Annotated in this window: 50 protein-coding genes and 3 pseudogenes (1 of these 53 only partly in view); 15 read left to right on the top strand and 38 right to left on the bottom strand. The window is 40.0% G+C overall.

Annotated features, from left to right (window positions below; genetic code table 11):
• The 7 genes from ACFX4L_RS02650 to ACFX4L_RS02680 form a co-directional block, all read right to left on the bottom strand.
• Positions 1-62, bottom strand: the 5' portion of a protein-coding gene (locus ACFX4L_RS02650; protein ID WP_284149540.1) for a hypothetical protein. It extends 61 nt beyond the left edge of the window; only the first 62 of its 123 coding nucleotides appear in the window; the start codon lies at positions 60-62; its stop codon lies beyond the left edge, outside the window.
• 772 nt (positions 63-834) lie between these two features.
• The gene (locus ACFX4L_RS02655; RefSeq protein WP_377381378.1) at positions 835-1,842 is read right to left on the bottom strand and encodes an NERD domain-containing protein; all 1,008 of its coding nucleotides are present in this window, start codon (positions 1,840-1,842) and stop codon (positions 835-837) included.
• A 21-nt stretch (positions 1,843-1,863) separates the two neighbouring features.
• Positions 1,864-2,421 carry an RNA 2',3'-cyclic phosphodiesterase gene (thpR, locus tag ACFX4L_RS02660; RefSeq protein WP_377381410.1) on the bottom strand — a complete coding sequence of 186 codons (558 nt, stop codon included), beginning with the start codon at positions 2,419-2,421 and terminating at the stop codon, positions 1,864-1,866.
• Between the two features lie 295 nt (positions 2,422-2,716).
• Positions 2,717-3,955, bottom strand: coding sequence for an Nramp family divalent metal transporter (locus tag ACFX4L_RS02665; RefSeq protein ID WP_377403812.1), 1,239 nt, complete (start codon positions 3,953-3,955; stop codon positions 2,717-2,719).
• Between the two features lie 291 nt (positions 3,956-4,246).
• Positions 4,247-5,101, bottom strand: coding sequence for a D-amino-acid transaminase (dat, locus tag ACFX4L_RS02670; RefSeq protein ID WP_284469999.1), 855 nt, complete (start codon positions 5,099-5,101; stop codon positions 4,247-4,249).
• A gap of 21 nt (positions 5,102-5,122) precedes the next feature.
• Entirely contained in the window at positions 5,123-6,535 is a 1,413-nt protein-coding gene (pepV, locus tag ACFX4L_RS02675) for a dipeptidase PepV (RefSeq protein ID WP_377381382.1), read from the bottom strand.
• A gap of 152 nt (positions 6,536-6,687) precedes the next feature.
• A complete protein-coding gene (locus ACFX4L_RS02680; RefSeq protein ID WP_377381385.1) occupies positions 6,688-8,025 on the bottom strand; it encodes an MATE family efflux transporter in 1,338 nt (445 codons plus the stop codon).
• 529 nt (positions 8,026-8,554) lie between these two features.
• Between ACFX4L_RS02680 and ACFX4L_RS02685 the strand changes: the two are divergent.
• A pseudogene (locus ACFX4L_RS02685) lies at positions 8,555-8,722 on the top strand (SDR family oxidoreductase); the annotation flags it as partial.
• A gap of 90 nt (positions 8,723-8,812) precedes the next feature.
• Here ACFX4L_RS02685 and ACFX4L_RS02690 read toward each other — a convergent pair.
• The 9 genes from ACFX4L_RS02690 to ACFX4L_RS02730 all read right to left on the bottom strand — a co-directional run bounded on the left by ACFX4L_RS02690 (position 8,813) and on the right by ACFX4L_RS02730 (position 16,688).
• Positions 8,813-9,298, bottom strand: coding sequence for a DedA family protein (locus ACFX4L_RS02690; RefSeq protein WP_377403815.1), 486 nt, complete (start codon positions 9,296-9,298; stop codon positions 8,813-8,815).
• A gap of 257 nt (positions 9,299-9,555) precedes the next feature.
• Entirely contained in the window at positions 9,556-10,104 is a 549-nt protein-coding gene (gene lepB, locus ACFX4L_RS02695) for a signal peptidase I (protein ID WP_061464437.1), read from the bottom strand.
• Between the two features lie 129 nt (positions 10,105-10,233).
• The gene (locus tag ACFX4L_RS02700) at positions 10,234-10,386 is read right to left on the bottom strand and encodes a hypothetical protein (RefSeq protein ID WP_284469996.1); all 153 of its coding nucleotides are present in this window, start codon (positions 10,384-10,386) and stop codon (positions 10,234-10,236) included.
• A gap of 333 nt (positions 10,387-10,719) precedes the next feature.
• Entirely contained in the window at positions 10,720-12,378 is a 1,659-nt protein-coding gene (locus tag ACFX4L_RS02705; protein ID WP_377381390.1) for an immunoglobulin-like domain-containing protein, read from the bottom strand.
• Between the two features lie 190 nt (positions 12,379-12,568).
• Positions 12,569-12,979 carry a DUF4064 domain-containing protein gene (locus ACFX4L_RS02710; RefSeq protein WP_061464438.1) on the bottom strand — a complete coding sequence of 137 codons (411 nt, stop codon included), beginning with the start codon at positions 12,977-12,979 and terminating at the stop codon, positions 12,569-12,571.
• Positions 12,980-13,289: 310 nt separating this feature from the next.
• A complete protein-coding gene (cobA, locus tag ACFX4L_RS02715) occupies positions 13,290-14,738 on the bottom strand; it encodes a uroporphyrinogen-III C-methyltransferase (RefSeq protein ID WP_377387479.1) in 1,449 nt (482 codons plus the stop codon).
• 13 nt (positions 14,739-14,751) lie between these two features.
• Entirely contained in the window at positions 14,752-15,567 is an 816-nt protein-coding gene (locus ACFX4L_RS02720; RefSeq protein ID WP_284469993.1) for a uroporphyrinogen-III synthase, read from the bottom strand.
• Between the two features lie 180 nt (positions 15,568-15,747).
• Complete coding sequence (locus ACFX4L_RS02725) at positions 15,748-16,281, bottom strand: hypothetical protein (protein WP_377403818.1); 534 nt, start codon at positions 16,279-16,281, stop codon at positions 15,748-15,750.
• A gap of 125 nt (positions 16,282-16,406) precedes the next feature.
• The gene (locus tag ACFX4L_RS02730) at positions 16,407-16,688 is read right to left on the bottom strand and encodes a hypothetical protein (protein WP_061464443.1); all 282 of its coding nucleotides are present in this window, start codon (positions 16,686-16,688) and stop codon (positions 16,407-16,409) included.
• Positions 16,689-17,065: 377 nt separating this feature from the next.
• On the opposite strand from ACFX4L_RS02730, the gene ACFX4L_RS02735 reads away from it, so the two are divergent.
• Together ACFX4L_RS02735 and ACFX4L_RS02740 are read left to right on the top strand one after the other, a co-directional pair.
• Positions 17,066-17,998: an L-lactate dehydrogenase gene (locus ACFX4L_RS02735; RefSeq protein ID WP_284469990.1), complete on the top strand. Its 933-nt coding sequence runs from the start codon at positions 17,066-17,068 to the stop codon at positions 17,996-17,998.
• Positions 17,999-18,022: 24 nt separating this feature from the next.
• A complete protein-coding gene (locus ACFX4L_RS02740; protein ID WP_377403821.1) occupies positions 18,023-19,597 on the top strand; it encodes an L-lactate permease in 1,575 nt (524 codons plus the stop codon).
• Between the two features lie 338 nt (positions 19,598-19,935).
• On the opposite strand, the gene ACFX4L_RS02745 is transcribed toward ACFX4L_RS02740, so the two are convergent.
• The 6 genes from ACFX4L_RS02745 to ACFX4L_RS02770 form a co-directional block, all read right to left on the bottom strand.
• Positions 19,936-20,646 (bottom strand): DsbA family oxidoreductase, encoded by a 711-nt coding sequence (locus ACFX4L_RS02745; protein ID WP_377403824.1) that lies wholly within the window; start codon positions 20,644-20,646, stop codon positions 19,936-19,938.
• Positions 20,647-20,720: 74 nt separating this feature from the next.
• Entirely contained in the window at positions 20,721-21,176 is a 456-nt protein-coding gene (locus tag ACFX4L_RS02750) for an RrF2 family transcriptional regulator (RefSeq protein WP_089363590.1), read from the bottom strand.
• A 725-nt stretch (positions 21,177-21,901) separates the two neighbouring features.
• Positions 21,902-23,068: an MFS transporter gene (locus ACFX4L_RS02755; RefSeq protein WP_377403826.1), complete on the bottom strand. Its 1,167-nt coding sequence runs from the start codon at positions 23,066-23,068 to the stop codon at positions 21,902-21,904.
• Between the two features lie 136 nt (positions 23,069-23,204).
• The gene (locus tag ACFX4L_RS02760; RefSeq protein ID WP_377403829.1) at positions 23,205-23,762 is read right to left on the bottom strand and encodes a cyclophilin-like fold protein; all 558 of its coding nucleotides are present in this window, start codon (positions 23,760-23,762) and stop codon (positions 23,205-23,207) included.
• A 146-nt stretch (positions 23,763-23,908) separates the two neighbouring features.
• Positions 23,909-24,655, bottom strand: coding sequence for an SDR family oxidoreductase (locus tag ACFX4L_RS02765; RefSeq protein ID WP_377403832.1), 747 nt, complete (start codon positions 24,653-24,655; stop codon positions 23,909-23,911).
• Positions 24,656-25,064: 409 nt separating this feature from the next.
• Positions 25,065-26,168: an alpha/beta hydrolase gene (locus ACFX4L_RS02770; protein WP_377403835.1), complete on the bottom strand. Its 1,104-nt coding sequence runs from the start codon at positions 26,166-26,168 to the stop codon at positions 25,065-25,067.
• A 233-nt stretch (positions 26,169-26,401) separates the two neighbouring features.
• Between ACFX4L_RS02770 and ACFX4L_RS02775 the strand changes: the two genes are divergently transcribed.
• Complete coding sequence (locus ACFX4L_RS02775; protein ID WP_377403838.1) at positions 26,402-26,947, top strand: TetR/AcrR family transcriptional regulator; 546 nt, start codon at positions 26,402-26,404, stop codon at positions 26,945-26,947.
• A gap of 329 nt (positions 26,948-27,276) precedes the next feature.
• Here the strand turns inward: ACFX4L_RS02775 and ACFX4L_RS02780 are convergent, their stop codons facing one another.
• From ACFX4L_RS02780 to ACFX4L_RS02790, 3 genes are all read right to left on the bottom strand, one after another.
• Complete coding sequence (locus ACFX4L_RS02780) at positions 27,277-28,041, bottom strand: TIGR03943 family putative permease subunit (RefSeq protein WP_284469987.1); 765 nt, start codon at positions 28,039-28,041, stop codon at positions 27,277-27,279.
• Positions 28,041-29,051 (bottom strand): permease, encoded by a 1,011-nt coding sequence (locus ACFX4L_RS02785; protein WP_377403841.1) that lies wholly within the window; start codon positions 29,049-29,051, stop codon positions 28,041-28,043. Before ACFX4L_RS02785 ends, ACFX4L_RS02780 begins: the two co-directional genes overlap by 1 nt.
• A gap of 119 nt (positions 29,052-29,170) precedes the next feature.
• On the bottom strand, positions 29,171-29,839 hold the full coding sequence (locus ACFX4L_RS02790) for a YdeI/OmpD-associated family protein (protein ID WP_377403844.1): 669 nt from the start codon (positions 29,837-29,839) through the stop codon (positions 29,171-29,173).
• 816 nt (positions 29,840-30,655) lie between these two features.
• Here ACFX4L_RS02790 and ACFX4L_RS02795 point away from each other — a divergent pair.
• Positions 30,656-31,156: a DinB family protein gene (locus tag ACFX4L_RS02795; RefSeq protein ID WP_061464455.1), complete on the top strand. Its 501-nt coding sequence runs from the start codon at positions 30,656-30,658 to the stop codon at positions 31,154-31,156.
• Positions 31,157-31,715: 559 nt separating this feature from the next.
• Positions 31,716-32,699 (top strand): GMP reductase, encoded by a 984-nt coding sequence (guaC, locus tag ACFX4L_RS02800; protein ID WP_061464456.1) that lies wholly within the window; start codon positions 31,716-31,718, stop codon positions 32,697-32,699.
• A gap of 432 nt (positions 32,700-33,131) precedes the next feature.
• On the opposite strand, the gene ACFX4L_RS02805 is transcribed toward guaC, so the two are convergent.
• Together ACFX4L_RS02805 and ACFX4L_RS02810 are read right to left on the bottom strand one after the other, a co-directional pair.
• Entirely contained in the window at positions 33,132-33,692 is a 561-nt protein-coding gene (locus ACFX4L_RS02805) for an HPP family protein (RefSeq protein ID WP_377382382.1), read from the bottom strand.
• Positions 33,693-34,249: 557 nt separating this feature from the next.
• Entirely contained in the window at positions 34,250-34,588 is a 339-nt protein-coding gene (locus tag ACFX4L_RS02810; RefSeq protein WP_125160225.1) for a zinc ribbon domain-containing protein YjdM, read from the bottom strand.
• 151 nt (positions 34,589-34,739) lie between these two features.
• Here ACFX4L_RS02810 and ACFX4L_RS02815 point away from each other — a divergent pair, with 151 nt between their 5' ends.
• The 4 genes from ACFX4L_RS02815 to ACFX4L_RS02830 all read left to right on the top strand — a co-directional run bounded on the left by ACFX4L_RS02815 (position 34,740) and on the right by ACFX4L_RS02830 (position 39,228).
• Positions 34,740-35,429, top strand: coding sequence for a response regulator transcription factor (locus ACFX4L_RS02815; RefSeq protein ID WP_377382379.1), 690 nt, complete (start codon positions 34,740-34,742; stop codon positions 35,427-35,429).
• Positions 35,426-36,430: a sensor histidine kinase gene (locus ACFX4L_RS02820; RefSeq protein ID WP_377382377.1), complete on the top strand. Its 1,005-nt coding sequence runs from the start codon at positions 35,426-35,428 to the stop codon at positions 36,428-36,430. Before ACFX4L_RS02815 ends, ACFX4L_RS02820 begins: the two co-directional genes overlap by 4 nt.
• A gap of 100 nt (positions 36,431-36,530) precedes the next feature.
• A complete protein-coding gene (locus ACFX4L_RS02825; RefSeq protein WP_284469979.1) occupies positions 36,531-37,292 on the top strand; it encodes an ABC transporter ATP-binding protein in 762 nt (253 codons plus the stop codon).
• Positions 37,282-39,228, top strand: a complete 1,947-nt coding sequence (locus ACFX4L_RS02830; protein ID WP_377403847.1) for an FtsX-like permease family protein — start codon at positions 37,282-37,284, stop codon at positions 39,226-39,228. The genes ACFX4L_RS02825 and ACFX4L_RS02830 overlap by 11 nt, the downstream gene beginning before the upstream one ends.
• Positions 39,229-39,360: 132 nt before the next feature.
• Here the strand turns inward: ACFX4L_RS02830 and ACFX4L_RS02835 are convergent.
• The 3 genes and pseudogenes from ACFX4L_RS02835 to ACFX4L_RS02845 all read right to left on the bottom strand — a co-directional run.
• Positions 39,361-39,513: pseudogene (locus ACFX4L_RS02835) on the bottom strand (thioredoxin reductase); the annotation flags it as partial.
• Between the two features lie 179 nt (positions 39,514-39,692).
• Positions 39,693-39,863 (bottom strand): hypothetical protein, encoded by a 171-nt coding sequence (locus tag ACFX4L_RS02840; protein ID WP_377403864.1) that lies wholly within the window; start codon positions 39,861-39,863, stop codon positions 39,693-39,695.
• A gap of 175 nt (positions 39,864-40,038) precedes the next feature.
• Positions 40,039-41,679 (bottom strand): PucR family transcriptional regulator, encoded by a 1,641-nt coding sequence (locus tag ACFX4L_RS02845; protein ID WP_377382371.1) that lies wholly within the window; start codon positions 41,677-41,679, stop codon positions 40,039-40,041.
• A gap of 473 nt (positions 41,680-42,152) precedes the next feature.
• On the opposite strand from ACFX4L_RS02845, the gene ACFX4L_RS02850 reads away from it, so the two are divergent.
• The 3 genes and pseudogenes from ACFX4L_RS02850 to ACFX4L_RS02860 form a co-directional block, all read left to right on the top strand.
• Positions 42,153-43,274, top strand: coding sequence for an alanine dehydrogenase (locus ACFX4L_RS02850; protein ID WP_201250540.1), 1,122 nt, complete (start codon positions 42,153-42,155; stop codon positions 43,272-43,274).
• A gap of 381 nt (positions 43,275-43,655) precedes the next feature.
• Positions 43,656-44,999: an APC family permease gene (locus ACFX4L_RS02855; protein WP_377382365.1), complete on the top strand. Its 1,344-nt coding sequence runs from the start codon at positions 43,656-43,658 to the stop codon at positions 44,997-44,999.
• 45 nt (positions 45,000-45,044) lie between these two features.
• Positions 45,045-45,228, top strand: a pseudogene (locus ACFX4L_RS02860) (IS110 family transposase); the annotation flags it as partial.
• A gap of 629 nt (positions 45,229-45,857) precedes the next feature.
• Here the strand turns inward: ACFX4L_RS02860 and ACFX4L_RS02865 are convergent.
• Positions 45,858-46,247, bottom strand: coding sequence for a hypothetical protein (locus tag ACFX4L_RS02865; RefSeq protein WP_377382364.1), 390 nt, complete (start codon positions 46,245-46,247; stop codon positions 45,858-45,860).
• Between the two features lie 157 nt (positions 46,248-46,404).
• Positions 46,405-46,755 carry a hypothetical protein gene (locus ACFX4L_RS02870; RefSeq protein ID WP_061464463.1) on the bottom strand — a complete coding sequence of 117 codons (351 nt, stop codon included), beginning with the start codon at positions 46,753-46,755 and terminating at the stop codon, positions 46,405-46,407.
• 536 nt (positions 46,756-47,291) lie between these two features.
• Between ACFX4L_RS02870 and ACFX4L_RS02875 the strand changes: the two genes are divergently transcribed.
• Positions 47,292-47,513: a DeoR family transcriptional regulator gene (locus tag ACFX4L_RS02875; RefSeq protein ID WP_034309346.1), complete on the top strand. Its 222-nt coding sequence runs from the start codon at positions 47,292-47,294 to the stop codon at positions 47,511-47,513.
• A gap of 90 nt (positions 47,514-47,603) precedes the next feature.
• On the opposite strand, the gene ACFX4L_RS02880 is transcribed toward ACFX4L_RS02875, so the two are convergent.
• Positions 47,604-48,326 (bottom strand): pseudouridine synthase, encoded by a 723-nt coding sequence (locus ACFX4L_RS02880; protein WP_061464464.1) that lies wholly within the window; start codon positions 48,324-48,326, stop codon positions 47,604-47,606.
• A 122-nt stretch (positions 48,327-48,448) separates the two neighbouring features.
• On the bottom strand, positions 48,449-50,050 hold the full coding sequence (locus ACFX4L_RS02885; RefSeq protein ID WP_377403850.1) for a putative polysaccharide biosynthesis protein: 1,602 nt from the start codon (positions 50,048-50,050) through the stop codon (positions 48,449-48,451).
• A 204-nt stretch (positions 50,051-50,254) separates the two neighbouring features.
• Between ACFX4L_RS02885 and ACFX4L_RS02890 the strand changes: the two genes are divergently transcribed.
• On the top strand, positions 50,255-51,520 hold the full coding sequence (locus ACFX4L_RS02890; RefSeq protein ID WP_377382358.1) for a BaiN/RdsA family NAD(P)/FAD-dependent oxidoreductase: 1,266 nt from the start codon (positions 50,255-50,257) through the stop codon (positions 51,518-51,520).
• Positions 51,521-51,735: 215 nt separating this feature from the next.
• Here ACFX4L_RS02890 and ACFX4L_RS02895 read toward each other — a convergent pair whose 3' ends face one another.
• From ACFX4L_RS02895 to ACFX4L_RS02910, 4 genes are all read right to left on the bottom strand, one after another.
• Positions 51,736-52,065, bottom strand: coding sequence for an MGMT family protein (locus ACFX4L_RS02895; protein ID WP_377403853.1), 330 nt, complete (start codon positions 52,063-52,065; stop codon positions 51,736-51,738).
• Between the two features lie 565 nt (positions 52,066-52,630).
• Positions 52,631-52,801, bottom strand: a complete 171-nt coding sequence (locus tag ACFX4L_RS02900) for a hypothetical protein (protein WP_167555996.1) — start codon at positions 52,799-52,801, stop codon at positions 52,631-52,633.
• Between the two features lie 207 nt (positions 52,802-53,008).
• Positions 53,009-53,194, bottom strand: a complete 186-nt coding sequence (locus ACFX4L_RS02905; protein WP_057913195.1) for a sporulation protein Cse60 — start codon at positions 53,192-53,194, stop codon at positions 53,009-53,011.
• 65 nt (positions 53,195-53,259) lie between these two features.
• Positions 53,260-54,282, bottom strand: a complete 1,023-nt coding sequence (locus tag ACFX4L_RS02910) for an isocitrate/isopropylmalate dehydrogenase family protein (RefSeq protein WP_377403856.1) — start codon at positions 54,280-54,282, stop codon at positions 53,260-53,262.
• Between the last annotated feature and the right edge of the window lie 61 nt (positions 54,283-54,343).

Genomic DNA, 54,343 nt, shown 5'->3' on the forward strand with positions numbered 1-54,343 from the left:
ACCACTGCAGCTGCTTCATCCATTCCAACAATTTCCCCATCAGACTGGATTTTTACCGACACGTGATTCCTCATTGTTATCATTTTACCAGAAAAAGAATCAACATTTTTAATATTTAGGTGAAATGAATACGGTCAATAATATCAACCATGTAATATCATGGACCGCAATCACATTCAACCTGACATCATCCAGCTTTGACATGTTGAAATTTTCATTCTACCGCCAAAGTATGGCTGGTACGCAATGACAATGAACCATACTGTTTCAAAAGCTGCCGATTTTCATCAATGAGCAACTCCATACCGCTGGGCTGATAAGAAAATAACTTTTTTATAAAAATGAGCAGATAAATTAATTTACCCGCTCTGACAAAATTAAACCATTTTTTCAGAAGGGAACGGCCCCTTCAGCGGAAACTTCAGCATCAATTCCCATGCCAAGGCTATTCATAAAATAACCAACCTTATCATTCGACTCGAACTGTCTATTGGCCACTGCACTAAATCGTTATCCTAAAATAAAGGAAGGCCTTCTTCCACACTCTCAGTTTTTTGAATGCCCCTTACATAATCATAGCCAGACTCAGCCGCAAGGGAGCCGATGATCGCAGGAGAAAACCAATTGCGCCATTTATCATTTCATTAATGATTGATCTCCCCCAGCAGCGATCATCCGGGTTTCCTGATTTGTCCCTGATAGTATTTCCTTCGTCAATCTTAGCGTTGCCTCTTTTCCCTTGTAAAAAACACCTCATAGGGAACAGCTTTTGATTTCAGTATTTCCTCGGCTTTCTTCCCAGCCATTGGATTGACAATGAAATACAGCGTGTCATTAAGGGGCGGCATGTTCATTTCCCTCTGTTTGGTTATATTCGGCATCCCATTCAGGTCGCAGGCTGGATGTAGTTTGGCAATATTCCAGCAATGCCTGTGCGCCTTTTAACTGCTGTGCCTTAAGAGGAGATGATATATTCCGCAGCCTATCAAACCAATACGGGAAGGTCCGTTTATCCAATATCGTAATATCATTAGGAGCTTTGGGATAATCCACATATCCATTCCGGGATAGAATCACCTTCTTAATCGGCACGTTCACTTCATAAAGCTCAAATAACTGGGAGACGATGTTCCCCATCCGATTTGCGCCCAGCAAAGGGTTAAGCACTTTTTTATCAGGATGCTTATGATGCCTGCGGACCCAGAACCGATCACTCCCACCGATGAAAGCAGCGTCTTCCTCGGCCTCCAGAAAAGTGATGCACCAAGCGTCAACTGGGGTCAATAAAATGACATCGACTTCAACAGGAGCATTTTTCAATAGAAAAATTGGTTTATATAATACAAGAAACGTATCCGGAAAACGCTGCAGAAAAAAGCGGAGCCTTTCATCCAAAAAGAATGATTGGTCCATAAATGACTTTTCTCGAAGCGTCGAACTTCCCCATTTCATTTGGAAGCGGAGCAATTGATTTAAAAAATTCTGCTTTAATTCATCCAGACTGGCCGGACGGAACGGAAACTTTAATGAAAATACATTCGTATTTTCAACTTGGTTCTGTATTACCAACTCTTCCGCCTCTGCCTCCTGTTTATCTGCCCTGTGGAATATGCCTTTCACCCTTTTAAACAGGCCCTTTGACCCTTCCTGTGAAGTATCAATCTTGACCTGTGTTCCACTTTCAGCATATTCGCTATACAACCGATCTAGCTCACCCGCATTATAAGCAGCCTTCAATGTATCCCATTGCTGTTTTTTCAACCGTACAAATTGTGTTGGATATCGATAAATATCCTGCTCATACCGGGAAATATAATCCTGCATCTTTATGAGCTGTGCCATACAGCCACCACCCCTCTCACTCTATTTTTCAAGGGGTATTGTGAAAATCTTCTCGTATGACGGCGAGGCTCCAAGATGTGTTTGATATAACGCAACCTGGTCAGCTTCAAAATGCTTATCCTCCAAATTCGCCATCCGCCGGACGCTCTCCAACGAAAAGGGACTTTCCCCCTCAAATTTTCTTGCCAGCGTTATATGAGGCTTAAACGGCTTTTTATCAAGTTCAAAACCGGCCTCGATACATGAATTATAAATTTTTCTTTGAATGGTAAAAAGCCTTTCTTGCTGGTTGACACCTGCCCATAGAATCCTTGGACTCTCACTCTTGCCAAAACCGCCGATATCGCCGAGTTTCAAACCAAATGAGGCCTCATTAGCAAGCTTGCTCTCCACACGCTCCAAAGCGTCCTTTTTCAATGGATCGGGGGCATTGCCCAAAAATGCCATCGTAATATGATAATCCGCTGAATGCAGCCATTTCTTAAATGGAAAGTCTGACCTCAGTTGTTCCGTAACAGCATTTAAATAAGACTTAATATCATCAGGTAATACTAAAGCAAAGAAAAAATGAGTATTCATGGTCACAAACATCCCTTCCTGTTTTCCCATTAATTTTACCATAATCCCCATTGCCTATACTTTCATGGACTTCCTTATAAATATGCCCTCCATCAAAAAAAGACTGGAATCCCTGCCTTCCATACTGTGAACGAAGCTATAGAGGAAGTAATCCTTCAGAGGGATTGTTCATAATAGTTTGGGGCGGATTATTGCAAGGAAGGACGGATTAACAAAAAAACTGCACCTCCAATTGTTAGATGTTGTCTAACAATTGGTGTGCAGTCAAAATGTTCCTTATCTGCCTCTTCTCCTTTTAGCTGAACAGCGTTTCGTAAAGAAGGAACAAATTCAGTCCGATGATAAGTACAGCTATGAGCCAAGCAGTGCTTGAGGTGATTTTGTGATTGACCAGGTTGCCCATGATTTTTTTATTGCTTGTGAACATGATCAATGGCACTAAGGCAAACGCGATGCCAAACGAGAGTACAACTTGACTCATCACAAGTGCTTTAGATGGATTCACTCCCCCTAATATTATCAGCAGAGGCGGGACCGTCGATATGGCCCTTCTCAAATAGATCGGTATATGTCTTTTAATGAATCCCTGCATGACTACATCACCTGTCAATACACCAACGGATGAGCTGGATAAACCGGCAAATAATAAGCCTATTCCAAAGAGCATCGCGACAGAGGGTCCAAGCATGGCACCGAATTGTTGATAGGCAACATCCAAGTCCTCTACAGGTATTCCATTCTTATGAAATAGGGCAGCTGAAACAATGACCATTGCGGCATTGATCCCACCTGCAATCAACATGGCGATGATAATATCAATTAGCTCAAAACGAAAAATTCTTTTTCTTTCGAAATCGTTTTTACCGACAATTCTCTTCTGAGTTAAAGAGGAATGAAGGTAAATCGCATGTGGCATAACGGTAGCTCCAAGCATACCTGCCGATAGTAAAATACTGTCCACTCCCTCAAATTTTGGAGTGAAGAGTCCTAAGACAACGGATGAAGTGTCAGGTTTCGCATAAAAAACTTGAGCACCAAAGGCAATCACCACAACAAATATCATGACCGTGATCAAGGCTTCGAATGTCCGATAACCTCTACGCTGGATTTCCAAAATGGCAAAAGAACCAATCGCTGCAATAATGGCCGATGTGATGAGCGGTAAGTCAAATAGCAAATAAATTCCCAGTGCCGCTCCTATGAATTCAGCTAAGTCCGTTGCCATTATGACTGCTTCGGCTTGAATCCATAATAAGAAAGATGTCTTTTTCGAAAATTTCTCCCTGCATAACTCAGGTAGGTTCTTTCCTGTCGCTATCCCCAATTTAGCGGATAGTGATTGAATCAGCACAGCCATTAAATTAGATGCGAAGATAACCCATAATAATGTATAGCCATATTTAGATCCGGCAGTAATATTGGTAGCATAATTCCCTGGATCAATATAGGCCACAGCTGCTATAAAGGCCGGCCCTAGATAAGGAAGCAGTTGTTTGATCCCTCTCGAGGAAGATTGATGCAATACATCAGACATTTCTATTTCAGCTCCTTTTTACACGCAACTTAAATTGTTGCAACGGGTAAACTTTTTAGGTTATTAGCAATTATATTCCTGGATCTTGAAAATGTCAAAAAAATTTTTTTACATGAATTTAACTGCATGAGGTGGATGTTTTTAACGTGAACGAAGGCGTGTAAAAAGAGGTTCGGACACTTCTGACTTGAAGTCAGGCAATTGCACTATAAAAATCTTTCATGTCCGGCTTTAAAGTAGAAGCATTTAAAAAAAATCCCCTTGCCAGTTTCGGCAAAGGGGGGTTTGTATCTATTTAACCGAACCGCATTGCCTCTCGATTTCCTCGGAAAACAGTTTTTGAATTCTTTGGGTTATCGGACCGGGTTCCCCGGCTGCAATCGATTGGCCATCGATATTTATAATTGGTGTCACTTCGACGCTTGTGCTCGTATAAAGGACTTCATCGGCTGCCATCATGTCCTCGACAGTGAAGGTCTCTTCGACATAGGGAATTCCATGCTCAGCGCAAAGTTTCAGCATCACCTGACGGGTAATTCCATTCAGGATCAAGTTGGTGGCCGGATGCGTTTTAAGTAGTCCATCCACCACGATTGAGACATTTGACGAACTTCCCTCCGTAACCGTGCCATCTCGATGCTGGATCGCTTCATCACAGCCAGCTTCAACCGCTTGCTGTTTAGCCATTATATTACCAAGTAGATTTAAACTCTTAATATTACAGCGCAGCCAGCGTATATCGTCGGTGGTAACAGCCTTGACCCCTTGCTTCATTTTTCCTGTATAAGGCGTTTCCTTCGTATAGGCTACAAAGACCGGTTCCACCTCAGCAGTTGGAAATGAGTGTGTTCGCGGAGATACGCCCCTTGTCAGCTGCATATAGACGATACCGTCCTTCAGTTGATCTTCAGCGATCAGCTCTTCCATGCGGGTTTTGATTTCCGCTACAGTAAAGGGAACTTTCATCTGAATCAACTTCGCACTGTCCATCAGCCGGTTTAGATGCATGTCTCCCGCAAATAATTCGCCATTATAAACCCGGATGACTTCATAGACGCCATCACCGAATTGATATCCCCGATCTTCAATGTCAACCTGTACTTCGGACCTGCTTTTAAGGTCGCCGTTAAAAATGATTTTTCCCATGTCTTTCTCCTTCTCAGCCTTTTATTTAGCCAATTCATGAATGGCACGTGCATAAATGGACGTGGCCTTTAGCATATCTTCAATATCAATATATTCATCTTTTTGATGCGCAATATCTTCGCTGCCAGGGAAAAGCGGGCCGAATGCAACACCTTCTTTCAATGAACGGGCGTAGGTGCCGCCGCCAATCGAAAGAAGCTCAGCTTTATCACCTGTCTCCGCTTCATAAACTTGCTGCAACGTCTTAATCAAGAAGCTTTCACTGCTCACATAATGTGGAGTAGAATGCGAATTGGTCTTCACTTTCAAATTATATGCCGCAAGCCTCTCTTCCAATGCCGCCTTTTCCTGTTCCCACTCAAACGTCACTGGATAGCGCATACTGAAACCAATCGAGCTGTCCCTTTGTTTAGAATAATTGAAAACGCCGGCATTAACCGTCAATTCTCCTGTTTGCTCATCCGAATAAGCCACACCTAAATTATTTCCACGGGAATCTTCAAACAAACGATCCTTGATGAAAGTGAAGTAAGCTTTCGCATGCGGATCAAGAGTGAGATCAGCTAAAAAGTCGGCTAAATGCAGACCTGCATTTATTCCATTTTTCGGTTCCATCGCATGTGCCGAGACACCATTCATTTCAAGGAGCACTTGATTTTTTTGCGGAACGGCCTGGCCCTTCAATGAGTATTTTTGCAAATAAGCCTTATAGTTTGCCACTACTTCAACTGGATTAGCCGCTTCCAAAGTCGCCGTAGCAAAATCCGGTACCATATTCGTCCTTCGGCCTGAAGAAAATTCCATAACATTCACGTTTGAGCTCGTACCATTTCCTGCATCGGCAGGTTGGATAACCGAGAAATCCCAAATTCCCTTTTCCGCACTGATGATCGGGAAGTCAGCATCTGGTGCGAAGCCCATCGATGGCATTTCCTCCACTTCAAAGTACCGGTCAACGCAGCGCCAGTTCGATTCTTCATCCGTTCCAATGATCATCCTTACACGTTTGTTCAAAGGTTTTCCTAGCTCCCTGACTAGCTTCATTGCATGATAGGCAGCCATCGTCGGTCCTTTATCATCGATTGCCCCACGAGCATATATGCGGCCATTACGGATTTCAGCGCCAAACGGATCCGAACTCCATCCATCTCCTTCAGGTACCACGTCGACATGGCATAAAATACCGATTAACTCCTCGCCTTCACCCATTTCAATATGGCCAGCGACATTATCGACATTTTTCACAGTAAAACCGTCTTTTTCGCCTAATTTAAGCATGTAATCAAGCGCTTCCTTCACCCCTTTACCGAATGGGGCCTCCTCTGTCGGATGCTCTTCATCCAATACACTTTTTATTTTCAATAAGTTTTGTGTGTCCAGTAATAGGTCCATTTTCCGTTTTTCAACTTCTTCTCGCCAATTCAATTCACTCAAAATACGTCAACTCCTCTTTTATATATATTTTACATTTTATCACTTTTCCTATCTGATTCGCCAAGCGTAGCTATCTTTTCTTCGTATTCCCGTTTTATTGCGAATGTCAAACTACCGATAAATTCCCCTTATTATAAAAAACACCCTCTTTTTTAAAAAGAAGGTGATTTCACTGGACTCTCTTCATCCATTAACTCCGTTACTTTTCGGTTTAGTCTTGGGATATATAACGCTAAAAATAAGGAACGTCCTAAACTGAATGCCAGAAATGCAAGCCATAATCCATGATTGCCATGCTGGGGGACTGCTGAGAATTGGACAAATAGAAAGGCCAATAGTGCAAGGAGCATCGAGTTTCTTATAGGAACCGCTTCAGTCGCACCGGTAAATACCCCATAGAAAATGAGTCCGATAAAGGCAGTGAAAGGGAATAGGACAATCCAAAGTCCGTATTCATGGGCCAGTTCGATGACACCTGGGATATTCGTGAAAAGGAGAATGACCTTATCGCTAAATAGATAGTATGATATAGCAAGTATGAGCGAGGCATACAAGCCCCACTGCGCAGAAAGTGAGAGAGTTTTTTTATAAAGGTGGATATCTCTCGAACCAATGGCCTTTCCAATTAGAAGACTGGACGCATTCGCGAAGCCATCAAAGCAATAGGCCATCAGGTAATGGATTTGTATGAGTACGGCGTTGGCCGCCAATGTCTCTGTCCCGAAAGTGGCTCCTTTAGCCGTAAAAAGATTGAAAGCCGTAATCAGGCAAATGGTCCTGATGAATAAATCCCTGTTGACCACCATCATTTTCTTCAGTGAAGCATGATCGAACCCCTCCCGGAATGAAAAAGCATCCGGTATGATAACCGCTTTCCGAATCACCCACAAGCCCAGGAAAAAAGCGGCAATCTCTGATATCAATGAAGCGGCAGCAACCCCTGATACTGACCATGAAAAGCCATTTACGAAAACCAGGCATAAGATAATATTGATCACGTTCATGAAAACTTGTATGAACAAAGATGTTTTTATCCTGGATTTCCCGATTAACCAGCCTAGGATGACATAGTTCAATAATGCAAAAGGTGCACCCCATATCCGGATGCTGAAGTAATCTGCAGCAAAGGCGGAAACGTCCGATTCCGGACCGATTGCACCTAACGAAACATTCAAAATGGGTTTTTGGATCACGATAAAAAGAAGACCGATAATTGCTGCTATGAAAAAAGGCCGAATCAAAGCCATCAGGCTTTGATTTTCATCCCTTGCTCCCTCCGCTTGTGCTGCAAAGGCAGATGTACTGACACGAAGAAATCCAAAAAGCCAATACATCGTGTTAAAGATAATGGTTCCGACAGCTACCCCGCCTATATAAGCGGGATCACTCAATTTTCCAACAACAGCCGTATCAACCGCACCGAGCAAGGGCGTACTCATCGTCGAAATCGTAAGCGGAATGGCCAAGGAAAGATACATTTTGTTATTCATATTTGAATGACCTCCTTTTTACATAAAAGACTTTTTCAGGTCTGAAAAGTTAAAATTGGAATGACGTTATAAAAAATATATTAAAAGTACAAAAATTGAACATGTTGTGCCCCTACCAAGGTGGCCTGGAAATAGAGGACCCTAATGCATGCGCTGCCTCTACAAGGTTACTTGTGAATAGTTTCGAATAGAATGGTTAAGCCATTTTGGATATTGACAATCTACGGAGTCAAACTTATCAATCTCAAAAGATTAAAAACGATTGCAACCTGTAGGGGTTATGGGAGGCCCATTAAAATATATCAACTTTCCGGCACTATTTAAGATATACAACTACTTTTTATCCAGTAAGAGCTTGAACATATATTCATCGTTATAACAACTAATCCGGAGTGATCATGATGGGAAGATTGACTAATAAAATGGCCATTATCACTGATTGGATAGCGTCTATGGAACTGTACTTGATGGATCTTCAGACGAAAGCTGGAAAAGGATGAAGGATGGCGACACACCCATTACATAAAAATTAGTAGAGTCAAAAGAGTTAGTGAATCAAATGATAAAGGCAACTCCATTACAGCGTTTGGGTCAGCCGGCTGATATTGCAAATGCCGTGCTTTATCTAGCATCCGATGACGCTTCCTACGTTACGGGTGCCGAGCTTGTCATAGACGGCGGATACTCTGCTCAATAATAAAAGGTGAAAATGGAAAATCCCGTTTCTGAAATCCAGAAACGGGATTTTCCGATTCAACATGGAAATTTGACCTATGAGTGTAATAAGTTAAGTTAACACACCAATGAAATAGCCAAAAGTCGTAAATACCAAACACCAGCTGAAAGCCCCTGTACCTGCAAATATAAAGTACTTTCTTTTCCCCATTCCATTCATTCCGGACATGTAACTGGCGAAGTGGCGAACTCCTGGGATGAAATAGGCTATGATGATGGTCCAAGGACCGTATTTATTGAACCAATTCTCTAGTTTTTCCAACCTCGCGGGAGTCATTTTGATCCATTTGCCATGTTTTCTCAAAAAAGGCTTACCCACCTTTTTCCCGATGAAGTAACTGACAAGCATCCCGGATATCGATCCAAGGAAACTGACGAGGAATGCCCCCTGGACATTCAAAACGGAGATGGATGACAAATAGCCGACAAAAGTCATCATGAACTCATCAGGTACCGGCAAGCCAATAATCCCAATGGCCAACAGTCCATATATCGCAACATAACCATAGTTTGATATTAAATCTTTTACTATATCCATCTATAGTACTCCATCTCAGCACCCTTTTATAAAGTAATCCAATTTCTGATGCGGGCCTGGGTAACGTGATTACTTCTTTTTAATAGGATAACCTAATTTAACCCATATGAGTTGATTTTCATAAAAAAAGAAAAAAAAAGAAGAATGGACACGTTTTTTGTTGAAGGACTTGTATGATAATGGCAGTCAATGTTTCCCCATTACGGAAATGAAAAACGGCAAAAAAAAGCGGACTCGATATCTGAGTCCGCTTCCTCTTATTTCACAATTTTCATTTCCTTGATCGGCCAATACACTAGATTCGCCTTGCCGACAATTTCATCGACGGAAATCGTGCCGATTTCACGGCTATCCAAACTATTTTGGCGATTGTCCCCCATAAGGAACAGCTGGTTATCCGGCACTGTCATGCTGCCTGTTTTATCTTCGAGCTTGAAGGATTCAGTCAGCGGCAAACCTGCCATCTGTTTCTTATATTTGTCCAAGTATGGTTCTTTATAAGCTTTCCCATTAATATAAAGCGTATCGTCTTTATATTCAATATGGTCACCTGGCAGACCGATAACCCTTTTTATATAATCTTTATCTACCGTTGCATGAAAAACGACAATATCAAACCGGTGGATACTATCGATATTCGTTCCAAACTTGTTAAGAACAATTCGTTCGTGGTCTTGCAGAGTCGGCATCATTGACTCACCGTCCACGACAATCGGTGCAAAAATATATGTTCGAATTAAAAAAGCTAGAATGACTGCAATCCCAATCGCTTTTATCCATGAAAAAACTTCTTTTCTTTTTTCCAATTGTAGTCCCTCTCTCTGTTTTTTATTGATGCAATTATATCATAATCCTTGTATGATCACTTCATACAAATACCTACATTTTACGCATTAACAGTAATTACCAATTCTGTGTTGGATTTCGATACTTTCCTACTCTATTTCCCTGCGCTGCATTTGCGCCGGACAAATCGCATTATATGTACGGACTTTCTCATTAATATCGTCAATTCGTTTCATTAATTCCGATTCAGGTTCATTGATTTTTTTCAATCGTACCAATTCGGGATAGCAGGTAACCGGCATCCTTGGCCTTCGTCAAGAAGTCTTTCATATATATCTCCCGATAGTGCCGACTCCGGAAGCGGTTTTCCAAGGCCAGGATTATTTTTCAGCCCGCCGTCCCTTTCATAATCCTAAAAACCTGATCCATCAAGTTTACATGCCCATAAACAATCTCCCTTCAGATTAATTATAATTACATCTATTTACAATATATAGAATTTTTATCAGTTTCCACTCCGCCGTGGAAGATCAAATCACTGAACACCTTCTCCTATTATTTATACCAGCTTTCAGCCAAAATCATTCAACTCATCAAAAAAGGATTCCACTATTACCGGAATCCTTTTTTTCCATCTATTTAACTGTAATTTTCCTTTTTACCTCTGCCTTGTTCTTCGATTTATCCGTAACTGTGTAAGTCAATGTATAGGAACCCTTTCTCTTCGTATTCACTGTACCCGTCACTTTGATTTTACTTGCCAAGTTGCCATCCAGGTTATCTTTCGCAGATACACCTGATTTAGGATTGAATGTCGAGTTGTAGGCAATGGTTTTACTTTTGGCACCGGAAATGACCGGCTTGGTGCCATCTATCGTGATCTTTCTGGTGACTGTCACTGCATTTCCCGATTGATCGGTGACCGTATACTTCAATGTATAGGTCCCCTTTTTCTTCGTATTCACTGTACCCGTCACTTTGATTTTACTTGTCAGGTTGCCATCGGCATTGTCCTTGGCACTCACGTTTGTTTTTGGGTTAAATGAAGAATTAAGTTTGATGGTTTTATTCCCAGCACCAAAAATCACAGGCTTGACTTGATCATAAACGGTTATTTTCCTTGTGGCCTTTGCAACATTCCCAGCCTTGTCAGCTACCGTATAAGTCAAATTATAGGTGCCCACTTTCTTGGTATCCACCTTACCGTCCACACGGATGGCACTCGTTAAGTCACCATCTTTATCATCCTTTGCCTTTACGTCGGTTTTAGGATTAAAAGTTGAGTTGAAAGGAATAGATTTACTAGCAGCCCCTGATATCACAGGTTTATTCGTATCCTTGATAGGGACGACAATCGATAGCCTATTGGAGATGTAAGCTGATGAAACATATCCCTTAATCTTTTTGTCCTCCGTTTGTACAGGGTACCAGACAAATTTATTTCCCTTAGATTCGTGATAGTCAAAATTCCCTGTGATGATTAAGCTTGTATTGAGCGGCACAGATACTGCACCTGCCGTAGTGCTTATTTCTTTCCTGATATTCGCGCTGGATGTCGTCACCACTTTGTCTCCTGCCTTGAACCAATAAACAGAGTCATGCGTTTGATCTGTCAGTGTGTATTCCAGCTTTTTAAAGGTGATATTTTCAGTGCTATCCCGATCATATTGAAAGTCCGATGTTTTAAATGGATATTTTGCCAGTTTCGTATCATTCAAAAAACTTTGGTTTTCTATCTCAGCAAAAACCTCCTCTTGGTAGGCATTCGCATTTCTTTGCCCGTTTTCCTGGTAAAGAGGACTGTTCACCGGTTTTGTCCCATTGTAAGCCATTACTGGGAAATACCAATTTTCAATGCCCCTGCGTCCTGCACCCTTGATCTTGGGCAAATCCCTTCTAGAATACATGTCACTCAGTACCTCGACGCCTGCCTCGATATTATAGACTATATCACTTTCCAACTTTTTCTGGTCATACCCACTTTTATTGGTAAGCTGCATTAGACCGATACCGCCATCGCCGGACTTTATGGGTTGGCCCGCATCATTAAATTGCCTCCAATCCCCGTTTTCCTGCGTAGCCACCGCTTTTACTACTTCAGGGGGGATTTCAGCCACCATTGCCGCATTCGTCAGTAAACAATTAATCTGCTTATGGGAAGGATTTTTCTCCGGTTGGATTTCACCAAAAGCTGAACAGACTTTGGTTACTCCAGACTCCGCAAGAGCCTGTCCATTGAACAAACCGAATGTTAAACAGGTCATTATTCCAACTTTCATTAAAGGTATCTTCATTGATCGAACTCCAGTCTATTAATATTTAACTTTATAATAATAGTAACATGATAGACTGGTGATTGCAGGTACAAAAAGGTATATTCCCCTAAAATATCCACTATTTTTCCAGTTCAGAATAAAAGGAGCTGACCCGCATCTTCGGGTCAGCTCCTTTGTTTCAAATTACAAAACTATGTATAGTGTTGGATCATCCGATCACTTCCACCGTTTCCCTTGGTTTCCTTACAAGGCACATGATTCCCGGCACGATGAAGAAGATAAGCGGCCATACATGAAAGACCGTCAGAATGCCCGTAATGACCATTAAGATTCCGGCTCCCTTCGCTTTGCCGCCTTTTAATAGAAAGATAGCGATCAAGCCGCCTGCCAATGCAATAAACAGCGATATGACCCCCGCCCATAATAAGCCCATGAACAACTTGATTGACATATCCACCTCAGATGTCGAAAACTCGGAATCTGTCATTAATGAGTAGTCCATCATTTCCGTCAAATCGATACTGTTGAGATAAACTGCCGCTATAATCGTCACGATTAAAGAAATCGCAGCGATACTCACGCCTATGATACTTAATACGAATTCCCATGTGCGTTTCATTTGCTTCGCCTCCCTAGAAAAGTCACTTATATATGATACCCAATTTGGGAAGAAATAAAAGACTTTTATTCCTTCCTCCACGAAATCTCGTGAGCGTCCATTGGGTATTATCCTTTTCCTGATGCATAGTAAAAGTGCCAGTGCTTAGCTCTTTTGAAAAAAGAACAGGCAGTATGGCAAAATTAAATATTAATATGATGATTGCAGCTAACCAACGCCCTATTTACGAAAAATACCCAAAGGAAGAGCATATCATTAACACCAGTTTTTTTAGGTAAAAAAGGAAAAAGACTCTGTTTTTTTTCAGAGTCTAATAAACATTCCTATTCACGATCAACGCCACCAATTCTTCGACAGACGGCTCATTGGGCATCATATCTTGTGCAAATCCATAGTCTTCAAGTCTTTTGCCGGTGCTTTTCCCGATTACCCCGATGGAGGCTTGATTTAGCAGCGCTTCAATATCCACGTCTGCCTTGTTCCCGTATTCCATCAGCATATCCACTGAATGCTGATTCGAAAAAAGTACCGTATCGACTTCTTTCCCGTCCAGCATTCCCGGAAGGATTTCAAGGAATCTTTCATCAACAAATTTATCGATGGATTGAAAATAAGCTTCTGCCCCATATTCCGAATCCATTTGTTCCTGTTCCCTATCTCCAATAACCAACAGTGTTCCAGTTTCCACCATCTCGGATTTGAGCTTGGCCATCAGTCCGCGTTGTTGTAAAACTTTCTTCGATTTCCTCGATAATACATAAAGTTCCGAAGAAATCCGGCGGTAATCAATGGCATATTCAGCTAGTAAATCTAAGAACCCATGGACACTTTCGGGTGAAGTGAAGAGAATTCGATCATACAAAAGAAACGAGAGCAGCTGACTTTCTTCAATTTTCACTTTTGCCGCATTCCATTTAGGAAACTCGATGACATCACCGCCAAGTTCATGCAGGGCTTCTGCCAATGAACTCTTTGCCGTCCCGGTACGGGCCACTAAAAATCGTTGTCCATATAGAGGCTTATTTTCGAACCATTGCAGTTTGCCCCTTAGTGAAATGATATCTCCTATCAAGGTGACCGCCGGATTGCCAAGCGACCTTTCACATACCCTTTCGACGATATCGTCCAAGGTCCCCTCGACCGTTTCCTGTCTTCCATAAGTGCCCCATTGAATGACGAGTGCCGGCGTATTCCCTGGCTTTCCATGATTGATCAAATTTTCGCGGATATAAGGAAGGTTGGCCACACCCATATAAAAGGCAACCGTATCCATACTATTCACAAGCCCATTCCAATCTATATCCTTCTTCGTTTGATCATGGGCCGTAACCATCGCAAAGGAACGTCCATAATCCCGATGCGTGACGGGAACTCCTGCGTACATGGATGCGGCAATGCCATACGTAACCCCCGGAATGACTTCGAATGGGATCCCCTGTTCTTTCAACGATCCCGCTTCCTCCCCGACTCTTCCAAAGACGGCAGGATCACCGCCCTTCAAACGGACGACCCGATGCCCTGCCATTGCTTTGGACACAAGCAGCTCATTTATCTCCCCTTGGCTGATACCATTCGTATAAGGTGTCTTACCACAATATATCAACTCACAATCAAGAGTGGCAGCCTCCAATAGTTTGGGACTTAGCAACCTGTCATATAAAATGACATCCGCTTTTTCGATCGCCTTTTGTCCTTTTACGGTAATCAGGCCCACATCACCCGGACCTGCCCCCACAAAATAGACTTTGCCCTTGTTCATGCCGCACTCACCCTTATCTGCTTGCAATGCCCTGATAATATTTCACCAGCTCCACCATTGCACTGCCCATCCGTTGATCTTCTGGATATATGACCCGCTTGATTCCTTCATCTATTACCACTTGTGCCGTTACTTTTCCGACAGCAAGAGCAATCACATCGGATTTAAACCAGTCGATTATTTTATCTTCCACACCTTGTTCACGGGCAAATTTCATCAAATTACGAGGCTGAGGTGCGCTCGTGAACACGACAGAATCTACCTTCCCTCCAAGAATTTCTTCGATCAGCTGACGCATCGTTTCTTTTTCGGGCGGTATATGTTCGTATGGAAGGATTTCTTTATGTTCCACTTTTTGCTCATCCAGCCAATTCATCAAAAGAGGCGCTGGATCGCCGTGAAGCTGCAAAGCGACCATTACATCTCCGGACAGATGGCCTTCCAGATTTCGAACGAGCCCTGCCGTACTGCCATCATCATCACGGATTAATGGCTGCAAGCCGAGTTTTTTCAGCATATTCACTGTTTTATAGCCCCTAGCCGCAATTTTCATGGACTGCAAAGCTTCTATGAAACGCTCTCCCGCTTCCATCTTCAATGCCGTTTTATATAATAGTTCCGTCCCCACTCCCGTCGTCAGGATGATCCAATCGAACTCTCCTGCCATCAAACGGGTGACATCCTCTTCCAAATGGGAATCATCAAGGAATACCGTCCCCTGTGCTGGACGAACGAGCGGGACTCCCCCAAGATTATCAACGATTTTACTAAGTTCTTCCGTCTTCCTCGCTCCCAATAAAGCAATGGTCCTGCCATTAAGCTTACTCATCCATGCCCCTCCTATATGTACATTCATTTTTGAAACCTCTAATCCATCTCAACCATTATACAAATTTTCAGTCTTTGAAACTATAAAAAACAAAAGTATCTGCGCCTTTTTCTTTCTTTTATCCTCTATTAAATTATAGGTTAGCAGCACTTTGCAGAAAGCAGCATTACCCTTGAACTTTCATTTCCTGAAGTATAAATGCATTAAATTGAATTCATTTTCACCATCGCATGAAATGGTATGTATGGCATCCGACTTAATGAATGCTTCACCATCAAGCTCCCCCACTTCGTTCACCATTGAAATTACAAATATATCATCTTCCAGGTTTTTAATAAAACCCTGCACATCACCATATCCCGTATTAAAAAGTTCAACTGAAACCATGAAGTTATTTTCATGTGCAAAATCCAGAAAACTCAAAAGTAAATCTTCATTTCCATCAACGAATTCAATATGATTTTGTTTTTTTGCCATATATAATCTCTTGATTTTCTTAATGTATTTCGTATTGACATTGATTTGGTGAATGCTTTCAAGATAAAGTAAACTGTATCCATCATACAGCCCGGTTGAAGTAATATTAGCGGCCACTACAAACGCATCTGACACTTTTAGTATCTTAGCCACACCAAATTTCCTTAAATCATTTGTATCCGAGTATAATTCGACAAACTCTTCTCTTTCAGAAATTTTAAGCAATTGTTTTTTCATCTTTCAATTCCCTTTCTCCGAAATTATTTATAAGCCCAAATTATTCATTAAATTTAAATTCTCTCCTTTTAACTTTCCTTCCAAGTAAAAAAAAGACTGCCACCAGGACAGCCAGTTTCCATTTATCAATTCTTGTGCACGGCCCTTTGGGCAATTTGCTCATGTTCTTTTTTCACAAAAACATCATATTGAGTAGTTTTATGGCGATTTTGAAAATCCTGGGAACCTAAATTCATAGGCGTTTTCGTTTTGAATTGTATACCCTCGTTTTCCAATTTCGCTATCACCTTAAAATAATTATCATTTCCAAATGCCGTATAGATACAAGTCCAGTATTTATAGGAAATTATTTTGACAGTTAATACACATGCAATCACGACGACTAGTATTCCAATTATGATATACACCCTTTTAGCTCCTTTTTATTTTCAACCTTTCGGAAAATCCCTTCTTTACACTATATTCTTTGCGCCATGTATCATCTCCTTTTTAAACTGCCTTCACTTTGCTCAGATCCGATCCGACAACTACTGCAAACGGTGCTACTATCATGTAAAAAAAAACTAATTAAATATTTTTGTTTGTTGAAATGTTATAGTGCTATGTAGTACAATAACATTGTGAAATAATTCACAATGTTATTGTTTATTACAACTCTGCAAACATAAAAACATGCAAGCCTGCAAATTTTTTTACAACTTCTTGTGAAATATTTCACATACTAAAGGGATGGAGATACTTTTTAAGGAAGGTTTTACATTCAAAAAAATTGGAGGTATTCATTATGAATTCTACACAGGGAAATAAAGTCGTTTTAGTTGGTACTGGTGCAGTTGGATCTAGTTATGCCTATGCTTTAATGAATCAAGGAATATGTGATGAGTTGGTTCTTGTCGATTTGAATCAAGAAAAAGCGAAAGGCGATGTTATGGACCTAGATCATGGTCTTGTGTATGCGCCTAGTGCCATGAATATAAAATCCGGATCATACGAGGACTGTAGGGATGCTGCAATCGTAGTCATATGTGCTGGAGCCGCTCAAAAGCCTGGAGAAACCAGGCTAGATCTTGTAAGGAAAAACATGAACATTTTTGAATCGATCGTAGGCAGCATCATGAAAGCTGGATTTAATGGCATTTTCTTGGTCGCAACGAATCCAGTAGACATTTTGGCTTATGCGACATGGAAATTTTCCGGTTTACCGAAAGAAAAAGTGATTGGTTCAGGGACTATATTGGATTCTGCAAGATTCCGCTCTTTATTAGGGCAAGAATTTAATACCGCACCTACAAGTATCCATGCCTATATCATTGGTGAACATGGTGATTCACAACTTCCGGTTTGGAGCTCTGCCAATTTTTCCGGATTGCCGATAGGTCCAAAATTAAATGAAGCAAGAAAAAAAGAGATTGCCGTTCAAGTCCGTGATGCTGCATACCAGATCATTGAGTCGAAGGGTGCTACGTATTATGGAATCGCCATGGGATTGGCGAGAATCACAAAAGCGATCTTAAAGAATGAAAATGTCGTCTTACCAGTTGGCTCATTGTTGGAAGGCGAATATGGCCATAGTAATGTTTATATTGGTACCCCTACAGTCATTAATCGAACAGGCGCAAAAAACATTGTCGAACTTACCCTAAACGAGAGCGAAAAAGAACAGTTTGCCCGCTCTGTTCATACGCTTCAAGATATTCAAGCCCAATTTTGGGAGTAATTTCTTACGCAGGGAGCTGTCATTATGTTAGTGCAAACATACAACCCATTTAATAATCTTGCCATTTCAGCATTAGTTGCAGCTATACCGATCCTTTTATTTCTATTATGCTTGACGATTTTTAAGATGAAAGGAATCCACGCAGCCCTTCTAAACTTATTTGTTACCTTTCTTATCGTCCTTTTCCTCTTTAAGCTACCTTTGGGAGAAGCAGTCGGAAGTGTGGTTCAAGGTATGTTCCAAGGGATATGGCCGATTGGCTATATCATCGTGATGGCGGTCTGGTTATATAAAATCACTGTTAAATCCGGAAAGTTCGAGGTGTTACGCGGTAGCATAGCAGGGATTTCACAAGACCAACGCCTTCAGCTCTTACTTATTGGTTTTTGCTTTAACGCCTTTCTTGAAGGAGCAGCAGGTTTTGGTGTACCGATCGCAATCTGCGCCGTCCTATTGGTTTCATTGGGATTCAAGCCTTTACAGGCAGCGATGCTCTGTCTAATAGCTAATGGTGCTTCGGGAGCATTCGGGGCAATCGGCATACCGGTTGGCATCATCGGGACATTCGGCTTGGAAAATGTAACATCGATGAATGTGTCCATGATGACGGCCTTAACACTGCCGCTCATTAACTTTACCATTCCGTTTTTATTAATATGGCTGATGGATGGCTTTAAGGGGATCAGAGAAGTATTGCCGGCCATATTAGTGACATCGACTACTTATACAGTGTCCCAGGCGATCATGACCGTTTTTGTAGGCCCAGAGTTAGCTGACATTATTCCATCTCTCTTAACCATGGGGGTGCTGGCGTTATTTCTTAATAAGTGGCAACCTAAACATTTATTTTTACTCAACGGCAAGGAATTTGAATTCGAAAAACATTCAATGGGTGATATCGTAAAGGCATGGTCTCCATTTTATCTATTGACGCTATTTGTTTTGATTTGGAGCTTTCCTGCCTTTAAAGGACTGTTCTCTCAAGGAGGTATCCTTGAATCGGCTGTCCTGAAATTCATATTTCCGGGATCTTCGATTACGATCGGCCTTGATTTAATCGGTGAAACGGGAACAGCGATCTTATTGGCTGCGCTGACGACCATCGCTACGACGAAAGCCATTAATGTCAGTGAAGGTCTTTCCCTCCTAAAAAAAACGGTTTTAGAGTTTCGGATTCCAATCATCATGATCTGTGCGATCATCGGCATAGCCAAATTGATGTCATATGGTGGATTAACAAATGTTTTGGGGGAAGCGGTTGCGACAACAGGACAAATCTTCCCGCTATTATCACCGCTATTAGGATGGATCGGCGTGTTCATGACTGGATCTGTAGTGAATAACAATACGTTATTTGCTCCAATACAGGCTACGGCAGGCAACATCATAGGGACAAACTCATCATTATTGGTTTCCGCAAACACTGCCGGGGGCGTCATAGCAAAGCTCGTTTCTCCACAATCGATTGTAATCGCGACGGCTGCAGTTGGCGAAACCGGAAAAGAATCCGCTTTAACGAAAATGACATTGAAATACAGCTTTGGGTTATTAGCCTTCGTGTGCATTTGGACATTTATTTTATCGCTATTCTTTAAGTGAATCCAAGTAACACTCACGGCTTCGAAAAAGACTGCATCCAAGATGATCAGTTCATCTTGAATGCAGCCTTTTTTACATTTGGCTGTTTTCACATACTTTGTTGCTATTTACCAGGTAGTGGGTTGTGGTTGATTTCCCCTCCAGATGCTCGCTTTCCGCGGGGCGGGCGGTGAGCCTCCTCGGCGTAAACGCCTGTGGGGTCTCACCTGTCCCGCTGCTCCCGCAGGAGTCTCGCACTTCCGCTCCAATCAACCTTAAATAGTTTCGTTTTAAAAACAACAATCTTTACGAAAAGAGCCTTACATTTAAAGCAAAAGCCCTTGTCCTTCCTAGCCGGTTTATTTTTCCGGCACGTTACAAGAACCGTCCGTACAAGCATCGCCTGTTGCTGGATCATTCACCATTTGCAGCGGATTTTCCTCAGCCCATATTTTTTTCAGCGTATCCAGGAACGCTTCCGTTGGCTGTGCGCCGGAGATGCCATACTTGCGGTTAATGACAAAGAATGGAACGCCTGTAATTCCAAGCTGGCTTCCTTCCTGCTCATCGCCCCTTACTTCCGCCGTGAATGCCGTTCCTGCCAGCATGGCTTCTGTCTCAGACTTATCAAGGCCAGCCTCTTCAGCTAAATTAGCCAATATAGCATGATCGCCAATATGCTTGCCTTCCGTAAAGTATGCTTTGAACAGGAACTCGTTCATTTCATTCTCTTTACCTTTTGATTCAGCAAAATGCATCAAGCGGTGAGCATCGAAAGAATTCGTTAAAACCACTTTGTCCAAATGATATTCGAGACCCAATTCTTTAGCCTGCTGTGTCAGGTTTTGATTGTTCGCTTCCACATCCGCGTGAGACATGCCGTATTTCTTGGCCAGCATTTCATTTTGAGACATATTGATATCCCGCTCAGCCTCTGGGTTCAACTCAAAACTGCGAAATGAAACCTCTACCTGAGCTTTATTTTCAAATTGTTTCAAAGCCTCTTCGAATCGACGCTTCCCTATATAACAAAACGGACATTGATAATCCGACCAAATTTCCACCTTCATGTAAATACCCCCTCATTTTAAATGCAATCGCATTAAGCACATTATATAATCTTGGGTATCCTCTTGCAAGGATATTACCCTAGACACTCATTTTCAAAATTGGCCAAATCGACTTTTTTCATGAATTCTTCTAATGTATAGCCCTTTAATAAGCGCAATGTTTCCTTTTCGGCCTCATTCATGATTTCCTCCAAAGCCGTATCCAGCTGCTTCCCTACTTCACCGCATTCGCTCGTTTCCATACAAACTAGACATTCCGGCCGTACCGCTTGATACACATCGGCCAAAGTAAGCTGAGAGGCAGCCACCTTCAAGCTATATCCGCCTTCCCGTCCTTCCTTTGTTTCGACGATCCCCGCCGCTGCAAGCTGAGCCATCACCCTTCGTAAAAAAGTGGCATGTGATTTAACCTTTAAGGCGATTACGGAACTTGTAAGGAGCTTTTCGCTTTGTGCGAGCCAAACCAGAGAGTGAATGGCAATAGCAAACCGCGGCGGTCCAATTTGATTATTTCGATTACCTGATGACATGCTTATCCCCCTTACACCCCTATCCATAGTAAGCCCATTATACTATGTTACGTTCTCCCGAACAAATGGACCCTTGGACTTAATCGATTCAAACATATAGGCTAAATGGTAAATCTGTATCACAGGAGATCTTCCATGAAGGAAAAATACCCCTATTTACTCGTCATACTTGGCGCAATACTGTCATCTTTAGTTTTAGCGCCCTGCTATTGGCACCCGCTTTATTCATAATGGATATAAGCTGGATCGGCACAACGGGCGGGATGCCGTCAGCCTAAGAAATATCGGATAAGATCACCTTAGATATTGCCTTAAATTCGCTACATAAATTAAAACCAATCATTCGCATTTTATGAAAGACGGATTTATTCATTCGTATACCAATCCCCAGTTTCAAAAGTTGGTGAAGAAAATGAAATTAGGACAATCCATGTCACGCCGTGGAAACTGTTGGGGTAACGCCCCGCAAGAATCATTCTTTGGTCATTTTAAAGATGAAATGGATTTAATAAACTGTAAGACCTTAAAAGATGTGAACCGCAAGTAAAAAGTTATATGATCTATTACAACCATTATCGAGGACAAAGGAATCTAAAAAAGATGCCGCCTGCAAAATAAAGACAGCATCTCCTTCAGGTTGCCTAACTTTTTTTTAATGTCCTTTACACAGGGTACAATTCAGACATACCTAGCCTTTTTATAAAGGATGTTTAATTAATTCCTTATCAAGAAATTTGGTTTGTAGGACTATACATATAGTTTCTTAGTAAAATAAATACCAACCCTAATATTAACGATAATAATCCCACTAATACGACGTATTGTGTACCTAATTCTGAAATAAATAATCCACCTGCAGCTGTACCAATTGTTGTTCCTAAGTTAACGGATGATAAAAATAATCCATTAGCGAAATCAGGAGCTTCTGGAGCTGCAGACGTAATCCAATATTGATTAATATTAGTTCCTATACCAGCCAATATTCCCCAAATTAAAGTAATGATAGCCATAGGAAAAGTAAACTGTCCTAAAAAGAATAATATGATATAAACGGCTCCCAATGCAAAAGGAAAAGATACTACAGATTTGATGGCATCTTTAGTAAGTAACTTCCCTGCCACAATGTTTCCAATAATATTTGCCCCTCCGAATATGACTAACATTAAACTAATCGATTTCCCGGAGGTATTCGTAACGGTTTTAAGATACTCAGCAAGATAACTATACACCCCAAATACGGCTGAATTTAGTAAAATGACAGCAACAATGGAAAGCCAAGTAATTGGTTTTTTTAATACCGATAATTGAGCTCCGTAAGAAAGTCTTTCTTTAACAGGTATAGAAGGGAAAAATGCTAATGTAGCCATAAATACTATAACGTTCACAACGGCAAAAAATGCCATTGATATTTGAAATGAAACTGTGCTGGCAAGAAAACTTGCGATAGGTACACCAAGTACCATTCCCGCAGATACTCCAATAAAAACTTTTGAAACAGCTTTTGGAGCTTCTTCTTTACGAACTGAGTTAGTAGCCAATGTAAAAGCTGCTGAAAAATAGATTGGATGAAAAATGGCTGGTATCACACGCGCAATTATTGCAATGGCAAAGTTAGATGTAAATATAGAGACAATGTTACCTAGAATGAAAATTCCAAGTACAAGTAACATTGCCTTCTTGCGATTTATCCCCGAAAATAATAACGGCATAGTTGGACCAGACATTGAAACAGTAAGTGCGAAGAGACTCACCAGCCACCCGGCCTTAGATACACTGATATGAAAGTGATCAGCAATGTAGGGTAATATCCCTATAACCCCCATTTCAGTATTTATGATGCCGAAAGCCCCTATCATCAATATATATATAAGTAAATTATTTCGTTTAAGCAAAAAGCAACTCCTATCTTCAATTATTTACAATTAGGCAGAAACGTTTCTCCACCTTCTTATGCAGGTTCAGGCATTGTATCAAAACAAACTACTGAGATCTTAATTCATCATATCCTCCCTTCCGATCATCCTCTTTTTAATCAAGTTTTTCGATTGTAACTTTAAAATCTTCATTTATGCTTTTAAGTTTTTCTACTCCAGATTCGATCTTACCTAATTTGATCAATCCATTTGAAAGCCCATGATCCCCATAAAATAAAGTAATATTTCCCCAAGGGGAAAAATAAGCAAAGTCTCCAACTGAAGGGTCACTGCCAGATGGTGCGTCTTTAGTAGTTAATCTTTGGTCTAGGACACTAATTTTTTCGATATTCGCATAATCTTTAAAAGTAACTGTTAATGGCAGTTGGTCAAAAAAATCTCTACTTGTTGGATTATCGTACAATTTCACAATTACTTTTTCGTTATTACATGTCAATTTCACTCTAACGTCTTGCATATTATTAAGACCCTCATTATCTTCACTATTCTGATTGTCCGTTTTATCAGTTTTAACTACATTATTAGTACTTGAATTAGTATTTACATTATCATTGCCCTTGATGTTTTTTTCATTATTACTACTGCCACAAGCTGTTAGAAACGTTGAAGTAGCCAATATAGATAAAAGAGTCCATTTATACCCTTTTCCCATCAATATGCCCTCCTGATTTTTATTCATAATTGCTTGGAAACTAACATAAATGAACAGGGATTATCCTAAAGACTGTTATTAGTAAAAAATTGCCCCCAACAAGCTAAGAGGCAGTTTTTTAATCATTTCGTTAATGGTAACTTCCATTAGATAACTTGTTTCGTTGGGCGAATCAAGATTTCGCTTACCGCAACCGTTTCAGGTGTGCTAATCGCATAAGCCACTGCATCTGCGATATCGCTTGATTTCAAAGAAAAACCTTCTCCTGAATCCATAAGATTCTTTACCCATTCTTGATCTTCAGGAGTATTAATTGTTGTATAAAGTTCAGTACTTACAGCACCTGGTGAAACAATAGTTGACCGAATATTATTTTCTCTTTCTTCCTGGCGCAGTCCCTCCATAATCGCTCTAACTGCAAACTTTGTACCGCAGTATACGGCAGATCCCGGGTAAACAACATGACCAGCTACGGAATCAGTTGAAATAATATGACCGGACTGTTGCTTTTTCATAATGGGTAATACAGCAGCCATTCCATTTAAAACACCCATAATGTTAATGTCTAACATTTGACGCCATTCATCAAAGCGTGTTTCCGAAAGTGGCGCAGTTGGCATGACTCCAGCATTGTTGTAGAGCACATCTACACGGCCATATTTTTCGACCGCCAAATCTATAACTGCTTGAACTTCCTCTTTTTTTGATACATCTGCAACAGCATAAGAAACTTCAGCATTTGGTAATGATTCAACAAGAGCTTTCAAGCGATCTTCACGACGAGCCGCAATCACTAATTTCGCTCCTTCTTGTGCAAGTTTCTTGGTCGTTGCTTCACCAATCCCACTGGATGCACCCATAATAATAACAACTTTATCTTGAATATTAGACATAATTAATAACTCCCTTTCTTATGTGTATTGAAAAACTATAATAGTGGATATTTACTTCGCTTAACAAAGAAAATCACCATTTGTTGATTAATCAACATCCGTTTATCATTATAAATAGAAACAGGATTCACTCACAATGGTTAAATGAACGCGATTTGTTGATTATTGAACAAACCAAATAAAAATGTTGATTATCTTTAGGGAAGTATTGTCTTGTAAATTCATCTTCGCTTCGTCATATCCGCCAAGTATAATAAACGACATATGGTAATCCTTAACAAAACCCTTCAAATCTACATGGCGTATGGAATTCTATTCAGACAAAAAAGTGTGAATCCCGACAAGAGATGCGGGATTCACTCAATGTACAATTGACACGCAAAGCTCTCTACGTCTTTCCACACAAGCCTTATTTTTTCTTCAGATTTTCTTTGAAGAACGACTCAAGCTTTTCAAAGGGGATTAAATTCACCCGGTCGTACAGATCCACATGACCTGCGCCCGGAACAATGTAGAGTTCCTTCGGTTCGCCCGCTAGCTTGTAGGCGTCTTCGCTGAACTCTCTGGAATGAGCGTTTTCACCCGCGATGAAAAGCATGGGACGAGGAGAAATCGTCTCTATATCTTCGAACGGGTAGAAATTCATGAACTTAACGTTACTTGTAAGCGTCGGGTGTGTCGTGAGTTCAGGTGACGAACCTTTTGGGGTGAATTCGCCCCTTGGAGTGCGGTAGAAGTCATAAAACTCACGCTCAATGGCGGTCGAGTTTTCATTTAGCTCATGCACTGTTCCGCCGGTGTATTTGGTTTCACTGCCCGTGAACTCCACATAGCGTTGCTCGGCTGCCTCTGCAATGATCTTCTTTCTTTGCTCAAGTGTCAGGGAATGTTTAAGCCCATTACGATTAGCAGCACCCATGTCGTACATACTGACTGTCGCAACGGCTTTCATGCGCGGGTCGATCTTGGCTGCGCTGATGGCAAAGCTCCCGCTGCCACAAATCCCAAGAACACCAATCCGATCCCTGTCAACAAACGGCCGGGTGCCCAGGAAATCCACCGCAGCACTGAAATCCTCGGCATAGATATCCGGCGAAACAGCATTGCGAGGCTGCCCCTCACTCTTTCCCCAGAAAGAAAAATCCAAGGACAAAGTAACGAATCCCCGTTCAGCCATTTTTTGTGCATACAGATTCGCACTTTGTTCTTTTACTGCACCCATAGGATGCCCGACAATGATCGCCGGATTTTTGGTGTTCTTCTTCAAACCTTTGGGAATAAAAAGATTCCCTGCAACTTTCATGTTGTATTGATTTTTAAACGAAACCTTCTTCATGTTTACCTTGTCGCTCTTGTAAAAGTTGTCTGCTCCATTGGACATGTCCGGCTTGTATGCAACGTCGGTCTTGGATGCAGCGTCAACGCCGGTCTTGAATGCAAAGGTGGCCGCGGATAAAAGCAGGCCCAGTGCTATCACTGTGAGTACACGCGTGATAATAGATTTTTTTTTCATTTTAAAATAACACCCTTTCTTTTTTTGTTTTTGTAAATCATTCTTTTGTAACTATAATGGTGACATTGACTTCGTTCAGAAAAGAAAACATCATTGATTGATTAATCAACATCTGTTTATAATTATAAATAGAAACACGATGCTCTCAATGGTTAAATGAACGCAATTCGTTGATTACTCAACAAATCAATAAAAATTGTTGATTATTTTTAGGAAAGTCTGGTGACCAAACAATGGCGAAAATAGATAGAAGAATAACCAAAAGCCAAGAAGCCATTAAAAAGGCTCTAATCGAACTGATGTCTGAAAAAAATTTTGATGACATTACCATTCAGGATATTGCAGACAGAGCAAATGTTAATCGAGGAACCATCTATCTTCATTACTTAGATAAATTTGATCTATTAGATAAAGTCATGGAAGAACATATAAACAACATGAGTAATTTTTGTGAGTCGGCAACTGAAATGGATTATATCGAATCGACTGTACACTGTATGGAATACTTTAAGAGTAATTATTTATTCTTTTCGACGATGTTAGCGAGTGAAGGAGCTCCAAATTTTCGCAATCAGTTCCTTAAGTTTAATATCGAGGAGTTTAAGAAAGATGTGGACATAACGAAAGGAAAAAATCACAGTCAAAATGAAGATGTAATTGTTCAATTTATTGCAAATGCTTACGTAGGGGTAGTGGAATGGTGGTTAAAGAATGGAATGCCTTATCCACCTCGTGTCATGGCAGAAAAAGTGGGGGATTTGTTAGAGAGGATAGTATAATTACTATTATGAAAAACCTTCTTAAATAAGTGTAGAAGAAAAAGTGACTTTTACTAGGATAGTGGTCTCTTCTTACTTATTAAAATATACATTGTGAATCATTGCACTTAAACTACCGGGTGGTTTAGTTGATTAAAGATTACTAAAAAAAGAATTCATTTTGAACTCTTTTTTCCAAAATGAATTCTTTTTATTTACGCTAAAAAGCTCAAATAATGTATCCTTTTTAAACATTTCCCGAGATCGGCCCCTATATTTGGTCTTTTTCTTCGTCTATAAGCCTGCTGATTCCATAACTCCATTTACCACCTTTTGCCCGGTCTCCAATACTACTGAATGATTTGCACATTCCCATATAAATAAGCTTCTTCCGGTGCCTTTATTTTCTTCGACTTTTTTAAATCGATCACAGGTACGGCTTCCCCTTTATAGCTTCCTTTTTTTAATGTACCCGTAATGGTGTACCAATCATTCGTCTTCATCCCTTCTACATTCCCATTGACCATATATCCATATAGCGTCGCATCCACTACACAGCAGGACATGGAGAGGCGGGAGATGGCCATTTGTTTTTCTGTAAAAGTATCCTCACGATATATGAACCCCGTAAGCTCTATTTCTTTCCCCTCGATCGTATCGAGGTTGTTCAGTAAATCATCCAGTACCTCAAAGTAATTATCATCCGTAACGGTAATTTTCTCCCCATTCGTATGTTTCCCTTTATCATACGAGCTTACCTTCTGTGGCTGCTGGTTCGCCATCCCTCTTTTCGCCAGCACTTCCCCGCTTAATGTAAAATCGGTCAAGATGAAGCCCAGAAGAATCGGAATGAAGAACAAACTATATTTCAGGACCAGCGCGGATGGGGAAGACTCTCCGTCCGATTCACAATCACAATGATGTACACCATGTTTTTGTTTTTTCATACGGAGAAGACTGATCACTAAAAAAGCAAAAAGCGCCGCCAATGCATATGGAACCATTTTGGGCGCAATCAATTTCGTTAAATGTCCCGAAACATACAATTTAAAAATCATGAGGCCCAGTCCAAGCAGCAGCAATCCCTCAAGTCTTTGGATAAAAAAACGATTCATCAGAAGCCCCCCTTACTGATCAATCCGCCTGCAATCAGGCATAGGCTGAAGACGACTGCGAAAACAAGCAAGACATATGTTATGACAAAGCTCCGTTTAAAGCAGGACATCATGATCAAGATATTTTTCAAATCCAGCATGGGCCCAAATACAAGGAAACCCAGTATCGAACCTGGTAAAAAACTATGGGAAAAGGAAGCGGCAACGAATGCATCAGCAGATGAACAGAGTGAAAGCACAAACGCAATCCCCATCATCAAAGCCGTGCCTTTTATCGGCGCCAGACCAATATCGGCCATTACGTTCCGATCCATAAGCACTTGAAATATACTGGCAAACAAAGCCCCGATGATAAAGTATCTGCCGACCATAAAAAATTCCTGTGAAGTATGATCAATGAAGCTTGTCCATTTAGTTGATCGAATATCGTGTTCATGCCCGTGAACCACTTCAAATTTCTCCTCTTTCACCACATCTTTATTGCTGAATATATAAATGAATAAACCTACGATTACGGCTGTCAGGACGCAAAGAATGATTCTTCCATATAGAATGGACGGGTTATTTTGGAACGCATAATAAGTTGAGCCGAACACGATGACATTCAATATTGGGGCAGTTACGAGCAAGACAACACCTGCATGGACCGGGACACCCTTTTGAATTAATCTCCGTACGACCGGGATGATTGCACATTCGCAGACCGGTATGATCAGCGCTGCCCCTATCGCAGCAAAAATAGCTGTCATTGGTCGTTTTGGTATCATTCGCTGAATGATTTCCTCACTGATGAACAACTGGATGAACGAAGATGCAATGGCACCCAGGAACAGGAAAGGAATCGATTCTAAAAACAACCCCAAAAACACGACGAACACAGAGTGAAGCATCGGGTAGCCCGAGAGATCAATCCCTTTTGGAATGAACACATCGCCTAGAAAAAAGAATGCCAGCAGTAAAAACAATAGAATCAATAACAGCAAATTACCCGTATAACGTTTCAAAAGCATGTTCAACCACCTCGCAAATCATAATTATTACGATTTAAGTTTCGAATCGGTCTAGTATATGCTTTTGATAGGGTGAACATGACAAAAAACAAAAGAGAATGGAAGACATTCCTCCACCCTCATTTATTTCTTCGATACAAATCCCTGCTCTTGTACCCTTCTCCTAGAATCGTTTTCATTTCCTGGCGCCGTTTCACTTGGGTCGCCTCTTGTTTTGCACTATACACGTAGCGAGCCCAATCTTTACGATAGCCTGGGGTAAGTGATTGATAGAACGCAAGCAAATCAGGGGAATCCTGTAAATCATTCTCAATTTCAGAAATCATTTCGATATAATCATCCACCGATTGGCTTGCCTTGGTAGATGGACGGTTTCTATTTGCCGAATCCTCTTTCAGTCCGACTACCGTAAAGACATCATCCAATCCAACCATACGTGCAAACTTCATGTCACTCGATCCGACATAACCGTTTTCTTCCGCCCCAAGGCCTTGCATCAAATCATCACGATGGATATATGCATCATATTCTTTATTTCCCTTCTTGGGATATGCCAAAAAGATATAACCGTTTTTACTCAGATAATTTTTCTCGATCACCTTACCCACGATTCCTTTTAAAGAATCCATATCAAATACAAATGCAAATATAAGATCATATGCACCCTTAGTAAGCTCTGTATCGTAATCCGGCAGCTCCGCAAAATAATCCGCCCCTGCTGGCAGATCCAAGACAGCCACCCGTTCATATTTATGTAAATTCAGTTTTTCGACTATTGTTTTAGCCATCGGCATCACCCGTCCCATTTCGTATAGTCTATTTTCAGTTTAAAAGTTTCCCATTTGGCCCGCAACTTTTCTTTCGATAAAAAAGCAAAAAAGACGAAGAGTGAACCTCCCGTCTTTTTTATTATAATCATTCTATTAGTAATCAATCTTCTTCGAGTTTCTTTTTCCCTTTGAATGCTAGCGGTAAGTACATACTTAGCAATCATCTTTTAACGTAATTTAATGGAACCGCCATCAACCATGCCCCGGCTGCAAGCATATGAATTTTTTTACCCTTCTCTTTTCAGATAATGAAGTGCCTTTATGATAAACTTATATGGTAGAGTGTTATGAAAGGAAGAAACTCCTGGTCTGACCTTTTTTAACTCAGCTTATATGCAACATCCATGATTTCCGTTAAACAAGTAATGCGTCAATTGCAGGCATAAATCTAAGTTTTATGCATAGCATGATAGGGTATCGATGCTCAAGAAAAATTCAAAACCCTGGAAATTCAGTTTCTTCCGCTAACAAGCAGAGCGAATCTTTGGAATCATGCTCATACCAATGAAACATGCCTTTTCGAGGTATCTCTTAACTCTTGCTCAATAGACCTTCCTTACAAGCATATGCCGCGCCCCTACAATCATGAATCACACATATTCCAGCAATGAATCGAAATCATGAATCCATTTGTTATCCAAATCGGTTTAAAGTTTTTTAAAATAATTTCCCATCGCCTTATTCGTCATGCAGTCCGATATCCCTTTATTTTTCTTAAATATCAAAAAATCAGTGATGCTTTCAAATGGGGGTGCCACAAAAGGGGGAGTTCACATGAATTTTATCGAGTATGATTTGCTATTCGAATCAAGAAACCAATTAATAGAGGAAATTATGGATTTGGATGAAAATATGCTGAACCATAGGCCTGTGCCTGAGGTATGGAACATCGCCCAAATTTGCCATCATTTATATCTCACGGAACAGGTGTTTACTGAAGCTATAGCTTATGGCCTTCGAGAAAGGGATTTTAATAATATCATTCAAAAAAACATTTACTTTGTTACTGATAGAACAAGGAAATTTGCATCCCCTGATAACATTTCACCCTCTGCAAACCCATTTCAATTATCGACCCTCATGGATTTACTGGGAGAATCAAGGGATCGATTATTACAGGTTCTTTATGATATGGATACAGATACCATCTTAAATAGAAAGAAAGCCAAGCATCCCATGTTCGGGGATCTCTCTTTGGATCAATGGATTGAATTATTATCCTTACATGAACAAAGGCATATCAAACAGATACAAGAAATAAAGTCATCGGTATAATGATCCCTCCTGCCGCTGGAATAGACATGATTTAATTCTTCTGCCGCTACCTTCCCTTCCTCATGATTGACTCAATTAACATGGAAATAGAAAAAGGAAAACAGCTTTTGATTCATTAATGGCATAAGAGCAGCCAGGATTTAAAAAGCTAGGCACTCAATTCTAGGGAGTGCCTAGCTTTTACTGTTTTCAAATGAAGGTAATTTTTTTTCTGCATTTTGTGCTAATGTGATTTGCCTTTCTCTCGCAGTTCTTAAAACGAATAGCTGCCCTCACTTGTTTATAGATCGCTTTGTATTCAGTATTATTAATCGCACTATAAGCCATTTTTCACTGAGAATTTGTTACCGCCAAATATCTGTTTTCTCTTTGTTAATTAAACGATGATGTACGTTTAAGTTACCCCTCTCCCTTTCTTTTTTTCATAACTTTTCTGAAGTTACACAAAATAAACCCATTAAAATTTTTGACTTACTGATAAAAATGATGTACATTACCTAGTGGGACGAACAATTTTTATATAAACAGACAAAAATATTCGTATATAGAGGTGCATATCATGGAAAACGTGTTTGATTATGAAGATATTCAATTAATTCCTGCAAAATGTGTAGTAAACAGTCGTTCTGAGTGTGATACATCCGTTACGTTGGGTAAACATACATTCAAGTTACCTGTAGTACCTGCCAATATGCAAACGATCATTGATGAAAAGATTGCCATTTACTTAGCTGAAAACGGTTACTTCTATGTAATGCATCGTTTTGAACCAGAAAAGCGTCTTACTTTCATTAAAGATATGCACTCACGTGAATTAATCGCGTCCATCAGTGTCGGGGTTAAAGAAGAAGAATACGGATTCATCCAACAATTATCAGATGACAACATTGTTCCTGAATTCATTACGATAGATATTGCTCACGGTCACTCCAATGCCGTGATAAAGATGATACAGCATATTAAAAAACATTTACCTGAAAGTTTTGTCATTGCAGGAAATGTGGGAACTCCGGAAGCGGTACGGGAATTGGAAAATGCCGGTGCCGATGCTACAAAGGTAGGCATTGGGCCAGGGAAAGTATGCATCACTAAAATCAAGACTGGATTTGGAACGGGTGGCTGGCAATTAGCTGCACTTCGCTGGTGTGCAAAAGCGGCAAGCAAGCCAATCATAGCTGACGGCGGTATTCGCACGAACGGTGACATAGCTAAATCAGTTAGATTTGGGGCTTCCATGGTCATGATCGGTTCATTATTTGCTGGACATGAAGAATCTCCGGGTCAAACGATCGAGAAAGATGGAAAAGCTTTTAAAGAATACTTTGGTTCAGCTTCTGAATTCCAAAAAGGTGAAAAGAAAAACGTTGAAGGCAAAAAGATGTTTGTCGAGCACAAAGGTTCTTTGGAAGATACGTTGAAGGAAATGGAACAAGATCTTCAGTCATCCATTTCTTATGCCGGTGGAACCAAGTTGGATGCCATCCGGAATGTGGATTATGTGGTCGTTAAGAATTCTATCTTTAACGGTGACAAGGTATATTAAGATTATTATATTCCACAACCTGGTGAGCAAGATACTTTATTAAGTACTTGCTCATCTTTACGTTGGAAGGTAATTCCTTTTTTATACAGATAACTCATTAATCCTATTGTATATCTCTAACGTCATTTATGAATGATTATCAGACAAACAGGGTTAAGCCATTTCCATATGCTGAAGGCCCTAACCTCTAGCATATGGAAATGGCTTTTTATTTTTGCGTATCAAACTTACAAAGACTAGTAAAATCCAGATAATTAAGCTATATGCTCGTTTTAATATGAAAAAGAGCCATTTTACCGATACCAGAAGCTGCAGCACTAATTAGAACGTTAATATATTCCTAGACAACTACATTACTATTTTACTTAATAAACACCTCTGTTAGTTAAATAACTTATCAATGAGTTATCTCAGTTAGATACGTTTTTAGTCTCATAACCAGTGCTTTGGATACTGTCTTGTTTGAAATAAGTTATTATAGATCATTGATATAAAAACCAATAATACCGTACCTATTGCAATCGAAATAAGGAATCCCCATCCAGCTTGAGAATTAACAGCAACAAGGGCACTTGCTGCTGCGGGAGGATGAACAGTTTTTGTAAGAGTCATTATTAATAATACAATAGCTAATACTAGACCAATAATGAATAGGCTCTTACCTAATATGCTCCAAATAATAAGTGCTGAAATAGTAGAAATTAAATGTCCCCCAATAACGTTACGAGGTTGAGACAAGATACCTTTATGGGAACCGAATACGATTACACAACTTGCACCTAGAGGAGCTAATGCCATAGGATATCCTAAATAGACAGCTACAAAACTAATGATAATAATAGCAATGAGTCCACCTATAGCTGAAACAAAGGAATCAATATAATCAATTCTGTCTTTATCTCTAGCTTCGCCCTTCATTTTCTTTAAATACGCTTTTAAACTTATGTTTGGTTGATTATTCCAACTTTTCTCAAGATTTCTTTCAAAACCCATAATTTATGTTTCCCTCAAGCTTCCTAAATAATTTGATAAGAAAATTGGCAGAGTTTCTGCCATAAAAGTTATTTTACAGGAAAGCAATCAATGTTTAAATATATATCTTGATTTTCTGTATTTTGTCAATTACGAAGTTTTCATCCTCTTTTCAACCTGCATTTTCAAAAAAAAAGTTAACAAAAAGTCCCTATATTAACGCCGAGCAAAAGGTTCCTCGCCAGACCAAATAACTGACCACCGTGAAAACTCTCCATCTATTTTTTTTACATCTATTCCTCCAATTGTGAATTCAAAAGAAAAGAAGTTAATTTGCGTATCATGACAATTAACTTCTTCCACATTATGACGAACTATTAAGTTGGAAAACCTTTTGTCTTTAATGGGAATAAGTAAAGTTATATGTTTTTATCTTGGGAATATATCGAAATATTATTATGATTCGGGAGAGGTTATTCAATCAACTTTTCATAAACTAAAAAAATCCTGGTAGAATTTCAATATCTACCAGAATTAATCATAGAAAAACATTTGGTTCTGTTGCGCTAACACAGCATTTATATCTTTTTAACAAATTGGGATTTTAATTTCATCGCACCAAAACCATCAATCTTGCAATCAATATCATGATCTCCATCAACTAAACGGATGCTTTTGACTTTTGTACCCATTTTCAAGACGGATGAACTGCCTTTCACTTTAAGATCTTTGATTACCGTTACGGTATCACCATCGTTTAAGGCATTTCCATTTGCATCTTTGATAATCTTTTGGTCACTATTTTCAGTTTCCGATTCAATCGTCCACTCATTGGCGCACTCTGGGCAAACAAAAAGACTTCCGTCTTCGTATGTATATTCTGAATTACATGCAGGGCAATTAGGAAAATCAGACATAAATTCACTTCCTCCATTCGTTATTGTCAATTCTAATATAATAATGGTTTGCATACAACCGGTAATGTTTTTTGAGTTTTGCCCCTCCTATAGAACCTATAATGGTTTTACTATATACTTTTAAGAAAAGCTGGAAAGTGCGGTGAACCCTTTGTTTAAACTACTATTGATAGAAGATGATACGACGTTATTCAATGAAATTAAAGATAGATTGGCGCAATGGTCTTATGATATTTACGGAATTGGCGATTTTAGTAAAGTGGTTCAGGAATTCACGGACATAAAACCTGATTTGGTCATCATTGATATACAGTTGCCGAAGTTTGATGGGTTTCATTGGTGCAGAATGATCCGTGCCCATTCTAATGTTCCCATTATCTTTTTATCGTCACGTGATCACCCTACCGATATGGTGATGTCCATGCAGCTTGGCGCTGATGATTTTATCCAGAAGCCCTTTCATTTCGATGTACTCATCGCAAAAATACAAGCCATCCTTCGCCGGGTATATAATTACAATACAGAAAAGATCGAATTGAAAACCTGGTGCGGTGCAACAGTGGATTACGAGAAAAACACGGTATCGGCCGAGGCTGGCTCAATCGAATTGACAAAAAATGAAATTTTCATCTTGAAAAAGCTTATTGAACAGAAAAACAAGATCGTAAGCCGGGAAGAATTGATCAATAGCTTATGGGATGATAAACGTTTCATAAGCGATAACACCCTTACAGTAAATGTGAACCGTTTACGAAAGAGATTGGATGAACTTGGTTTAGGGCATTTTATCGAAACGAAGGTCGGACAGGGCTATATCGCAGTTGAAGAGGCTAATGCATGATCAGAAAATATTTCGTGGAAAGGTTCAGCTGGATCATATTCTACATACTTCTTCATCTATTCATCATCTTTGTCGCTTTTCTTGACTCGGCCATTCCATTAAAGCCAATACTGTATATTGTTTTTTTATCATTGATCATGTTCAGTATTTTTTTGATTTTCCGCTATAAAAAAGAAACGTATTTTTATAAAAGTTTGGAAGCTCGGGAAGAAAGCCTGGATATAACGAATATACCAGAACCAGAAAGCCCTTTCGAAAAAATCATAGAAAACAGCATCATTAACCAAACCGAAATATTGAAGCAATCCGCAGCAATTGGCCAAATGACTTTAGAGCAGGAGAAGGATGATTTATTATCTTGGATTCATGAAGTGAAGACACCATTGACGGCAATGCATTTAATGATTGACCGCTTGGATGATGAATTGCTGAAATCCCATTTGACGTATGAGTGGCTGCGCATTCACCTTCTTCTTGATCAGCAGCTCCATCAAAGGCGCATTCCTTTCATCGAAAATGATTTGTATATTGAGAATACGGATTTGGAAACTATAATCTTTGATGAGATTAAAACGCTGCAATCATGGTGCATTCAAAAAGGAATCGGCTTCGACATACAGCTGGATGTAACCGAAGTGCTTAGTGATGCGAAATGGCTGGCCTTCATCATGAGGCAGCTCTTGACCAACTCCATTAAATACAGTGAAAACTCGGATATTACGATATACAGCCATGAACAAGCAGAACAAACGATTCTTGAATTGAAGGATTCTGGTCGGGGCATCGACCCAAAGGATATACCCCGCATATTTGATAAAGGCTTTACATCCACGACAAATCATCGTGACCATGCTGCAACTGGCATGGGTTTATATTTAACCAAGAAAGCAGCAGAGTCCCTATTCATCTCCATTGCTGTAAAATCAAAGCTAGGAACTGGGACGACCATTACCTTGACCTTCCCAAAAAGAAATGATTTCGTGAATATCACAAGCATGTGACAAAAATGTCACATGCTTTTATTCTTTGTTCGGACAAACGAAGGAAAAGAAATACATCGCCTTTTATAATAAGGATATAGAAAAAAAGGAGTGTATCGATATGAATATATTAGAAGCGAAAAAAATCCATAAAAGCTATGGAAATAAATTCAATAAACAAGAAGTATTAAAGGGTCTCGATATAAGCATACAAGAAGGTGAATTCGTAAGCATCATGGGTGCATCCGGTTCAGGGAAAACGACTTTGCTGAATGTCCTTTCCTCGATCGATAAAATCAGCAACGGCACCATTACGATCGATGGAAAAGAGATTTCAGGGATGAAAGAAAAGAAGTTGGCCGAATTCCGGAAGAACCATCTGGGCTTCATCTTCCAGGAATATAACTTATTGGACACACTGACTGTCAAAGAAAATATCCTTCTGCCCTTATCCATTACAAAAACACCAAAAAATGAAGCGGCACAAAAGTTTGATACCGTAGCGAAAGAACTGGGCATATATGAAGTGAAGGATAAATACCCAAATGAAATTTCCGGTGGTCAAAAACAGCGTACGTCTGCAGCACGGGCCTTCATCCATGATCCAAGCATCATTTTTGCGGATGAACCGACTGGGGCGCTTGACTCCAAATCAGCTTCCGATTTACTGAACAAACTGAGCGAAATGAATCAAAAGCGCAAAGCGACGATCATCATGGTAACCCATGATCCAGTGGCGGCCAGTTATTGCAGCCGGGTCATTTTCATTAAAGATGGACAAATATATACACAATTGAATAAAGGGGAACAATCCAGACAAACCTTCTTCAAGGACATCATGAAAACACAAGGTGTTTTGGGAGGGATTCAAAATGAGCATTAATCAACTCATCTTTCGAAATCTGAAGAAGAATCTGAAGAACTATTATCTGTATGTGTTTGCCCTGATTTTCAGCGCTTCCCTGTACTTTGCCTTTGTCACCTTGCAATATGACCCATCGCTTGATGAAGTGGAGGGTACGATGAAAGGGTCCGCCTCCATCAAGGCTGCATCGATCCTGCTTGTTGCGATTGTTTCCATCTTCCTTTTATATGCCAATAGCATTTTCATAAAACGGCGCAGTAAAGAAATTGGCTTATTCCAATTGATAGGCATGACCAAGAACAGGATATTCCGTATCCTGAGCGTGGAAAACCTGATCCTGTATTTCTGTTCCGTATTCCTGGGAATCTTTGTAGGGTTTGCCGCTTCTAAATTAATCATCATGATTTTATTTAAAATAATGGGTGTCGAGGCGATTGCGATCCTTCAATTTTCTTTTCAGCCGCTTGTTCAAACCGTGCTCGTTTTTAGCGCCATCTATCTTTTCATCATGTTGATGAATTATGCCTTCATTAAAAGGCAGACCATTCTTTCATTATTTAGAGTGACTTCAATGACGGAAGGAAAAGTGAAAAAGGTTTCGATGTTCGAAATGATCATCGGGATATTCGGAGTCATCCTGATCATTGCCGGCTATGTCGTCTCATCCAAGTTATTCGATGGAGCTTTTTCAGATATGACCGAGCTTTTTATGGCCATGGTCATCATTCTGGCATGCGTCATCATCGGGACCTACCTATTCTATAAAGGATCCGTAAGCTTTATCTTTAATATCGTCCGTAAAAAGAAAAATGGCTATTTGAATATCAATGAAGTATTGTCCCTTTCATCCATCATGTTCCGGATGAAATCGAATGCGGTATTATTGACGATCATCACAACCGTTTCCGCTCTGGCGATTGGATTATTATCATTAAGCTATATCTCCTACTACTCCGCGGAGAAGAGTGCACAAAGCAGTATCCCTACCGATTTTTCGATGACGGATATGAAAGATGCAGATTCATTCAAAAAAGCTTTAACAGACAGTAAAATTAATTATGACGAAAAGGTGATCGATGTCATTCAAGTGGATGCCAATGTAAAGGAAATAATGGAGACCAGTCTGGATGAAGTGAACTTTGATCCGGACATCATGACCGTTTCCGTCATCAGTGATGAATCCGTTAAAGGAATCAACCTCGCTGAAGATGAGACACTTTTCAGCGGATACAGTAATATGATGGAAAAGGTCATATCCTTGAAGGATTCCGGAAAGATAGAACTGAAGGGCAGACACGAAGTGATTCCGCAAACATATATGGGATTGAATGATGATACCTTCGTGTCCTATTACTTCACGAACGGCGGAATGCCCGTTGCCATTGTAGACCAAACGATATTCGACCGTTTGAAAAAGGATATCGACCCGAAAATCCAAAAAGTTTCATCTGTAAATATCGGCATTAATGTGAAGGATGAAGCTGAACTTGAGAAGGCGAATGATCTATTCAATAAAATGAGTTTCCAAGAAGAACATGTGAATGATTCCCAATTAGAAATGTTCAACACCCAGAAGAAGAATATGGGTCTTATCATGTTCATCGTCGGATTCTTGGGATTAACCTTCCTCATCACATCCGGTTGTATCCTCTATTTCAAACAAATGGATGAAAGTGAAGGTGAAAAATCCAATTATACGATCTTAAGAAAACTGGGATTCACGAGAGGTGACTTACTAAAAGGAATCCAAGCAAAACAAGTTTTCAATTTCGGTATTCCTTTAATCGTCGGGCTGCTTCACAGTTATTTCGCAGTCCAATCAGGATGGTTCTTTTTCGGGACCGAAGTTTGGACACCGATGATCATCGTTATGGCACTATACACGGCATTGTATTCAATCTTCGGAATCCTATCCGTTTTTCATTACAAGAAGGTCATTAAAGAATCACTATAATCTAAAAAGCTCCAGGGTCCATTAGGCCCTGGAGCTTTTAAACTGTAGAAAAATCCGAAGAAGTTCCCGCTGTTTTCGGAAATCCGCTTCCTTTCCGCCGACTGTCTGCCAGCTTTCATTTTCCGTTTCCCTTTAAAGTACTCCAGCCGGTTTCAGCATTTCCTTGATCAATTCCCTGTTGCGCTTTTTAAAGATTTCATTGTGTGACGAGACCATACCCACTCCGTGAGCGTCAGGCTGGATATATTGCATTGCCTTGTTTACGGCATTTGCTGCATCTTGGAAAGTAAATTGTTTTTAATCCTCGGAAATAAAACTTGCAAGTGATGGGTGCTACGACATACTCCTACATGTAAGTATCATTATGTTTAAGGCATATAGCTTTTATCTCAAAATAACGTATTAGATTTACTTCTGCAGGTGTAATGTGGAAGTTAACCTGCCTTATTCATAAATACAGCAGTTTAACAGGATAGCTCTCTCGTATCATTACTCTTAGAAAGTAGACAAGAGATATTGCGAAACACAATGCTGCCTATTCGCCCCGTGGTTGGACAATGACAATCATAAACTCCCCCCTCAACTTCTACTTCCATAATAAATCGATTTCCTCGTTTTAGAATTACACCCTCTATGAGACATAAAAATCATCTTGTTAGCTTGGTGAGCATGTAGCCTTATCTCTTTAATATTTTTTCCGGTAACAGTAAATTGTTTTATCTTCAATATCAAGCAATTTTAAGATGGTCACTTTGTTAGCATTCTTAGAGCCATCTATACATTTAATAACATTTACTTTGCGGTTGATAACTACTTCGTAGGTACTTCCACTTGATGTATAAGTTGATATGCTTTCAAAGCCATTTCAACGTTTAATCTGTTCTCCGGCATATCAAAATCAAGATCAAGAATCTTTTTTATTTTTTCCAGCCGATGATAGAGTGTTTGTCTTACAATATGTAATTTTTGAGCAGTAAGCTTCTTTGAGCGATCAAGCTCAAAGTATTTTGCTAAAGTCAGAAGCAATTCCGTTCCATATTCCTTATCATAGGATATTAAAGGAGAGAGATAGTCCTCAATAAAATGGGCTGTATCTTGATCATGCTGAATTAATTGTATCAACCGAAAGATGCCAAGGTCTTCGTAAAAGGCACTTGTTGAAAACGTACGATAATTTAAAGCTAACTGCGCTTCCCGATAACCAGTATGAGCATCCAAAAGTAACTGGTATTGTCGCCCAACGCCTATACGGATTTGGCTAGATTCACCTTCTTTAACATATAGCAAGGCATTTATCACTTTCAAGAAGCGTGCCTTAGAGGAATCGGCAGTTCCAAGATCAATAGCTAATACAATAATCTGATTTCTTATTGATGTGATATAGGGTGTAAAAGAATATTTTGCGAACCCAGATCGAATTTTTAAAGAATAATGATAAATAGCAGATTCATTTTCTTCATCCGATAAACTTAATGAAGACGAATGAAAAACATCTTCGATATCAACGATTGCAACTCGATAATGTATAGAAGCGCGCTTAGATTTTAACGAAATAAATCCCCTTGCTTGTTCCTCATTATTGATGCGTCTATAAAGTAAATCATTTAGCCATGTAGATTCTAAACGTAATCGTTTTTCGTCCAAATAATGTTTGCGCAGTAAGTCTTGTGAGATTGCTAGAGAAGCACGATCAAGGATTAGGAAATCGAATTCATCCGATTCACGATCTAAAACCATAACAAGGTACGCCCAGATTTGATCCATTGCCCCGATCGGTTGGAGAAGAATAGTATGGTTTAATGCCTTCCATTCAACGGGCGAATCATTTGTAATTCGGTCATGCCAGTGTTCTTTATCTTCATAAATGGTTTGAAGTAGCTGTTCCATAAATTCATTTTTCAATCCTGGAATCGAAAAAGGTGTTCCTTCTATAGGAAGATAGATAATTGGTGCTTCTGTCTTCTGTTGCAACAACTTTAAAATATTTGATAACCCATGAGTAGTGAGTGACAATGAATGGAACTCTCTTGAAATAGAATCTAATGTAACCAACTTCTCATGATGAGCATTAATTAAAAACGAATGTAGATCCTGTGCTATTTCGACGAAGTTTATGAATTCTTTGAAAATAATAATCGGAAAGTTATACTCATTTGCCATCTCGATCATTTCTTTAGGGACCTTTTCGAAGTAGTGTCCAAGTTCTATACATAAACATGAGGCGTTGCGTTCGATAAGATTTAACAAAAATGAAGTATTAGAGGAGTCTCTCCATTCAAACCCAAATCCGGTGGAGAGTATCAGTTCCCCTCCCTGAAAGATGGTATCATCAAAAAACGGGATTTCAAGGACATGTGTCCATTTGACTTGACGGTGCAACCCGTTTGCCCCCGCAACCACCTCCGTTTTTGAAAAGAGTGAGCGCTTAAGAACATCTTGTACTGTAAGCATATGTACCTCCTCATTGAATTATTGTTAGCTGTATCATTTTATTATAACTATACTAGAAAGTCTAAGCCCATAATATATGGATCCCTCCTATCTCTGTTTAACCCCAAGTAATACGACAAGTGTCTATAAGAGCGTTCTTTACGTGCTTTGATGAAATACCTTAATCAACCTGAGAATCTTTCATAACGTTATCCATTTACACCTTTTTTCATCAGTTATATGTGCGCATGAATCTATTCTATAGAATAACTGTGGAGTACTGAAACTGAAAACAACCAAAACATTAGATAAAAAATGTAAAAATTATCACTTTTTACTAACTTTGCATTCTTGAAAGTCCAGATAAATAAACGTGCTTGGTTAAAAAAAAACTAATATAAATTTAACCTCGTGTCTAATGTAAGGGTTATCATTTTCCTATAAGATTTTAGAATGTTCAATTAATTAAATGCAAATAAAAAGGAGAATGAACAATGATAGTAGGAGTTCCTAAAGAATTAAAAACTGCAGAGACTAGAGTGGGATTAAATCCAACATGGGTAAAAAAATTAACAGCTTCCGGTCATGAAGTACTAATACAAAGCATGGCTGGGGAAGCTAGTGGTTTTTGTGACGAGGAATATGTTTTGGCTGGAGCAAAAATAGTAAACACGATTGACGACATTTATGAGAAGGCAGAATTTGTTGTTAAAGTGAAGGAACTTCAACCCTATGAATACGGCCTTCTTAGAGAAAATCAAATGATAATGGCATGGTTTCATTTGGCGGAAGATGTTAATCATGAAATGACACAGGCATTACTAGATACAAAAGCAATTTCATTATCAATGGAATTAATCGTTTTACCTGATGGGACGAGACCTACGATTAAACCAATGAGTGAAATTGCAGGAACATTAGCAATGCTTGAAGCAGTCAAATATGCACAATATGGTTATGGTGGAAAGGGAATACTTCTCCGGAAACTGGCCGGTTTGCCGTCGAGCAAAGTATTTATACTTGGTGGTGGCAATGCTGGACTCAATACTGCGCAAGTTGCTGTGGGTCTTGGATTGAATGTAACAATCATGGAAGCATCAATGAAACGCATTGATTATTTGAACAATCAGTTGCCACAGGTGGACATTTTGTGTTGGGATAAAGATACGATGTTCGAAGAACTTATTCAAAGTGATGTTTTAATTAATACAATTTATCCGATGCCAGGGGTAACCGAACCTCTCATAACACGAGAGATGGTCAGTAAGATGAAACCTAATTCTATTATTATTGATATTGCAGGAACGGGTATAATTGAAACCTCACGTTATACGACTTTAGAGGAACCAGTATATTATGAACAAGAAGTCCTACATTACTGTGTCCCGAATATGCCGGCTCTATGTCCACAAACCTCGACAAACATGATGTTGATGACAACCGGCCCATATATTATGAATATTGCGAATAATGGATTGAAGGACGTTATAGTAAATGATGTAATCGTAAGAAATTGTATCAGCACTTTGAACGGTGAAATTGTTCATCACGAAGTTGGGATCAATCATAACATGCCTTATACAGATATAAATACAGAGTTACTATTGTCCAAATAATAAAACATCCTTAGAGTCATCTCATATTTCAACGTTTCATTTCTATGAATAGAAATCAGTATACAAGTTATTGAACGAGTCGCTACTAAAGAAATTCCAGGAGTCAGTAAAGATGCCAGCGAGAAGATTTTTCCAGGAATTATATAAGATATAATATACATTCCAATGAATTATCCATTCTGCAGCCGGAATTCTTTGCGAGGAATGGGGAGATAAGTTCTACACAATAAATTCATGGATAATTCAAAGTATGCTCCCTAGCATCTTACTGACTTTTTTATGATTTCTAGAAAACCACGTATTAAAAAAGCTATGGAAGTAATAATATAGATCCCATTTCTTGTAAAAGGTTAAATCAGGTAAAGGAGGAGAGTATTTTACATGTCAAATTTAAGGAAAACAGATAGAACACTTACACTCATTCCAGTTGTGTTGTTTGGTTTTTCATTTATGGGGTTAACCACAGCTTTTACTACGTATGGTATTGCGGCTAATATTTCCCACGGTATGGTTCCGGGGGCAATGATAGTTGCTCTAGTGGTAATGATGTTTACTGCTTACAGTTATGGGAAAATGGCAATTGCGTTTCCATCTTCCGGTTCTGCTTATGTTTATACGCAAAAATCGATCAATCCCTCTGTTGGATTTCTTGTCGGATGGGTGATCTTAATGGATTATTTATTTATGCCAATGGTAAATTATTTAGTATTTGGTATTTTTTTCTCAGCAGCCTTTCCTACAATTCCAAGTTACATCTGGATTGCAGGTATGCTGATGCTCGTCACTTATATTAATATTAAAGGATTGAAGTTTGCAACAAATGTAAACGCATTCATAACGATTTTTGCTTTTATTTTTATCCTTATCTTTATAGGTTTTTCTATTAAGGAAATTTTCATGGGAGAAAGCACGGCCACTCTTTTATCTCTTGAGCCATTCTATAATTCGAAAGAGCCCTTTTCTTATACAATAGCTGGAGCAGCATTATTATGCTTTTGCTTCCTTGGGTTTGAATCAGTTACAGCGTTTGCGGAAGAGACAGTGAACCCTAAGAAAACAATTCCCCGAGCTGTTATTTTAATTACTCTTGGTGGTGGTTTAATCTTTACAAGTGTTTCATATTTCTCATTTCTTGTATGGCCAGAGTATAACACGTTTAATAATCCTGATTCGGCTGCCTACGAAATTATTAAACTTGTTGGTGGAAAGGCGATGTACTCAGTATATCTTGCGCTTTATGCATTAGCTGTATTGGGTAGTGCCATGTCGTCCCAGGCAAGTGCATCACGAGTCCTCTATACGATGGGGCGAGATGGACAGTTTCCTGAAAGGTTCTTTGGCACCCTGCATCCGAGATATAGAACACCCGTAAATAATATCCTGATCATTAGTTCTGTCTCTTTGCTTGCTCTATTTTTAAGTTTAGATCTTGTAGCATCATTTATTAATTTCGGGGCGTTTCTTGCGTATACTTGTGTTAATATTGCCGTAATTGCTCATTATTATATTAGAAATAGAGAACGTTCGGTAAAAGGAACTGTCTTATATTTAATTATTCCTATTATTGGAGCTGCTCTTGATATTTTACTACTTGTGAATCTTGATGTGCACTCAAAGGTACTTGGAGTAAGTTGGTTAATAATAGGCTTCATTTATTTACTTGTATTGACAAAAGGACTTAAAAAACAGCCACCAGTATTGAAAATTGAAGAAAATATAGTGTAGATTTAAAATAAAGTCACGATGTTTATAAGAAAGATGAAAAACGGCTTAGACACAACTATTGTCGTTATGAGACCTACAGGTCATTTTTGGATTAATCTATCGAAATGGTTATCTAACGAAAAGATTGATGCCGTAAGTCAATCCTCACCTTGTAAAAAGAAATAAAGAGAATCGAGATAACACTCAGTCCAAAAGTGATAAAAAAGACGCTCTTGTGATTGCGGATATGAAACACTCAATGAGATTGTTGTTACCCTCTCGATTCTTCCCAATCAATCCGTTATTGACTTTGGTGAGCAATACAATTCTCTACAACTTCTCTGAAGGAAATCCAGTGGTAGAAAAGGATTTCTTGGTTCTTAAATACTCTTTTTTCTGTGATGTTAATTAAGAGAAATCAACTTTTTGTTGAACAATTGTGATTGTCACTTGAAATAATGGAAATTTCCAGGTCGATGAAGTCCCCTATTATTCGATTATTTTCAACAATACTTTTAACACAGCCGACAAATAAAAAAGAACCATAAAAAAGATGTAGCCATACTTCTTTCTCAATCAAGAAAAGAGTATATGCTGCACTTTTTTTACTGAATTAATGTTTAGTTTGTACGAGGTCTCTTACCGTCTTAGAGGAAATTTGACTAAAATCCATAGTCGAATCGATTCCCGTGCCAAAGGAATGATCAATAATGATGTCTCACGTCCTACTCCAAAGGCAAATGTCCCTCTTGTTTACATCTGCATTTTCTTAATATCCGAGTTTTCTGTTTCATTAGCATCTGTTTGTTTGCTTTTTCTTGATCCGCATTGGGCTTATCATCTGGGTTTACGTCCACTAATTAAGACGACTAAGGGTAGTTAGCCTTCGGTAAGTGCTAAGTAATGCTTTACTTTCCCGTTATATTCAACGATTAGAACATCATCTCGCTCTTTTGTGGTGTATATTTTTGTTCCTATGGGTAATTGATTGGCCATACCATCTTTAAAAGATTTACTGAAATCGTTTGAGAATTCCTCTGTAATTTCTCCAACAAATTCGTTCTTAGTCAGTTTAAGCTCATTCACCCATTCAATATCCGTTTTATAAATGATCTTTTCCCATTGGAGAATGTCTGCATTTTTATCAAGATTTAAAACTTCTTCTGCATCTGGATTTTTAGATGTCACGGTTTTGATTTCTGTTTTAACACAACCCGACAAATAAAAAATGCAAACGATTAACATGAAAACCAATATGTTTTTCTTCATCATACACCTCCATTCAATTAGACGTATGGTATTATCTTTCGTTACCGAATATGGCTTTGTATTGCTATTAAGTGTTCCGGTTAGTTATTCATTCATTTTCATCCGAAAAATAAAAAAATGCCCTTTCATACCGAGGGCATTTTCATAATCCAATTTATTAATTTACGAAAAGATATAACTTCCTATGATATTCCACAAATGCCTGCTGGTCCTTTTCCGTGTAGTCCATCCACTTTACTTTCTTGCATCTTTCCTCTAATCTCTCATTCAGTTCATCTTCTATTTCATTCATGAAACGAATGATTTCCCCATAAGGCATATTGAAATGACGGGCTGCAAGCCGGGGCGGAGAATGCTTTACCAGCAATCTCATGAATTGATCGACCGTGTCCGCCTTCGATGCAAGATAATCTTCCTCGCTCACGATGAATTCATACACTTGTTTTTTCACGCCAGAAAGTCTGGTCACTTCGTCGCGCAATAAAAACTCCATTAATCTTTCGTTCATGCGGCTCTACCTCGAATTTGTTAATATTTACATTCCTTGAGATCATGTATGAAAAGGCTACATTGCTCAACACCTCATTATGACACCGTAACCGCAAGCCATCAAGCAATTCCTGTAATCAAACACAAAACGTAACGACTACGATTTCCTTTTTAAGTAAAGTACATGTATAAGCCTCATAGCCAACGTTCGTGTTGTATGACAGCTCTTGATGCATAATTAGCATACTTTTTTGGAAAAATATGTGTATGAACAAATGGAGCAACACAACCTTTATTAATTTTTATATATGTAAAGAGAATAATTTTGTTAAAATTTGATATAATAAATGTAATATTTAGTCAATTGGTATCTTTTTATAGAATTCGCTTTTATAAAGGGGTAAAATGAAGCTAATGACATCTTATTTTTTCTAAATGTTTCCGAGGAGTTATAGGGTGGGTAAGCAAGTACATAGTGACAGCTGAAATGCTGTCCGACATATCGGTTGTTTTCATTTGTTCAGAATAACAATGAAAAGAATAAGGAGTGATTTTTTGAAACCTTCAACAAATCGCATGTTAACCCGTATTAAATCCGTTTATATGTTCATTAGTAATAACGGTACGGTTTCTACTCAAGAGCTTGTAGAAGAATTTGGCATCACTCCTCGAACTGTGCAGCGCGATTTAAATGTCTTAGCGTACAATGACCTTGTTCAAAGCCCCAGCCGTGGCCTTTGGACGACAACAAGTAAAAAGGTGAAGATGTCATCGTAAAAAGAACGACCACCCGAACAAAATCGATATGTAAAAAAAATACTTTGAGGCGGACAATATTTGTCCGCCTCATTTTTTCATGCTTATTTATCATTCAGCAGGTTGGCCCGCCTTTAACTGTTCAAGCTCTTCCGCCGTTAACTCACGGTATTCACCAAGCTCAAGTTCCTCATCCAGTTGTAAACTTCCCATGGAAAGGCGCTTGAGGTAGACGACACGTTTGCCCACGGCCTCAAACATCCGCTTCACCTGATGGAACTTTCCTTCCATGATCGTCAACTCGATATCCGATGTCAGTCCTGATTTTAAAATATTCAATTCCCCTGGTTTTGTCTCGTACCCATCATCTAAGGTCACGCCGTTGCGGAATGCCTCGATATCCCGTTCCGTTACTTCGCCATCAATCACGGCAAAATATGTTTTAGGAACATGTTTCTTCGGGGAAAGCAGTTGGTGGGCAAGCTTTCCGTCATTCGTGATCAGCAATAAACCTTCTGTGTCCTTATCCAGACGGCCCACAGGGAATGGCTCGAACACCGAATCCTCTGGCTCCAAGATATCGATGACCGTTTCTTGGTGTTTGTCTTCCGTTGCCGACAATACGCCTGGCGGTTTATTCATCATTAAATATATGAACTCCCTGTATTCAACCCGTTCACCATGAACCGTCACAATTTCCTTATCAGGGTCCACTTGTTCTTTAGGGTCCTTCAGTAGCCTTTCATTGACCTTGACGGCGCCGGATTTCAGGAGCTTTTTCACTTCTTTCCTGCTTCCATACCCAATATTGGATAATATCTTATCAATTCTCATCATTTCCTCCTAAGGCCTTTTCAGTAAAAGGCCTTGCCCACTATAATGACAGGCAAGGCAAAATATTTAATCCGGGATTCACTTTATCATACCCTTTTTTTTACACATCAAACTTCTATCCTTTATAATCCTAATTTAGCTTTTAACCGATCGATCCGGGTACCGAACAAACGATGGGCAAGTTTGCTTTTTAAAGATAGCGCTGCAAAAATGAGAGCTCCAAAGGTTGCACAAACGGCCACGATCAAAATCGCTTGAAAGCGCCCTTCCGTTGTAAACCACAGCGATAATAAACTGTTCATGCCCCATACAGCCAGTCCCATTATGATTGAAAATACAGTGATCAATACGGATCTTCTGATGGTAAGGCTATAACGATAGCCAGTAAAGTAGGTAATGACATATAAATTCAGCAAGACAGCTGCCAAGTAGCCGAAGGCCGTGGCATAAACGGATCCTTCCGTTTCAAACAACTTGATCAGCGGGATATTCAAGCTCAATTTGATTAAAAAGCCAACTAGCAGGCTTAGCACCGTATATTTTTGCTGATTGATCCCTTGTAAAACAGCCGCCGAAATGGAAAAGAGCGCAAATAAGATGGAAACGGGAGCATAAGCCTTCAGGACACTGATTCCAAGCGGGTCATGGCTGTAAAAGGCACTATAGATTGGATCGGCCAGCACCGACATGCCAACGACCGCGGGAATCGTAATGAACAACAAAATTTGAAAGGCCTGGTTCAGCTGGCGGTTGAACTCTTCCGAATCCTCGCTTACATATGCCTTCGTCACCGAAGGAAGAAGTGCCATCGAAAACCCGGTTGCAAGCGTCATTGGAATCACGACAAGTTTCTGGGCATACACGTTCAAAACCCCAAGAGCATCTTCCGCGACATGCTGTAATCCGATGGACGACATCGCTTTATTGAAAGACAATAAGTCCGCAAACTGAAACATTGGCATCGCGATCCCGACGAATATGAAAGGAATCGACGAAAGAAATATTTCTTTATAAATCTCCGGCAGGGAAATTTCCAACGTTCCCCGGTCTTTCTCCATCAAACTGTCCAAATGGGGCTTTTGTTTTTTCCAATACCAAAATAACACCACTAAACCGCCGACAGCCCCGACCGTCGCCGCGAATGTAGCCATTTGGATGGCCTTCACTAAATCTCCATCCATGACATTTAAAACAACATACACACCGGCCAGAAGGAACACGATGCGGACAACTTGTTCAACAACCTGAGATATGGCCGTTGGCTCCATCGCTTCATGACCTTGAAAGAAGCCGCGGATGATACTCATGAACGGTACAAAAATCAAGGCGAAGCTGACAGCCCGTATGATCTCCGTGACATCCCCTACATCTTCCTTCTTGACTCCAAAGATTCCAGTAAACATCGGTGCCATGGTATAGAGAATCAAAAAAGCGAGAAAACCGGTGGCAGCCATTAATTTCAGGCTCGATTTAAATAACTTCTCACCGACGGCGTACTCCTCGAGCGCATTATACTTCGAAATGAATTTAGAAACAGCAAGCGGCATGCCTGCCGTTGCAAAGCTGATGAAAATCGTATATGGAACGTACCCATATTGATAGAGGGTAGCCCCTTTATTCCCAACCATATGTTCAAAGGGGATGACATAAAACAAACCAAGAATCTTGGAAATAATCGCTCCCAGCGTTAATATAAAAGCCCCTTTTAAAAATTTAGACGACATCTAATCCCATCCTGCCTCTGTCAGTTACGTTTTACACGCTTTTTATCTTAACATAATAAATTAATTTTTCTATAAAAACTACTCTCAAGTTTATCTTTTTCGAAGATAATACACAAACAAATAATTTCTCTTTTTCTACATTCGCAATCTGACGGGCTCTTGCTATATAATGAAGGGACTGAAAATGATAAAGTGGTGATCAATTTGAAATATGATGTAGTGGTAATTGGCGGCGGTCCTTCCGGATTGATGGCAGCAATTGCAGCCGGGGAAAAAGGTGCCCATGTATTGTTAGTGGATAAAGGCGAGAAGCTTGGAAGGAAACTTGCAATCTCGGGCGGCGGACGCTGCAACGTGACGAACAGGCTCTCCATCGATGAAATCATTCAGCATATCCCTGGAAACGGGCGATTTCTATATAGTGCTTTCTCAGAGTTCAACAATGAAGACATTATTCAATTCTTTGAAAAATTGGGCGTGGCTCTAAAAGAAGAGGACCATGGCCGGATGTTCCCAGTTAACGATAAAGCACAGAGTGTCGTGGATGCCCTACTGACGCGCCTGTCGAATTTAAAGGTTACGACTTATAAGAACTCACCAGTTGCCGAAGTTCTCTATGAACATGGAAAAACAAGCGGGGTCCGGTTAAAAGATGGACAGACCATTGACACAGATGCAGTCGTGATTGCTGTCGGCGGAAAATCAGTTCCTCACACCGGTTCAACCGGGGATGGCTACGCATGGGCTAAAAAGGCGGGGCATACGATTACCGAATTGTTCCCAACTGAAGTTCCCGTACTTAGCCATGAAACATTCATTAAAGATCGAACACTTCAAGGCCTTGCACTTCGGGATGTTTCATTGAGTGTCCTCAACCCAAAAGGCAAGGCCCTGATCACACACCAAATGGATATGCTCTTCACCCATTTCGGCGTCTCCGGTCCAGCTGTTCTAAGGTGCAGCCAATTCGTCGTGAAGGCGATGAAAAAATGGAACCTATCGGAAGTGACAATGAAACTCGATGCCCTTCCCGACCGAAACAAGGAAGAGGTCTTTCAAGACATCATGAAAGAAATCAAAGCCGAACCGAAAAAAGCCATTAAAAATACGTTAAAAGGATTAGTTCCTGAACGATACCTTCACTTTCTGCTTGAGCGAAGCGGCATCGATCTTCAAGAACAAGGAGCGACGATATCAAATGAAAAAATCCGCCGCTTTGCTGAACTATGCAAGGACTTCCAATTTGGAGTGCATGGCACCCAGCCGCTAGAAAAAGCCTTCGTCACGGGAGGCGGCGTATCCGTCAAGGAAATCCACCCAAAAGAAATGGCATCCAAATTAATGGATGGCCTGTATTTTTGCGGTGAAATTCTGGATATACACGGATACACAGGCGGCTACAATATCACCTCGGCATTAGTAACCGGAAGACTCGCCGGAATGAATGCTGCCATGTATGCCCGTTCATAATTCCTAAAAAAGGCTGATCCGTTTGGATCAGCCTCTTTTTTATGCGATTTATAATCATTCGGTGCTTGATGGACATTAATTCAGGCGCTGGCGCAGGTTTTTCGGCCGATCTTGCACTTTTTCCGACCCACAGCGCTTTTATTCGACCGTACTCCTACTTTTTTCGACCCATAACGTTTTTATTCGGCCGTTCTCTTAATCGACCGCTTCCTCTTTTATTCCGGCTCACTATTGGAAAATTCTGGATGATAGCGAAAAACTTCGAGGTCAACGGTATTCCTCTTCGTGAATGTGACGCCTTCACTCTCCAGCATCGCCTTCTGGTGTTCTGCGGCTCCCTCTGCTTTTATGCCGATTTCGCCTTTGGCATTGATAACCCGATGCCAAGGAAGGTCATGTTTTTTGCTGCTTGAATGAAGGATCCTTACGACCTGCCTTGCACCTTGCTGACTTCCGGCGAGCTGTCCTATTTGACCATATGTCATCACTTTGCCGGAAGGGATATGTTGAATGATCTTAATCACCCGTTCTGTAAAACTTTCCAAATTACTCACCCCTTTGTTCTATCCGTTTACCAATCGTAATTTTTTTATCGGTTATCAGGAACCCATGATGCTTGATCAAGTCGATTTTAAGCTCAGCAGGCACTCTACAGTCATCGTAAGCATAGACAGAAATCAATCCTCGTTCATTGATCCATTTATCGATTCATTTTTCATATGCCCCTATCGCTCTCTAACTTGATCCTCATTGCCCCATGTCCGCACGAGTTGATTCCGTTTTAGAATATGTATCGATGTTTTTCAAGAAACAATTAACCATCGTTGAAGGATGGAAGTCTCCATGAAAACAATAAAAATCAAAATTATTAATAAGATGCACTTTCTCCAATTGCTCCTATGTATTACGTTTAACTTTACCCATTATCAGCAAGTTTGTAAAATTCATAGAAAAATATAGTCAGTTTTTCTTAATTAAAGGGGTGAAATCCTCAGCTGTTTTAATTTGTTGATTCGAATTGGGGCTGCTTTTAGTCCACACGGTGAAAGACCAAGCAGCCCAATTCAACAGGCTCGTTCTTCATGTATTTTCCCAATTTGATGTTCGTACTTAAATCACGGGATAATACGGTACATAACGCGGGTTATAATAATATGGCGGTCTTGGCCCTATGAGGGGCAATTCAAAGGTATTGGGGTTGGAATCATATAACAACTCCACTTTTTCATCCGATTGTCCGACCAATAGCAACTTCACATTTTCGCTATAATAATATGGCATATGGAGGCCTCCAAAAATTTTTTTCCTATCCTTTAGCATATTCCAACAGCACGGCAACGAGCCCGTACCTAAACCTGTTCTTCATGCACGGCATTCCACTTTCTTGGAACATTCACGAAAATAGACTACCTTGATTTGCCCGAATTACAGCAATAGGTAGTCTCATATTGATTATATGTACGGAAAACGATAGGGCGAATCCCGCCTTCATTTTTTCTTATAAATGATCATCGCACTAAAACAGTAGATTTGTTCCTCTTCCTCTTCACCTGTAGTGGCGACATTATATTTGATGTCAACGATTTGATTATCACGAATGTCTTCCAAGAAAACGTTCATTTCATCCTCTAGATCCTTTTCATGCTCATAATCGAATAATTTGACTTGTATCATCGGCTTTCCCCTGCCCTTTTACTATAATGATAGTTATTGTGCAGGATGCCCATTTTTCATGTTGATTATACCTGATTTGTTTGTAGAGCGGCTAATAATGCTACCACTTCATCCCCGACTTCTTCTGTAGAGGCTACCCCGCCCATATCAGGCGTCAGTGCCCTTTTATCGACCATCACTCTTTCGATCACGTCCAACACTTTTGCCCCCCACTCCTCATGCCCGAAGAAATCAAGAATCTGACTAGCGGACCATATGGCCGCAAGTGGATTGGCGATGCCTTGATGGGCAATATCCGGCGCTGAGCCATGAATCGGTTCGAACATCGAAGGATAAATCCGTTCCGGGTTTAAATTGGCTCCGGCTGCCAAACCCATCCCGCCTGCAATGGCAGCACCTAAATCCGTGATGATGTCACCAAACAAATTGGAGGTGACAACGATTTGAAATCGTTCGGGCTGTTTGACAAAAAACATGCTTGCCGCGTCGACCAGATAGGAATTCGTTTCTACCTCCGGATACTCAATCCCGATTTCTTCAAAAACCTGATCCCAAAAAACCATTGAATAATTTAATGCGTTCGCCTTGCTTATACTCGTTAGCGTCCTGCCCGTTTTACGCGCCAGTTCATACGCATAACGGATGATTCTCTCCGTTCCCTTTCGCGAAAAGACCCCCGTCTGCAGTACAACTTCTTCTGGCTTGCCTTTGAAAAGCCAATCACCAGCACCGGAATATTCCCCTTCACTGTTTTCACGGATGACAATCATATCGATTTGGTCTCGTGTCACGTCTTTTAATGGACAAGGTGCACCTTGAAGCAATTTAACGGGTCGAACATTTACATATTGGTCAAATTGCTTTCTGATTTTCAGCAGAAGCTCACGTAATGAAATATGATCCGGGACACCAGGATAACCAACCGCCCCAAGATACACGGCATCAAACTTCATAAGTTGTTCCAGCCCGTCTTCGGGCAGCATTTTACCATGCTCAAGATAATATTCGCATCCCCATGGAAAATATGTGAACTCGAAAGAAAAATCCCCGGCAATCCCGAGGGCACTGAAAAAGTCCCTTCGGGCCAATAGAGGTAGTTTTTCTCAGTTTATTCTGAGGAAATCTACCTTTTTTTGTTTTATAATCAAA

Source organism: Peribacillus sp. YIM B13482 (assembly GCF_042787975.1).
Classification (GTDB): Bacteria; Bacillota; Bacilli; order Bacillales; family DSM-1321; genus Peribacillus; species Peribacillus simplex_A.

Coding starts and splice junctions, on each gene's coding strand:
- ACFX4L_RS02865 (WP_377382364.1), bottom strand. CDS start 46,247: ATGAAGAAAAACATATTGGTTTTCATGTTAATCGTTTGCATTTTTTAT.
- ACFX4L_RS02830 (WP_377403847.1), top strand. CDS start 37,282: ATGAGCATTAATCAACTCATCTTTCGAAATCTGAAGAAGAATCTGAAG.
- ACFX4L_RS02885 (WP_377403850.1), bottom strand. CDS start 50,050: ATGTCGTCTAAATTTTTAAAAGGGGCTTTTATATTAACGCTGGGAGCG.
- ACFX4L_RS02780 (WP_284469987.1), bottom strand. CDS start 28,041: ATGAATCGTTTTTTTATCCAAAGACTTGAGGGATTGCTGCTGCTTGGA.
- ACFX4L_RS02855 (WP_377382365.1), top strand. CDS start 43,656: ATGTCAAATTTAAGGAAAACAGATAGAACACTTACACTCATTCCAGTT.
- ACFX4L_RS02820 (WP_377382377.1), top strand. CDS start 35,426: ATGATCAGAAAATATTTCGTGGAAAGGTTCAGCTGGATCATATTCTAC.
- thpR (WP_377381410.1), bottom strand. CDS start 2,421: ATGAATACTCATTTTTTCTTTGCTTTAGTATTACCTGATGATATTAAG.
- ACFX4L_RS02760 (WP_377403829.1), bottom strand. CDS start 23,762: ATGGGAAAAGGGTATAAATGGACTCTTTTATCTATATTGGCTACTTCA.
- ACFX4L_RS02700 (WP_284469996.1), bottom strand. CDS start 10,386: ATGCCGGTTACCTGCTATCCCGAATTGGTACGATTGAAAAAAATCAAT.
- ACFX4L_RS02720 (WP_284469993.1), bottom strand. CDS start 15,567: ATGAGTAAGCTTAATGGCAGGACCATTGCTTTATTGGGAGCGAGGAAG.
- ACFX4L_RS02905 (WP_057913195.1), bottom strand. CDS start 53,194: ATGATACAAGTCAAATTATTCGATTATGAGCATGAAAAGGATCTAGAG.
- ACFX4L_RS02845 (WP_377382371.1), bottom strand. CDS start 41,679: ATGCTTACAGTACAAGATGTTCTTAAGCGCTCACTCTTTTCAAAAACG.
- ACFX4L_RS02765 (WP_377403832.1), bottom strand. CDS start 24,655: ATGTCTAATATTCAAGATAAAGTTGTTATTATTATGGGTGCATCCAGT.
- cobA (WP_377387479.1), bottom strand. CDS start 14,738: ATGAACAAGGGCAAAGTCTATTTTGTGGGGGCAGGTCCGGGTGATGTG.
- ACFX4L_RS02785 (WP_377403841.1), bottom strand. CDS start 29,051: ATGCTTTTGAAACGTTATACGGGTAATTTGCTGTTATTGATTCTATTG.
- ACFX4L_RS02850 (WP_201250540.1), top strand. CDS start 42,153: ATGATAGTAGGAGTTCCTAAAGAATTAAAAACTGCAGAGACTAGAGTG.
- ACFX4L_RS02745 (WP_377403824.1), bottom strand. CDS start 20,646: ATGAAGGTGGAAATTTGGTCGGATTATCAATGTCCGTTTTGTTATATA.
- ACFX4L_RS02790 (WP_377403844.1), bottom strand. CDS start 29,839: ATGGCTAAAACAATAGTCGAAAAACTGAATTTACATAAATATGAACGG.
- guaC (WP_061464456.1), top strand. CDS start 31,716: ATGGAAAACGTGTTTGATTATGAAGATATTCAATTAATTCCTGCAAAA.
- ACFX4L_RS02795 (WP_061464455.1), top strand. CDS start 30,656: ATGAATTTTATCGAGTATGATTTGCTATTCGAATCAAGAAACCAATTA.
- ACFX4L_RS02810 (WP_125160225.1), bottom strand. CDS start 34,588: ATGTCTGATTTTCCTAATTGCCCTGCATGTAATTCAGAATATACATAC.
- ACFX4L_RS02690 (WP_377403815.1), bottom strand. CDS start 9,298: ATGGATATAGTAAAAGATTTAATATCAAACTATGGTTATGTTGCGATA.
- ACFX4L_RS02735 (WP_284469990.1), top strand. CDS start 17,066: ATGAATTCTACACAGGGAAATAAAGTCGTTTTAGTTGGTACTGGTGCA.
- ACFX4L_RS02870 (WP_061464463.1), bottom strand. CDS start 46,755: ATGAACGAAAGATTAATGGAGTTTTTATTGCGCGACGAAGTGACCAGA.
- ACFX4L_RS02725 (WP_377403818.1), bottom strand. CDS start 16,281: ATGAAAAAACAATTGCTTAAAATTTCTGAAAGAGAAGAGTTTGTCGAA.
- ACFX4L_RS02705 (WP_377381390.1), bottom strand. CDS start 12,378: ATGAAGATACCTTTAATGAAAGTTGGAATAATGACCTGTTTAACATTC.
- ACFX4L_RS02880 (WP_061464464.1), bottom strand. CDS start 48,326: ATGAGAATTGATAAGATATTATCCAATATTGGGTATGGAAGCAGGAAA.
- dat (WP_284469999.1), bottom strand. CDS start 5,101: ATGGGAAAAATCATTTTTAACGGCGACCTTAAAAGCAGGTCCGAAGTA.
- ACFX4L_RS02740 (WP_377403821.1), top strand. CDS start 18,023: ATGTTAGTGCAAACATACAACCCATTTAATAATCTTGCCATTTCAGCA.
- ACFX4L_RS02825 (WP_284469979.1), top strand. CDS start 36,531: ATGAATATATTAGAAGCGAAAAAAATCCATAAAAGCTATGGAAATAAA.
- ACFX4L_RS02680 (WP_377381385.1), bottom strand. CDS start 8,025: ATGAATAACAAAATGTATCTTTCCTTGGCCATTCCGCTTACGATTTCG.
- ACFX4L_RS02665 (WP_377403812.1), bottom strand. CDS start 3,955: ATGTCTGATGTATTGCATCAATCTTCCTCGAGAGGGATCAAACAACTG.
- ACFX4L_RS02805 (WP_377382382.1), bottom strand. CDS start 33,692: ATGGGTTTTGAAAGAAATCTTGAGAAAAGTTGGAATAATCAACCAAAC.
- ACFX4L_RS02900 (WP_167555996.1), bottom strand. CDS start 52,801: ATGCCATATTATTATAGCGAAAATGTGAAGTTGCTATTGGTCGGACAA.
- ACFX4L_RS02710 (WP_061464438.1), bottom strand. CDS start 12,979: ATGAAACGCACATGGGAATTCGTATTAAGTATCATAGGCGTGAGTATC.
- ACFX4L_RS02655 (WP_377381378.1), bottom strand. CDS start 1,842: ATGGCACAGCTCATAAAGATGCAGGATTATATTTCCCGGTATGAGCAG.
- ACFX4L_RS02750 (WP_089363590.1), bottom strand. CDS start 21,176: ATGTCATCAGGTAATCGAAATAATCAAATTGGACCGCCGCGGTTTGCT.
- ACFX4L_RS02770 (WP_377403835.1), bottom strand. CDS start 26,168: ATGAAAAAAAAATCTATTATCACGCGTGTACTCACAGTGATAGCACTG.
- ACFX4L_RS02775 (WP_377403838.1), top strand. CDS start 26,402: ATGGCGAAAATAGATAGAAGAATAACCAAAAGCCAAGAAGCCATTAAA.